The 57,671-nt window shown below is 39.6% G+C and carries 56 protein-coding genes (2 of these 56 cut by a window edge); 35 read left to right on the forward strand and 21 right to left on the reverse strand.

The features are described from left to right. A protein-coding gene (purD, locus tag FEDK69T_RS03010; RefSeq protein WP_035630663.1) for a phosphoribosylamine--glycine ligase crosses the window boundary here: on the forward strand, positions 1-235 show its 3' portion. The gene continues 1,037 nt to the left of window position 1, outside the view; the window shows 235 of its 1,272 coding nt (coding positions 1,038-1,272); the start codon falls outside the window, past its left edge; the stop codon is at positions 233-235. A 104-nt stretch (positions 236-339) separates the two neighbouring features. Beyond that, entirely contained in the window at positions 340-573 is a 234-nt protein-coding gene (locus FEDK69T_RS03015) for a hypothetical protein (RefSeq protein ID WP_023572666.1), read from the forward strand. A 152-nt stretch (positions 574-725) separates the two neighbouring features. On the opposite strand, the gene FEDK69T_RS03020 is transcribed toward FEDK69T_RS03015, so the two are convergent. The 3 genes from FEDK69T_RS03020 to FEDK69T_RS03030 all read right to left on the reverse strand — a co-directional run bounded on the left by FEDK69T_RS03020 (position 726) and on the right by FEDK69T_RS03030 (position 2,951). Next, positions 726-1,151 carry a hypothetical protein gene (locus FEDK69T_RS03020; RefSeq protein ID WP_035630661.1) on the reverse strand — a complete coding sequence of 142 codons (426 nt, stop codon included), beginning with the start codon at positions 1,149-1,151 and terminating at the stop codon, positions 726-728. Between the two features lie 119 nt (positions 1,152-1,270). Beyond that, positions 1,271-2,542 carry a BamA/TamA family outer membrane protein gene (locus tag FEDK69T_RS03025; RefSeq protein ID WP_023572668.1) on the reverse strand — a complete coding sequence of 424 codons (1,272 nt, stop codon included), beginning with the start codon at positions 2,540-2,542 and terminating at the stop codon, positions 1,271-1,273. Between the two features lie 178 nt (positions 2,543-2,720). Then, positions 2,721-2,951 (reverse strand): DUF6341 family protein, encoded by a 231-nt coding sequence (locus FEDK69T_RS03030; protein ID WP_023572669.1) that lies wholly within the window; start codon positions 2,949-2,951, stop codon positions 2,721-2,723. A 121-nt stretch (positions 2,952-3,072) separates the two neighbouring features. On the opposite strand from FEDK69T_RS03030, the gene FEDK69T_RS03035 reads away from it, so the two are divergent. Next, positions 3,073-4,002, forward strand: a complete 930-nt coding sequence (locus tag FEDK69T_RS03035) for a DUF6427 family protein (RefSeq protein WP_023572670.1) — start codon at positions 3,073-3,075, stop codon at positions 4,000-4,002. Here the strand turns inward: FEDK69T_RS03035 and upp are convergent. Continuing rightward, the gene (upp, locus tag FEDK69T_RS03040) at positions 3,997-4,650 is read right to left on the reverse strand and encodes a uracil phosphoribosyltransferase (protein ID WP_023572671.1); all 654 of its coding nucleotides are present in this window, start codon (positions 4,648-4,650) and stop codon (positions 3,997-3,999) included. The two genes, FEDK69T_RS03035 and upp, sit on opposite strands and share 6 nt — an antisense overlap. A gap of 77 nt (positions 4,651-4,727) precedes the next feature. Here upp and FEDK69T_RS03045 point away from each other — a divergent pair, with 77 nt between their 5' ends. Further along, positions 4,728-5,333: a DUF4254 domain-containing protein gene (locus FEDK69T_RS03045; protein WP_023572672.1), complete on the forward strand. Its 606-nt coding sequence runs from the start codon at positions 4,728-4,730 to the stop codon at positions 5,331-5,333. 12 nt (positions 5,334-5,345) lie between these two features. Then, positions 5,346-6,380, forward strand: coding sequence for a glycosyltransferase family 9 protein (locus FEDK69T_RS03050; protein WP_035630660.1), 1,035 nt, complete (start codon positions 5,346-5,348; stop codon positions 6,378-6,380). 25 nt (positions 6,381-6,405) lie between these two features. Here FEDK69T_RS03050 and FEDK69T_RS03055 read toward each other — a convergent pair whose 3' ends face one another. Further along, positions 6,406-7,458, reverse strand: coding sequence for a ferredoxin--NADP reductase (locus tag FEDK69T_RS03055; protein ID WP_023572674.1), 1,053 nt, complete (start codon positions 7,456-7,458; stop codon positions 6,406-6,408). Positions 7,459-7,584: 126 nt separating this feature from the next. Between FEDK69T_RS03055 and FEDK69T_RS03060 the strand changes: the two genes are divergently transcribed. The 21 genes from FEDK69T_RS03060 to FEDK69T_RS03160 all read left to right on the forward strand — a co-directional run bounded on the left by FEDK69T_RS03060 (position 7,585) and on the right by FEDK69T_RS03160 (position 26,957). Further along, the gene (locus FEDK69T_RS03060; protein ID WP_023572675.1) at positions 7,585-7,920 is read left to right on the forward strand and encodes a PadR family transcriptional regulator; all 336 of its coding nucleotides are present in this window, start codon (positions 7,585-7,587) and stop codon (positions 7,918-7,920) included. Positions 7,921-7,923: 3 nt separating this feature from the next. Continuing rightward, positions 7,924-8,613 (forward strand): hypothetical protein, encoded by a 690-nt coding sequence (locus FEDK69T_RS03065; protein ID WP_023572676.1) that lies wholly within the window; start codon positions 7,924-7,926, stop codon positions 8,611-8,613. A 59-nt stretch (positions 8,614-8,672) separates the two neighbouring features. Continuing rightward, positions 8,673-10,142: a DUF5687 family protein gene (locus tag FEDK69T_RS03070; protein ID WP_023572677.1), complete on the forward strand. Its 1,470-nt coding sequence runs from the start codon at positions 8,673-8,675 to the stop codon at positions 10,140-10,142. Positions 10,143-10,161: 19 nt separating this feature from the next. Beyond that, complete coding sequence (locus FEDK69T_RS03075; RefSeq protein WP_023572678.1) at positions 10,162-10,857, forward strand: ABC transporter ATP-binding protein; 696 nt, start codon at positions 10,162-10,164, stop codon at positions 10,855-10,857. Positions 10,858-11,005: 148 nt separating this feature from the next. Next, complete coding sequence (porW, locus tag FEDK69T_RS03080) at positions 11,006-13,705, forward strand: type IX secretion system periplasmic lipoprotein PorW/SprE (RefSeq protein ID WP_316949010.1); 2,700 nt, start codon at positions 11,006-11,008, stop codon at positions 13,703-13,705. A 2-nt stretch (positions 13,706-13,707) separates the two neighbouring features. Next, positions 13,708-14,064, forward strand: a complete 357-nt coding sequence (locus FEDK69T_RS03085) for a bactofilin family protein (RefSeq protein WP_023572680.1) — start codon at positions 13,708-13,710, stop codon at positions 14,062-14,064. A gap of 15 nt (positions 14,065-14,079) precedes the next feature. Next, entirely contained in the window at positions 14,080-14,304 is a 225-nt protein-coding gene (locus tag FEDK69T_RS03090; RefSeq protein WP_035630659.1) for an AtpZ/AtpI family protein, read from the forward strand. Continuing rightward, complete coding sequence (locus FEDK69T_RS03095; RefSeq protein ID WP_023572682.1) at positions 14,305-14,721, forward strand: hypothetical protein; 417 nt, start codon at positions 14,305-14,307, stop codon at positions 14,719-14,721. 99 nt (positions 14,722-14,820) lie between these two features. Continuing rightward, complete coding sequence (gene atpB, locus FEDK69T_RS03100; RefSeq protein ID WP_035630658.1) at positions 14,821-16,032, forward strand: F0F1 ATP synthase subunit A; 1,212 nt, start codon at positions 14,821-14,823, stop codon at positions 16,030-16,032. A 31-nt stretch (positions 16,033-16,063) separates the two neighbouring features. Beyond that, positions 16,064-16,261 (forward strand): ATP synthase F0 subunit C, encoded by a 198-nt coding sequence (gene atpE, locus FEDK69T_RS03105; RefSeq protein ID WP_023572684.1) that lies wholly within the window; start codon positions 16,064-16,066, stop codon positions 16,259-16,261. Positions 16,262-16,351: 90 nt separating this feature from the next. After that, positions 16,352-16,852: a F0F1 ATP synthase subunit B gene (locus FEDK69T_RS03110; RefSeq protein ID WP_023572685.1), complete on the forward strand. Its 501-nt coding sequence runs from the start codon at positions 16,352-16,354 to the stop codon at positions 16,850-16,852. 6 nt (positions 16,853-16,858) lie between these two features. Beyond that, positions 16,859-17,386, forward strand: a complete 528-nt coding sequence (gene atpH / locus FEDK69T_RS03115; protein WP_023572686.1) for an ATP synthase F1 subunit delta — start codon at positions 16,859-16,861, stop codon at positions 17,384-17,386. Positions 17,387-17,423: 37 nt separating this feature from the next. Continuing rightward, positions 17,424-18,998 carry a F0F1 ATP synthase subunit alpha gene (gene atpA, locus FEDK69T_RS03120; protein ID WP_023572687.1) on the forward strand — a complete coding sequence of 525 codons (1,575 nt, stop codon included), beginning with the start codon at positions 17,424-17,426 and terminating at the stop codon, positions 18,996-18,998. Positions 18,999-19,072: 74 nt separating this feature from the next. Beyond that, positions 19,073-19,933: an ATP synthase F1 subunit gamma gene (gene atpG / locus FEDK69T_RS03125; RefSeq protein ID WP_023572688.1), complete on the forward strand. Its 861-nt coding sequence runs from the start codon at positions 19,073-19,075 to the stop codon at positions 19,931-19,933. Between the two features lie 118 nt (positions 19,934-20,051). Next, positions 20,052-20,456 (forward strand): GNAT family N-acetyltransferase, encoded by a 405-nt coding sequence (locus FEDK69T_RS03130; protein WP_051385068.1) that lies wholly within the window; start codon positions 20,052-20,054, stop codon positions 20,454-20,456. Between the two features lie 66 nt (positions 20,457-20,522). After that, on the forward strand, positions 20,523-21,995 hold the full coding sequence (locus FEDK69T_RS03135) for a lipopolysaccharide biosynthesis protein (RefSeq protein ID WP_023572690.1): 1,473 nt from the start codon (positions 20,523-20,525) through the stop codon (positions 21,993-21,995). A 42-nt stretch (positions 21,996-22,037) separates the two neighbouring features. Then, entirely contained in the window at positions 22,038-22,472 is a 435-nt protein-coding gene (gene dut / locus FEDK69T_RS03140; RefSeq protein WP_023572691.1) for a dUTP diphosphatase, read from the forward strand. 86 nt (positions 22,473-22,558) lie between these two features. Beyond that, a complete protein-coding gene (locus FEDK69T_RS03145) occupies positions 22,559-23,569 on the forward strand; it encodes a sugar phosphate nucleotidyltransferase (RefSeq protein ID WP_035630657.1) in 1,011 nt (336 codons plus the stop codon). A gap of 3 nt (positions 23,570-23,572) precedes the next feature. Then, the gene (locus FEDK69T_RS03150) at positions 23,573-24,925 is read left to right on the forward strand and encodes a tetratricopeptide repeat protein (protein WP_023572694.1); all 1,353 of its coding nucleotides are present in this window, start codon (positions 23,573-23,575) and stop codon (positions 24,923-24,925) included. After that, on the forward strand, positions 24,925-25,689 hold the full coding sequence (locus FEDK69T_RS03155) for a DUF4292 domain-containing protein (protein WP_035630656.1): 765 nt from the start codon (positions 24,925-24,927) through the stop codon (positions 25,687-25,689). The genes FEDK69T_RS03150 and FEDK69T_RS03155 overlap by 1 nt, the downstream gene beginning before the upstream one ends. A gap of 20 nt (positions 25,690-25,709) precedes the next feature. Beyond that, a complete protein-coding gene (locus FEDK69T_RS03160) occupies positions 25,710-26,957 on the forward strand; it encodes a murein hydrolase activator EnvC family protein (RefSeq protein WP_023572695.1) in 1,248 nt (415 codons plus the stop codon). Between the two features lie 55 nt (positions 26,958-27,012). Here the strand turns inward: FEDK69T_RS03160 and FEDK69T_RS03165 are convergent, their stop codons facing one another. Beyond that, positions 27,013-27,528 (reverse strand): acyl-CoA thioesterase, encoded by a 516-nt coding sequence (locus FEDK69T_RS03165; protein ID WP_023572696.1) that lies wholly within the window; start codon positions 27,526-27,528, stop codon positions 27,013-27,015. 71 nt (positions 27,529-27,599) lie between these two features. Beyond that, positions 27,600-28,538, reverse strand: coding sequence for an HU domain-containing protein (locus tag FEDK69T_RS03170; protein ID WP_023572697.1), 939 nt, complete (start codon positions 28,536-28,538; stop codon positions 27,600-27,602). Between the two features lie 256 nt (positions 28,539-28,794). Between FEDK69T_RS03170 and dprA the strand changes: the two genes are divergently transcribed. Continuing rightward, on the forward strand, positions 28,795-29,898 hold the full coding sequence (gene dprA, locus FEDK69T_RS03175; protein WP_035630691.1) for a DNA-processing protein DprA: 1,104 nt from the start codon (positions 28,795-28,797) through the stop codon (positions 29,896-29,898). Positions 29,899-29,927: 29 nt separating this feature from the next. On the opposite strand, the gene trpS is transcribed toward dprA, so the two are convergent. Then, a complete protein-coding gene (trpS, locus tag FEDK69T_RS03180; protein ID WP_023572699.1) occupies positions 29,928-30,899 on the reverse strand; it encodes a tryptophan--tRNA ligase in 972 nt (323 codons plus the stop codon). A 70-nt stretch (positions 30,900-30,969) separates the two neighbouring features. Between trpS and FEDK69T_RS03185 the strand changes: the two genes are divergently transcribed. Further along, positions 30,970-31,719, forward strand: coding sequence for a lysophospholipid acyltransferase family protein (locus tag FEDK69T_RS03185; protein ID WP_035630655.1), 750 nt, complete (start codon positions 30,970-30,972; stop codon positions 31,717-31,719). Between the two features lie 94 nt (positions 31,720-31,813). Here FEDK69T_RS03185 and FEDK69T_RS03190 read toward each other — a convergent pair whose 3' ends face one another. The 4 genes from FEDK69T_RS03190 to recA all read right to left on the reverse strand — a co-directional run bounded on the left by FEDK69T_RS03190 (position 31,814) and on the right by recA (position 35,677). After that, positions 31,814-33,607: a porin family protein gene (locus FEDK69T_RS03190; protein WP_035630654.1), complete on the reverse strand. Its 1,794-nt coding sequence runs from the start codon at positions 33,605-33,607 to the stop codon at positions 31,814-31,816. Continuing rightward, the gene (locus tag FEDK69T_RS03195) at positions 33,604-34,149 is read right to left on the reverse strand and encodes an RNA polymerase sigma factor (RefSeq protein ID WP_035630653.1); all 546 of its coding nucleotides are present in this window, start codon (positions 34,147-34,149) and stop codon (positions 33,604-33,606) included. Before FEDK69T_RS03195 ends, FEDK69T_RS03190 begins: the two co-directional genes overlap by 4 nt. A gap of 14 nt (positions 34,150-34,163) precedes the next feature. Further along, positions 34,164-34,580, reverse strand: a complete 417-nt coding sequence (locus FEDK69T_RS03200) for a hypothetical protein (RefSeq protein ID WP_023572702.1) — start codon at positions 34,578-34,580, stop codon at positions 34,164-34,166. Between the two features lie 92 nt (positions 34,581-34,672). Continuing rightward, complete coding sequence (gene recA / locus FEDK69T_RS03205) at positions 34,673-35,677, reverse strand: recombinase RecA (protein ID WP_023572703.1); 1,005 nt, start codon at positions 35,675-35,677, stop codon at positions 34,673-34,675. A gap of 279 nt (positions 35,678-35,956) precedes the next feature. On the opposite strand from recA, the gene FEDK69T_RS03210 reads away from it, so the two are divergent. Continuing rightward, on the forward strand, positions 35,957-38,647 hold the full coding sequence (locus FEDK69T_RS03210; protein ID WP_023572704.1) for a T9SS type A sorting domain-containing protein: 2,691 nt from the start codon (positions 35,957-35,959) through the stop codon (positions 38,645-38,647). A gap of 76 nt (positions 38,648-38,723) precedes the next feature. On the opposite strand, the gene FEDK69T_RS03215 is transcribed toward FEDK69T_RS03210, so the two are convergent. From FEDK69T_RS03215 to cax, 4 genes are all read right to left on the reverse strand, one after another. Continuing rightward, positions 38,724-40,091 (reverse strand): efflux transporter outer membrane subunit, encoded by a 1,368-nt coding sequence (locus tag FEDK69T_RS03215; RefSeq protein WP_035630651.1) that lies wholly within the window; start codon positions 40,089-40,091, stop codon positions 38,724-38,726. After that, entirely contained in the window at positions 40,084-43,248 is a 3,165-nt protein-coding gene (locus FEDK69T_RS03220; RefSeq protein ID WP_023572706.1) for an efflux RND transporter permease subunit, read from the reverse strand. Before FEDK69T_RS03220 ends, FEDK69T_RS03215 begins: the two co-directional genes overlap by 8 nt. A 2-nt stretch (positions 43,249-43,250) precedes the next feature. Further along, positions 43,251-44,399, reverse strand: coding sequence for an efflux RND transporter periplasmic adaptor subunit (locus FEDK69T_RS03225; RefSeq protein ID WP_023572707.1), 1,149 nt, complete (start codon positions 44,397-44,399; stop codon positions 43,251-43,253). Between the two features lie 336 nt (positions 44,400-44,735). Then, positions 44,736-45,839: a calcium/proton exchanger gene (gene cax, locus FEDK69T_RS03230; RefSeq protein ID WP_035630650.1), complete on the reverse strand. Its 1,104-nt coding sequence runs from the start codon at positions 45,837-45,839 to the stop codon at positions 44,736-44,738. Between the two features lie 289 nt (positions 45,840-46,128). Here cax and trhO point away from each other — a divergent pair, with 289 nt between their 5' ends. Genes trhO through FEDK69T_RS03245 form a run of 3 tightly spaced genes read left to right on the forward strand, consistent with a single transcriptional unit; the run spans position 46,129 to position 48,958 of the window. Continuing rightward, a complete protein-coding gene (trhO, locus tag FEDK69T_RS03235; RefSeq protein WP_023572711.1) occupies positions 46,129-47,487 on the forward strand; it encodes an oxygen-dependent tRNA uridine(34) hydroxylase TrhO in 1,359 nt (452 codons plus the stop codon). Next, on the forward strand, positions 47,487-48,728 hold the full coding sequence (locus FEDK69T_RS03240; RefSeq protein WP_035630649.1) for a peptidase U32 family protein: 1,242 nt from the start codon (positions 47,487-47,489) through the stop codon (positions 48,726-48,728). Before trhO ends, FEDK69T_RS03240 begins: the two co-directional genes overlap by 1 nt. Continuing rightward, positions 48,728-48,958: a ferredoxin gene (locus FEDK69T_RS03245; RefSeq protein ID WP_035630648.1), complete on the forward strand. Its 231-nt coding sequence runs from the start codon at positions 48,728-48,730 to the stop codon at positions 48,956-48,958. The genes FEDK69T_RS03240 and FEDK69T_RS03245 overlap by 1 nt, the downstream gene beginning before the upstream one ends. 74 nt (positions 48,959-49,032) lie before the next feature. Here FEDK69T_RS03245 and FEDK69T_RS03250 read toward each other — a convergent pair whose 3' ends face one another. From FEDK69T_RS03250 to FEDK69T_RS03270, 5 genes are all read right to left on the reverse strand, one after another. Further along, a complete protein-coding gene (locus tag FEDK69T_RS03250) occupies positions 49,033-50,160 on the reverse strand; it encodes an AI-2E family transporter (protein WP_023572714.1) in 1,128 nt (375 codons plus the stop codon). 46 nt (positions 50,161-50,206) lie between these two features. Then, complete coding sequence (locus tag FEDK69T_RS03255; RefSeq protein ID WP_023572715.1) at positions 50,207-50,908, reverse strand: potassium channel family protein; 702 nt, start codon at positions 50,906-50,908, stop codon at positions 50,207-50,209. A 63-nt stretch (positions 50,909-50,971) separates the two neighbouring features. Beyond that, the gene (locus FEDK69T_RS03260; RefSeq protein WP_023572716.1) at positions 50,972-52,540 is read right to left on the reverse strand and encodes an efflux MFS transporter permease; all 1,569 of its coding nucleotides are present in this window, start codon (positions 52,538-52,540) and stop codon (positions 50,972-50,974) included. Between the two features lie 3 nt (positions 52,541-52,543). Beyond that, on the reverse strand, positions 52,544-53,608 hold the full coding sequence (locus tag FEDK69T_RS03265; RefSeq protein WP_023572717.1) for an HlyD family secretion protein: 1,065 nt from the start codon (positions 53,606-53,608) through the stop codon (positions 52,544-52,546). Between the two features lie 11 nt (positions 53,609-53,619). Next, a complete protein-coding gene (locus tag FEDK69T_RS03270) occupies positions 53,620-54,963 on the reverse strand; it encodes a TolC family protein (RefSeq protein WP_023572718.1) in 1,344 nt (447 codons plus the stop codon). Between the two features lie 416 nt (positions 54,964-55,379). Between FEDK69T_RS03270 and FEDK69T_RS03275 the strand changes: the two genes are divergently transcribed. The 3 genes in view from FEDK69T_RS03275 to FEDK69T_RS03285 are tightly spaced (at most 2 nt apart) and all read left to right on the forward strand, a layout consistent with a single transcriptional unit that may run on beyond the window. Beyond that, positions 55,380-56,717, forward strand: a complete 1,338-nt coding sequence (locus FEDK69T_RS03275; protein WP_035630646.1) for a PSP1 domain-containing protein — start codon at positions 55,380-55,382, stop codon at positions 56,715-56,717. Continuing rightward, positions 56,701-57,192 (forward strand): gliding motility lipoprotein GldH, encoded by a 492-nt coding sequence (locus FEDK69T_RS03280; protein ID WP_035630645.1) that lies wholly within the window; start codon positions 56,701-56,703, stop codon positions 57,190-57,192. Before FEDK69T_RS03275 ends, FEDK69T_RS03280 begins: the two co-directional genes overlap by 17 nt. 2 nt (positions 57,193-57,194) lie before the next feature. Then, positions 57,195-57,671 carry the 5' end (the start) of a penicillin-binding protein 1A gene (locus FEDK69T_RS03285; RefSeq protein WP_023572720.1) on the forward strand. It continues 1,824 nt past the right edge of the window, so 477 of the gene's 2,301 nt are visible here — the first part of the coding sequence; it begins with the start codon at positions 57,195-57,197; its stop codon lies beyond the right edge, outside the window.

The raw sequence follows: 57,671 nt of genomic DNA on the forward strand, positions 1-57,671 counted from the left end.
AGACTATGCGAAAGGCAAAGTGATTACAGGTTTGGATAAAGTAGACGGTTCAATAGCATTTCACGCAGGAACCACATTAAATGACGGAACAATCGTAAGTAACGGCGGACGTGTTATAGCGGTGACTTCGTATGGAGAAACCTTTAAGGATGCTATTGCAAAATCGTATTCCAACATCGAAAAAATCCATTTTGACGGAATGTACTACAGAAAAGATATAGGGTTTGACTTATAAGACAATTTTGTACATTATAATATAAAAAAGAGCAGAAGTGATTCTGCTCTTTTTTATTATGATTTATTGGAAACCCCGTGAAAAACTTTTCTGGAAATTTAAATATGATTTTTTTAAAAACGATAACCGATACTTACGGCGTAACGGAAGCCGATACTTTCGAAGGTGCTTACTCCCGATTTGACAGCAGAACCGTTATCGGCCAAATCATGAAAAAACGGAATTCTGTCTTTCAACTTGTCGATAATTTCCTGGGCAATTCGTTGTCTTCAAGCCCCGGGGATACTGGCATCTACATGAGCTTCAAATTTGTACGCAGTAAAAGAAGGGGCAAATAAGATACAGTCCACCACAAATCTTTTGGCGATAATAAACTGGTAACCCAATTCCCCTCCGAAATTAAGGAAACGAACACGGTGTCCAGATGGCCGGTTTGAACATTGTTTGTTTCATCAGTGTAGGTGTAAGTTCTTTTATTTTTGAATTTGAATTAAGAGACAAATGGTGCTAGATACACTCCTCGCGGTGCAGAATATCTGTTTAGGTCACCTAAATAGAAGCGGTATTCCGCACCTATTGAATAACCTGATCGATCGCTGGATTTTGAAAAATTCACGCCGCTAAGATCCAGATTAAAATGTTTGAATTCCTGATACCCTCCGAAAAGAGAAATACTTTGGTTTTCTTTTATTACCCGCTCATATGTAAATTGAATGGTATTGTCATAGAAGATACGATTGGTGAGGTTAAATTTTATCAAATTAGGATGTTCCGGCTTCTTCTTTTTCATCTGTTGTACCGAATCAACTTCCTGAGCTGTCGCGTAAGCAGTGAATAAGACAAACATGAGACAGTAGAGGATAGCTTTTGCCGTGTCGATTCCCTTTGGACGAAATTCGGCGATTAAAGATTTCATAACGAACGGATTAGTGAATTAGATTTAATAAAATCTGTATTTTTAACAGGAAAATGCAATAAACAATAATTCAATACTGCAAGAAATATGTTATGAATCAACAATTCTGTACTGTCTTTCTAAAAGGTTTCCCCGGCGTTCAGGTAAAATGCATTGGAATCACGGCCCCAAGCATAATTAAGAATCAGATTGGTCCTAGTCGGTTTGTCCAGTAAAACGCGAAGCCCGATACCGGCCGCGGGCTGGATGTATTGGAATAGCTTAATGTCGGTATCATCATTGCTGGCAGTAGTAAAATTGGCGAATACAGTTCCGCTGAGGAGTTGGTTACAGCTAATCGGGAAACGATATTCGGTTTCAAAATAAACCAAGTCAAAACCGCGGAACAATCCTTGGGTATATCCTTTACCGCCCCTGCTGCGCTGATCCCATCCGATAGCGGGTAAATTAAGATAGGGCAGGTCGCCTTGAATCAGGAATTGTCCATAAGTCCAAAAACCAAGCACATGTTGTTTGTTGGTAGGGCTTAACGGGATAAAATGACGGTACTCGCCGTAAAGTACCTGGCTTTTTTGTTGTCTGTCGTTCAGACTTGGATTGAACCGATAATTAAAGTTCGCGAACCATCCATTGTTTGGATTTATCTGATTGTCTCGCGAGTCGTGGACCATGTTAAAACTCAAGCCATTCACTATATATTCCAGATGGTCAAAGCCGTGCAGCTGGCTGTAATTATAGTGGTGCTGATGGGTATATTGTCCTGTTTCGTTTTTCAGGGCCGCATCGTCTATATTGGTATAGATGTCAAATGCGACACCACCCCCGATGTACCAATCTTTTTTAAATTCCCAGGAGATCGTTTGGTGGAACTTAAGATAGTCATAATCCATGGGTTCAGTAATGGCGTCCAAACTGAATCCGTCGTCGGAACTGTTGGGCGGGATAATATCGGTGCCCAATCCGTAGTTGGATTGGGTAAAAATGTAGTAACGCCAATCGCCGCTTAAGAATATGGAATTGTTTTTCAACAAAACGTTGTTCTTAAGGTTTATCATCAATTGTTTTTTCGTGGTATAGGTCACATTAAGGCTGACGGTAGAATATTTGTCTTTTGGCTGGTCGCCTTTAAAGGTATATTGGGCTACGGCTCCGTACATAAATCCCGTTGCCGGTTGGGAACCAATGATTGGCATGACAATTAAAAAACTGTTTTTGATAGGTTTGAGGACGGTGGTGGAATCTTTTTTTCTGAAAAGGTCCGGAACCGACACAATGGGGCATTTGCTAACCGAATCTAAGCTGGTCTGGGCTGTCATATTGCCTACAAACAATATTTCTGCCAGTAAAAAGACACAAAGAATTTTCAGGAATTTGTTGCTTAAAACTATCATAGCAGACTTTTTTGGATTATTCTCATTAATAAAATTATACAGAAATGCCTTAAGTATTTCAATATTATCCTTTTTATCGATAAAGCGCTTTTTTTGACGGTCTTTTAAAAATAACACTTTTTTACTTCTGAATAGGGCAAAAAAAAATCCCGATTTATATCGGGATTTTTTTGAATTCTTATTTTAAGAATGAGTGTGCTGTAGTGTCTTGGTCATCGTCTCCTTTGGCTCTGAAGATCATTAGTTCTTTTGTCCAGTACCATGTAGCATAACAGCAGATAACGAGAAAAATCCAGTTGATAATGTTTGCAGTCCACCAGTTAGATAATTCCAGTTCAGCCATCCAGTTCATAGGAGCAAAAAGAATTTCTTCGAATAAATAGGCTATTCCTTCAAAAAAAGCTTTCATAGTGTTTTTGTTTTAGTTTATTTCGAACTTACAAGCAAAGAAAATAAAACTTCTCACATCTTGTTAGTCTCATTTTTATACAAGTGTTATCTTTACAGTCACAAAAATATAAAATATCTGCATGATAGCAAGCCTTTTTAATAAATCTCGGCCAATTAATTACGTTTTAATCAGTTTATTGCTGATTGGCTTTTACTTTTTGTACCTCACCAAGGATTTTTCATGGACTGAACACTACCATACGATTATCCAGAAATCAGGGTTGCTGCTAGTTCTTACGGCTTCTTTATTCCTGGTAAGGTTCATCACCAAACGAAACGGATTGAGCAGAGACAATAGTTTTGCGGCTTTTATATTTGTTGTTTTTCTGATTCTTTTCCCGACAACTCTAGTCAATACCAACGTTATTCTGTCTAATTTTTTCCTGTTGCTGGCTTTGCGCAGATTGGTATCCATGCAATCGCTGATTACCCCGAAGGAAAAGATTTTTGACGCCTCGTTTTGGATTTTTGTTGCCTCGTTATTTCACTTTTGGTGCATATTGTTCCTGATTCTCGTATTTATTTCCATCATTTTTCACGTGTCCGGTGACTACCGTAACTGGCTGGTGCCGTTTATTGCTTTTTTTACCGTATTAGTGTTGTTTGCTATGGCAGTGCTCATTTTTGATCATGGTTTACTGGCTATCGTGATGGAAAAAGCGCAAGTCAGTTTCGATTTTACCTATTTTGAAAATGTGTTTCAGAATATTGCACTGGCTATTTTTTCTTCGATAGCGGTGCTCTTCTTTTCCACTCAGGTTTTAGTATTGCAAAACAGACCATTAAACATGCAGGCTTCTTATAAGAAAATTATTTTCGGTTTCCTTTTTGGGGTTGCTATTTATGTTTTGTCGGCCAGTAAAAACAATAGCTTTTTGATGTATACCTTTTTCCCGTTATCAGTATTAGGAGCTAACTTTCTGGAAGGATTGGATAAACAATGGCTCAAGGAAACTATTGTGATCGGTTTATTATTGATTGCCCTGATTATCTTCTTTGGGCAGTTATAATTTATTTCCGTAAGCTAAATCTCCTGCATCACCCAACCCGGGAACGATGTAGTTGTGTTCGTTCAGTTTTTCATCCAAAGCGGCCACCCACAAATGGCAATTGGAAGGCAGGTTTTCTACCAAATAAGCAATTCCTTCCGGAGCTGCAATAACAACGGCAATATGGACTTCTTTCGGATTTTGTTCCAAATGCAGTTTGTTCAAGACCGCTACCAGTGATTGTCCTGTGGCCAACATCGGATCCACCAAAATCAGGTTCTTTCCTTCGAAGGAAGGTGCGGCTTGGTATTCCACAAGTATTTCAAACTTATCGTCATTGTCGTAATGATGACGATATGCCGAAACAAACCCGTTTTCCGCATCGTCAAAAAAATTCATGAACCCTTGATGCAAAGCCAGGCCGGCTCTCAGTATTGAACACAAAACTACAGGTTCGGCAATGGTTGTAGTGTGTTTTATGCCTAGTGGCGTCTGAACGGCTACGTCTTTATATTCTAATGTCTTACTCAGTTCATAGGCCATTATTTCTCCGATGCGTTCGATGTTTTTTCGAAAACGCATACTGTCTTTCTGAATGGTAACGTCACGAAGCTGCGTTAAAAAATGGTTCAGAATGCTGTTTTTATCGGAAATATAATGAATGTGCATAAATTTTGTTTAAAGTTGGAGTTCTAAGGTAAAGGGTAAAAGTATAAAAACTATATTTGTAAATAAAATTAAGAGCTATGTTTGCTGAATTCGCATTTCCTATTTTTGAACAAAGTATCAAGGAATATCATATCATTGACGATGTGTATCAACCAACGTTAAATCCTTATGAAAAAGGCTCGTTGGAGCATTTGTTGTATGCTAAAAACTGGGTGGATACCGTTCAGTGGCATTACGAAGATATCGTGCGCGACCCAAATATCGATCCGGTTGCCGCTTTGGATTTAAAACGTAAAATCGATGCTTCCAATCAGGTTCGCACGGATATGGTGGAGTACATTGACAGTTATTTTCTTCAGAAATATAAAGACGTTCAAGTGAAACCGGATGCAAGAATCAACACGGAAAGTCCGGCTTGGGCTATCGACCGCTTGTCGATTCTGGCTTTGAAAATTTACCACATGAACGAAGAGGCGACTCGTGCAGAAGCTACTGCGGAGCACCGTGCTAAATGCCAGGAGAAACTGAATGTGCTTTTGGATCAGAAAAACGACATGTTTACCTCTATCAGTCAATTAATCGAGGATATCGAAAAAGGCGATAAGTACATGAAAGTGTACAAGCAAATGAAAATGTACAACGACGAAGAACTGAATCCGGTATTGTATCAGAATAAAAAATAGTCATCGTAACGGATGTCTAAAAAACAACATATTGCTGTAATAAGGCTCTCAGCCATGGGTGATGTCGCAATGACGGTTCCTGTGTTGAGAGCCTTAGTTTTTCAGTATCCTGAGGTTGAAGTGACCGTTGTGTCCCGACCTTTTTTTAAACCTTTTTTTGACGGAATTCCGAATGTCCGTTTCTTCGCTGTCGATTTGAATAAACGCCATAAAGGATTTCCGGGTTTGCTGCGGTTGTATTCCGATTTGCGTGAATTGAAGGTTGACGCCATAGCCGATCTGCATAACGTACTGCGTTCCAAAGTAGTCCGTAACCTTTTTATGCTGAGCGGAAAAAAAACAGCAGCGACTGATAAAGGCCGTGCCGATAAAAAAGCGCTTACCCGTTTCAAAGACAAAATTTTCACACCGGTCAAGCCGATGGTCGAACGCCACGCCGATACTTTCGCAGAATTGGGTTTTCCGATTGATTTATCACATCCGCAGTTTCCGTCAAAAACCGTTTTGTCTGAAGACATCGTTTCGGTTATCGGGAATAAGGATAATGAATGGGTTGGAATCGCTCCTTTTGCCCAATACGAAAGCAAAGTATATCCGATTGATTTAATGCAGCAGCTAATTGATGGATTGTCTAGAGAAACCAATCTAAACGTAATGTTGTTCGGGGGAGGAGAGAAGGAAATTCAGCTGTTAACACAATTGAAGGCTAACCATTCTAACGTAACTGTCCTGGCAGGAAAATTGAAATTCAAACAGGAACTGGAAGTGATTTCCAATTTAGACCTAATGCTTTCGATGGATTCCGGAAATGCGCACATTGCTGCCATGCTGGGCGTAAAAGTGATTACGCTTTGGGGTGCCACACACCCTTATGCAGGATTTAAACCGTTTGGTCAACCAGATGATTTCTGCCTTACTTCCGACAGGGAAAAATATCCGCTCTTGCCAACATCCGTTTACGGAAACAAAAAAGTGGAAGGATATGAAGATGCTATGAGAACTATATCACCGGAAACGGTTTTAGCCAAAATAAAAAAGGAGCTTTAGATAAAGCTCCTTTTGTTTTTATATTTTATACATCGTCAAAATCGATATAAATTTCATCTGTGGTAGGGTGCGCCTGACAGGTTAAAATCAATCCTTCTTCGATTTCCGCATCGGTCAGGATGGAGTTCTTTTTCATTTCCGCGGCACCTTTTGTTATTCTTGCTAAACAACTGCTGCAGATTCCGCCCTGACAAGAGTACGGCGCATCAATTCCTTGTTTTAATGCTGCTTCCAAAAGGGTTTGCTTCTGTGCCATTTCGAAGGTGGTTTCTTCGTCATCGACCATTATGGTAATCTTAGTGTGTCCTCCTAAAGTATTCTCAATTTTGGTTTCGGTTGTTGAAGTTGAGAATAACTCGAATTTAATGTTTTTCTCTGGTACATTGTTTTCCTTCAGGGTATTGCTCACATTGGCAATCATGTCTTCGGGACCACATAAATAAAATTTCGAAAACTCTTTTTCGGCATGTTTGTTATTCAGTACAAAATTCACCACTGACTTATCAACCCTTCCAAACAAAGCATCTTCCACATTTACTTTAGTGTATACAAACTGAATGAAAAGACGTCCCACATATTTTAACTGCAAATCGTGAAGCTGATCGTAAAAAATAGTTTGCTCCGGATTTTTATTGCCGTAAGTCAACACAAACGTACTTTTTGGTTCATTTTCCAATACCGATTTTATGATGGACATGATCGGAGTGATACCGCTTCCTGCCGCAAAAGCAGCATAATTTTTCTGAGCGTCGGCTTTAGGTTCAAAGGTAAATTTTCCTTCCGGCGAACCCACTTCGATTACGTCGCCTTGTTTTAAGCGGTTGTTGGCAAATGATGAAAAAACACCGTCGGCAACCTCTTTAATGGTAACACGTAAGTCGCCACTGTTCGGGGAAGAACACAACGAATAAGCTCTTCGTATTTCAGTTCCGTCCAACGTTAATTTTAAAGTAACGTATTGACCTGCGATAAAGCTATAGTTTGATTTTAATTCTTCAGGAACATTGAAGGAAACAGAGACGGCACTTGGTGTTTCTCGGTAAACTTCTTTTATCACTAGTTTATAAAATGTCGACATGGTATAGTTTGTTTAAGTAGCAAAAATAACTATTCTAATTTTTTTAAATATGATAAAAATCAGAAATTAATACCAAAGTAATTTATGTATAAGAAATTTATGTATTTTTGATAAAAATAATTTTGCATGAAAAATTCGCAGTTGTATAAAGGCAGTCTGAATACCATAATCATGAAGCTCCTGGAAGAAAAAGGGCGCATGTATGGGTATGAGATTACACAGAAAGTGAAGGAAATCACCAAAGGGGAGCTCAAAATAACAGAAGGCGCGTTGTATCCGGCGCTTCATAAGTTGGAAGCAGAAGGTTTTTTGGAAGTAGAGGTGGAAAAAGTCGACAACAGGCTTCGCAAATATTATAAACTTACCGAAAGCGGAGAAAAAGAAACGGTGAACCGATTATCGGAACTGGAAGAATTTATCCGGAACATGCAGGTATTAGTGAACCCTAAATTAAGTTATTAAAAGATGAAACTTACTTCAGAACAAATAGAACGCCTTTACCAATTCACCCGTCAGCATTATGTGGAATATTACGACTTACAGACCGAACTGACGGATCATTTAGCCAACGGCATTGAAGCGCAATGGGAACAGAATCCGAACTTGTCCTTCGAGGAAGCGTTGCAGTTTGAATTCAAAAAGTTTGGCATATTCGGTTTTATGAATGTGGTGGAACAACGACAGGCAGCACTGACCAAAAAATACCATGATTTGGTCTGGCAACACTTTAAGGATTTCTATAAACTTCCGAAAATTATCGGGAGCTTGGTCGCGATAGTACTTCTAAAATTATTTTTGGAAACCATTTCTTTTTCGGAAGAACTGATCATAACCTCTTTTGTTGCAATACTGCTAACATTCTTCGGAGGAATGGTTTACATGAAGTACAAAAACCGGAGAAAGACGAGAGTTTCCGGTAAAAAATGGCTTTTCGAAGAAATTGTTTTCGGTAAAGGTTCTTTTGTGGGATACATTTATGTTGCAATTTGTGTTTTTAATAAAATCCCAAGGCATTTCGAAAACGATTATACGATTTGGATTTTCAGCATAATGATTGTGTTGATGGTGCTTTTGGAATATATCATGCTTGTAAAAATTCCCAAAAAATCCGAAGAATATCTCATCACCACCTATCCGGAATATAAATTAACATAGGAAATGTAACATTTTTGTTTTTTTGCATCTAACTTCTTACAATTAATAAGTAATAGAGTATGTTCAAACATTTTATCACACTGGAATGGAAATCGTTTTTGCGATCGGCTTCCCTTTCCGCCAATCTCGTTCTTAAAATTGTGATGATTTTGGGGGCGGTATATTTCGGAAGTTGCTTCCTGGTTCTTGGTGCGGCTTCTTATTATATGCTAGAGGATTATGGTTTGCCTCCATTAGAAACCGTCAACAAATACCTGATTTATTATTTCTTTTTTGATTTGGTCATTCGGTTCTTTATGCAGAAAACACCGGTCATGAATATTAAACCACTTTTATATATCAATATCAAAAGGAAAAGCATCGTAAATTTTGCTTTAGGAAAAACAATATTGTCTTTTTTTAACCTTATTCATGGTTTCTTTTTCATTCCTTTTTCTATTGTTCTTTTAAGGGAAGGGTTTGATGTTGCAGGTGTGTTTTGCTGGTTACTGACCATGTTTACGATGGTTATGCTGAATAATTTCATAAATATCCTGATTGATAAAAAAGACAGTGTTTTTTATGTGGCTCTTGTCGTTTTTGCAGGTTTGGGAATCTTACAGTTGTATAGTGTTTTTGATATTACACAGTATACTGCCCAGTTTTTCACTGGGATTTATGAAACGAAATGGATGATGATTTTGCCATTGATTCTTTTTTCCGGAGTGTATGTTGTGACCTTTAATTTCTTTAGAAAAAACCTGTATCTCGATCAGGGACTTTCCGTAAAAGAAGACATTGCGAAATCCGAAGAGTTAACCTGGCTGAATCAGTTTGGGACTTTGGGGACGTTCCTTAAAAATGATATCAAACTTTTAAAAAGAAACAAGCGCTCCCGGACCACTGTTTTTATGAGTGTTATTTTCATTTTCTACGGATTATTGTTTTTCAGTAGTGGAATTGAAGCGTATCAAAATCCGATGATGCAGGTTTTTGCGGGTATTTTTGTTTCGGGAGGTTTCCTTTTTACCTTCGGACAATTTGTGCCGAGCTGGGACAGTTCCTATTATCCATTAATGATGAGCCAAAACGTTCAATATAAGGACTATCTGAATTCAAAATGGTGTTTGATTGTGATTGCCACGGTCATTTCAACCCTTTTGGCTTCTTTTTACCTGTATTTCGGTTGGGAGACTTATTTACTGATTGTGGTAGGAGCTATCTATAACATTGGCGTAAACGCGCATTTGGTGCTTTTAGGAGGAGCATATGTTAAAACACCCATTGATTTGGCTTCAGCTAAAGGTGCTTTTGGTAACCGTCAGGGATTCAATGTGCAGACTCTCCTGATTTCCATTCCGAAATTACTTTTGCCAATGGCATTGTACGCAGTTGGAAAGGCCTTTTTCGGTTTTGAAATTGGACTGCTTTTTGTGGCATTGGCGGGCATCACAGGATTTGCCTTCCGTAACAAAATGTTTCGAATTATCGAAAATGTTTACAAAAAGGAAAAATACAAAACGATAGCGGCTTATACTCAAAAAGACTAATTTCTTAAAAAGATAAATAATGATACAAGCAACCAATTTGTCAAAAACATATAACGGAATTACCGTATTGAATATCGAAAATCTGGAAATTAAAAAAGGCGAGAGTTTTGGTTTGGTCGGAAATAACGGTGCCGGAAAAACCACTTTCTTCAGTTTGTTGTTGGATTTGATTCAGCCATCAAGCGGGAAAATTACCAGTAATGGCATTCAGATTAATACCAGTGAAGCATGGAAACCATTCACGGCCGCTTTTTTAGACGAAAGTTTTCTTATTGGTTACCTGACCCCGGAAGAGTATTTTTATTTTATAGGTGAATTGCGTGGACAAAATAAAGCTGATGTGGATGCCTTGCTTGAAAAACATGAGGATTTTTTTAACGGGGAAATTCTGAAAAAGAAAAAATACCTGCGCGACCTGTCTAAAGGGAATATGAAAAAAGTGGGCATCATCGCAACACTGATCGGGAATCCGGAAGTGATTATTCTGGATGAACCTTTTGCCAATCTTGACCCGACTACACAAATCCGCTTAAAAAAAATTATCAAGGAACTGGCAGCCATGCCCGACGTTACTATTTTAGTTTCCAGCCACGATTTGCAGCATACAGTGGAAGTTTCAGATAGAATTGTAACGCTCGAGAAAGGAAAAATAGTGGGAGACATTCAGACCTCTCCGGAAACACTCAAAGAACTGGAAGCTTTTTTCGCAGTATAATTTCTAATCCTCTGAAAATTCAGGGGATTTTTTTTCCGTTGAGCCGATTTTTATCCGCAAATTTCCCACATATTAAAAAGAAACGTATTTTTACCCTTAGTTATACTAAAAAAAGAGTTTAAAAGTTAAAGGAATAAAACGTTTCATCTTGAAAAACATACAGTTAAAATATTTTCTTGCGTTTGCATTTTTGGCAATGCTAATCGCGTGCTCCACAAAAAAGAATACGTTTGTCAGTCGAAATATGCATGCGCTGTCTGCCAAAGACAATATTTTATACAATGGGCGCATAGCCTTTGATAAGGGAGTGGAAGATGTGAAAAATACCTATAAGGATAATTTTTGGGATATTCTTCCAGTAGAACGTATGCAGGAGAAGACGGAAGCAATCCTTCCGGGCGAAACAAAAAATCCCAATTTTGTAAGAGCAGAGGAGAAGGCAACAAAAGCCATTCAAAAACATTCTATGTATATTGACGGAAGTGAAAAAAACCCGCAGATGGACGAGGCACATTTGCTTTTAGGGAAAGCGCGTTATTATGACAATCGTTTTCTTCCGGCGCTGGATGCCTTCAACTATATATTGTATAAGTATTCCAATAGTGATAAGATTTACGAAGCTAAAATCTGGAGGGAAAAAACCAACATCCGCCTCGAAAATGATGCTCAGGCCATCAAGAATTTAAAACTGCTTCTTAAAGGCAATAAATTGGAGAACCAGCTGCATGCTGATGCCAACGCTATTCTGGCGCAGGCTTATCTGAACACCAACGTTAAGGACACTGCAATAGCCAAATTGAAAATTGCCCGTGACCTAACCAAACATAAAGAGGAAAGAGCCCGTTATAATTTTATTTTGGGGCAATTGTATGAAAGCTTGAATTATCCGGACAGTGCCTATGCTGCGTTTCAGGAAGTAATCGATATGAAGCGCAAATCACCACGACGTTACGTAATCTGGGCACACGCCAAACAAGCCCAACAGTTTGATTACAAAAACGGGGACACGCTTGCTTTTTCTGAAAAGTATGATGATTTACTTAAAGACAGAGAGAACAGACCTTATCTTGACGTAATCAATCATCAAAAAGGATTGTTTTATGACAAGGTGGGTAAAAACCAAGAGGCAAAAAGATATTATAACAAATCGTTGCGATCCGTTTCTCAGGATAATTACCTGATAGCTTCCAATTACCGCAATCTGGCTGCAATTTATTTCGAGGAAGCAAAATACAGAATGGCCGGTCAGTATTATGACAGTACATTGCTTCGTCTGGACGTAAAATCGAGAGAGCATTACAGTATTAAGAAGAAAAGAGAAAATCTTGCCGATGTAATAAAATACGAAGATATCATTCATGATAACGACAGTATCCTTAAAGTCGTTGCCATGAGCGAAAATGACAGGAGGAATTTCTATGAGGAATACATTGCCAAACTAAAAATCGAAGACGAGAAAAAAGCATTGGAAGCCGCCAAAAGAGCAGAACAGGGACAAGGGCAAAACCCGGCGAACCCGCAAAGCATGATTCAGGGAGGCGATAATCTAGAGGGTGCAAAAGGAGGTAAAATTCGTCCGATATCCAGCGAACCTATACCGATGCAGCCACCAACGATGCAGCCGCCAACAACTCAGCCGCCAACAACTCAGCCGCCAGCAGGCCAACCTCCTGTTGCAATGGGGAACCAATCGAGTTTTTATTTCTACAATCCAAATACAGTAGCTTTTGGAAAAGGTGAGTTCCGAAAAAAATGGGGTAACCGAACTTTGAAGGATAACTGGCGTTGGTCTTCGGCAGAAGAAACGGCTGATATAAAAGATGAAGATATTGTGCCAACTGAAGAAGTGATTAAGGTGGATGAAAATCCTGCAGTAAAGGCTGAACAACCGCAGTATTCGGTCGATTTTTATACCAGTCAGTTGCCAAGTGATCAGAAAGTGCTTGACAGTTTGGCCAGAGACCGAAATTTCGCCTATTTCCAGTTAGGTAATATTTACAAAGAGAAGTTCAAAGAGTACGAATTGGCCGCTTCAAGGCTTGAAACGCTTTTAACGAAGAATCCAGAAGAACGATTGGTATTGCCATCAAAATATAATTTGTATAAAATATATGAAATCATCAATCCGTCTAAGGCGGAGGCGATGAAAAACGATATCATTTCGAATTATCCAAACAGCCATTATGCACAGATTCTGTCCAATTCAGCGATTGGCCAAATAACCGACACTCCGGAAGTTGCATACGCCAACTTGTTCAAGAAATACGAACAAGGGCTTTATCAGGAGACCTTGATTGAAGCGGATCGCATGATTGAAAACTTTGCAGGAGATTCGATGGCGGCCAAATTCGAATTGTTACGTGCGCGAATCATTGCCAGATTGGAAGGTCTTGAACAGTATAAAAATGACTTGATTGCCATTGCAAAAAATTATCCGACCATAGACGAAGGTAAAGAAGCTGATGCTTTGGTGAAAAACGACATCCCGCAACTGGAGCAGTTACAATTGGGCAAAGGAACTCCGGTTAGCTGGAAAATTGTATATGAGATTCCGTATCCGAATGCCGGCAATGCAAAAGTGAAAGCCTTAACCGACAAACTGGCTGTCTATATTAAGGACAGAAACAGTGCGAAAATCGTAATGTCGAACGATGTTTATCTGAAGGATAAAAGTTTTATTGTGATACATGGTTTCGCAAGCAAGGAAGGGGCTGAATCAACTGTGTCGGTATTAAGAGACTTCAAAGGATATAAAGTGAAGGAGCCTGCTTTCGTAATTTCGAACGAGGATTATAAGGTAATTCAAATCAAGAAGAACCTTTCAGAATATTTGGCAACAATTAAATAAGTATGTTCGACAAACCGCAAAAATCATATACGGATTTATTGGGTAAAACCAATAGAATCGTAGAAGGAACGACCATTGAAGGAAATATCGTTTCCCAGGCTGATTTTCGTCTGGACGGACATCTGAAGGGAAACTTTTCCTCGGCGGGACGTTTGGTTATCGGTCCGTCCGGGAGCGTTACCGGGGATGTTATTTGCAAAACGGCCGATATAGAAGGAAAGTTTGACGGGAAGATTGATGTAGCCGAAATGTTGAACATCCGTTCTAAAGCTATCATTAAGGGAGAAGCTATAGTCGGAAAACTTTCGGTGGAACCCGGAGCTGATTTCAGCGCTTCCTGTGTGATGCGCAATACCTAAAAAATTTATATGTCTATGGGAGATCCGGAAAAAAAGTCACCTAACAAATGGTTGGCGTTAATTAATATCCCGTTTCAGATGGGAATTATTATTTTTGCATTCGCCTGGTTGGGTACATGGCTGGATGAAAAATACCGGAATGAGAACGATTTGTACGTGAAAATCTTAACGCTTGTTGGTGTTTTTATCGCGCTTTACAATGTTATCCGACAGGTAAACGATTTAAACAAGACAAAATAAATGAACTGGAAAAAATACAGGACACTTTTTACCTTACTTATTATTGCACCTATCTTAGCAGGATTCCATATGCTGATTGTTAAATCCTTGGTTTCTGCTGAAATTTATGAAGCATTCCATTATTCCTTGCCGATGCTGTATTGCCTATTTACTGCTGCTTCGGCGGTAATCTTGTTGATTAGCATAATAATGAAACAAAGAGGCCCGGAGCAGATCGGGAATGTTTTTCTGATTACGACTTCCGTTAAAATGGCGCTATGCTATGCCTTGATCCAACCAGTCCTGAATACGGACACACAAAGTGCTCATTTTGAAAAAATCAATTTTTTTGTAATTTTCATTTTGTTTTTAGCAATAGAAGTTCTTTTGACTTCAAGATTATTAAATGATGGCAATGAAAAGGGTAAAAATTCATAAATGCATCAAAAAAAAGCATTTAATACTCTTGAGGTATTAATTTAAAATGTACCTTTGCGCCAAATTTAAAGACCTAAGAATTAAGATATTTAATAAGGTATGGTGATTTCAAAACAACCTGTAAGATTTATGTTAGCAGCTTTTGTAGGATTGATTTCTTCTGTTGCAATGGCAAATCCAACAACAGATTCTACTCAAGTAAAAACTGAGACTGCTCACGAAGTACAAGCAACTGCGCCAACAGCTCATGCTGAAGTAGGACATGAAGAAAAAGCGCTAACTCCAGAGGAGGAGAAAAGAACGAAAGTGGATGCTTTTATCGATCACCACCTTCAGGATTCTCATGATTTCGTTTTCTTCTCAGATGAGAAAGAAGGCGCGCATTACGGATTTTCTTTGCCGGTTATCTTATTGGATGGCGGATTAAAAGTTTTTTCATCTTCAAAATTACACCACGGTGAAGCTGTTGCTGAAGTAGACGGTAACTACTATAAATTGTTCCATGGTAAAATCTACAAAACGGATGCTGCCGGGACTATCAATCTTGACGAGCACCACCACGCAACGAATGCAATGCCGCTTGATTTCTCAATAACTAAAAACGTATTGTCGTTGTTAGTGGTTTCTGCAATGTTGTTATTCATGTTCACAAGCTTAGCGAAATCATATAAAAAAGGTCCGGTTCCGACAGGTTTCGGAAGAGTTTTGGAGCCACTTATTATTTTCATCAGAGATGAGATAGCGATTCCAAACATCGGTGAGAAAAAATACAGAAAGTTCATGGGGTACCTGTTAACGGTATTCTTCCTGATCTGGTTGTTAAATCTTTTAGGGATGACTCCACTTGGAATTAACGTAACTGGTAATATTGCAGTGACAGTTTGTTTAGCGATTTTCACCTATATCATTACCCAATTCAGTGCGAATAAAGATTATTGGGGACACATCTTCTGGATGCCAGGAGTACCGGTTCCAATGAAGATTATTTTGGCTCCGATAGAAATTTTGGGAACATTAACAAAGCCATTCGCGTTATTAATCCGTTTGTTCGCAAACATTACTGCTGGTCACGTGGTAATCATGAGTTTAATTGCGATGATTTTCGTAGGTAAGAATCTGGTTGCTGATTTGCCAATCTCTTTTGGGTTAACGTTGTTCATCTCTTTAATTGAGTTGTTGGTTGCATTCTTGCAGGCCTTCATCTTTACCATGATGTCTTCGTTGTTCATCGGTATGGCTGTACAGGATCATCATCATGATGAGCACGAACACCACGACGGGCATGATTTTACTGACAATTCAATTGTTTAATTTAGAAGTTTAATTTTATATATATATACTTATGGGAACTATTCCAACGTTAGTAGGTGCAGGTTTAGTAGTAATCGGTGCTGGTTTAGGTTTAGGTAGAATCGGTGGATCTGCTATGGACGCTATTGCTCGTCAGCCAGAAGCTGCTGGAAAAATCCAAACAGCGATGATCATCATCGCGGCTTTATTAGAAGGTTTGAGCTTTGCTGCTTTGATCTTAGGAAAATAATAAAGAGAAAAACAGACAATACCTGTAACGGTTGGTTACAGGTGTTGTTTTAAAAAAAAGTAAAAAAATTAAATCATAATATAGTCTACAATGGAGAAGTTAATTAACGATTTTTCATTCGGTTTATTCTTTTGGCAAGCAATTATCTTATTGGTGTTGATTTTCCTTATGGTGAAATTTGCATGGAAACCAATTATGGAGTCGATTTCAGCTAGAGAAGATGGTATCAGAGATGCTATTGCTTCCGCTGAAACAGCTAAGAAAGAGATGATGAATCTTAAGGCTGATAATCAAAGATTATTAGACGAAGCTCGTGCTGAAAGAGATACTATGCTTAAAGAAGCTCGTGAAATCAAAGAAAAAATGATTGCTGATGCGAAATCAGAAGCTCAAGTACAAGGAGCAAAAATGATCGAGCAGGCAAAAGCGACTATCGAAAGCGAGAAAAATGCTGCTTTGGCTGAATTGAAAAATCAGGTTTCTGGTCTTTCTGTTCAAATCGCTGAAAAATTATTAAAAGGTGAACTTTCTGACAAATCTTCTCAAACTGCATTGGTTGAGAGAATGTTAGAAGAAGTAAAATTAAATTAATCGTATATGTCAAGAGCAGCGATTAGATATGCAAAAGCAATTTTAGATATTGCTAACTCTAACGGAAAAGCGGCAAACGTTAACGACGACATGAAGTCTATCGTAGCGGCTGTGGCAGAAAGCAAAGAGTTAAGAGACTTCTTGTCTAACCCAACTGTTAAGGGTGACGTAAAAGTATCGGCTATATCAGAAGTATTTGCTTCTGTTCAAAACGAAACAAAAAGTTTGTTCCGATTGTTATTGGAAAACAAAAGATTCGAGATTTTACCTGCGGTAGCTTCTCAGTACAATCTGTTGTTTGACGAGTTGAGCGGTGTGGAAGTGGCAAAAGTTACAACAGCTTTTCCTATCACTCCGGAATTGGAAGCAAAGGTATTGGCAAAAGTTAAGGAATTTTCAACTAAATCCGTTACTATAGTTAATATCGTTGATGAGTCAATCATCGGCGGGTTTATCTTGAGACTTGGCGACAAACAGTACAATGCTTCTATAGCAAACAGTTTACAAACATTAAAAAGAGAACTTTTAAATTAGTATTTACCATACCGAAAGGTGTTAAATTATAAACAGAATGGCAGAAATTAAAGCTGCTGAAATTTCAGCAATATTAAAGAAACAATTATCTGGTTTTGAATCAGGTGCTACTTTAGAGGAAGTGGGAACAGTTCTTCAGGTAGGAGACGGTATCGCTCGTGTTTACGGTTTGTCTAATGCACAATACGGTGAGTTAGTACAATTCGATAACGGGTTGGAAGCTATTGTATTGAATCTTGAGGAAGATAACGTAGGGGTTGTATTGTTAGGACCATCTACAGGAATCAAAGAAGGTTCAACTGTGAAAAGAACTCAGCGTATCGCTTCTTTAAAAGTTGGTGAGCAAATGGTAGGTCGTGTTGTGGATACATTAGGTTTCCCTATCGACGGTAAAGGACCAATCGGTGGTGACCTTTACGAAATGCCATTGGAAAGAAAAGCTCCTGGAGTTATCTTCCGTCAGCCGGTAAACGAGCCGCTACAAACAGGTATCAAATCTATCGATGCGATGATCCCAGTTGGTCGTGGACAACGTGAGTTGGTTATCGGTGACCGTCAAACTGGTAAAACTACAGTATGTATCGATACCATTTTGAACCAAAAAGAATTTTATGATGCTGGTAAACCAGTATTCTGTATATATGTTGCTGTAGGACAAAAAGCTTCTACGGTAGCTGGTATCGCAAAAACATTAGAAGAAAAAGGTGCAATGGCTTATACAGTTATCGTTGCAGCTAACGCTTCTGACCCTGCTCCAATGCAGGTATACGCTCCAATGGCGGGTGCTGCAATTGGTGAGTATTTCCGTGATTCAGGTCGTCCTGCTTTGATCATCTATGATGATTTATCAAAACAAGCGGTTGCTTACCGTGAGGTGTCTTTGTTGTTAAGAAGACCACCAGGACGTGAGGCTTACCCTGGAGACGTATTCTACCTACACTCTCGTTTATTAGAAAGAGCTTGTAAAGTAATCGCTGATGACAGCATTGCTAAAAACATGAATGACTTACCAGAATCGTTAAGACCAATCGTTAAAGGTGGTGGATCGTTAACAGCGTTACCAATCATCGAAACACAGGCGGGTGACGTTTCTGCTTATATCCCAACAAACGTAATTTCGATTACTGACGGGCAGATTTTCTTGGAGTCTGACTTGTTCAACTCAGGGGTTCGTCCGGCGATCAACGTAGGTATCTCCGTATCTCGTGTAGGAGGTAATGCGCAGATCAAATCGATGAAAAAAGTATCTGGAACTTTGAAATTAGACCAGGCACAGTTCCGTGAATTAGAAGCGTTCGCGAAATTCGGTTCTGACTTGGATGCTGTTACTTTGAACGTAATCGAAAAAGGTAGACGTAACGTAGAAATCTTGAAACAATCGGTAAACACTCCGTTTACTGTTGAAGATCAGGTTGCGATTATCTATGCTGGAACGAAAAACTTATTAAGAAACGTTCCTGTAAACAAAGTAAAAGAATTCGAAAAAGATTTCTTAGAGTACTTAAACGCAAAACACAGAGATACACTTGACGCTTTAAAAGCTGGTAAATTCGACGATAACATCACTGATGTTTTAGAGAAAGCAGCAAAAGAGGTTTCTGCAAAATATTAATAAAAAGTGATTAGTGATTAGTAGCTGGTAAAAAGCTAGCTACTAATTACTGGTAACTAATTACTAAAAGAAGAATGGCAAACTTAAAGGAAATACGTAACAGGATTACTTCCGTTTCATCTACGATGCAGATTACATCGGCGATGAAGATGGTATCTGCAGCAAAGTTGAAAAAAGCACAGGATGCGATTACAGCGATGCGCCCTTATGCCGAAAAATTAACCGAGTTAATCCAAAATCTTAGTGCTTCTTTGGAAGGTGATTTCGCCGGACAATACACAGAGCAGAGGGAGGTTAAAAAAGTATTGTTGGTAGTGGTTACATCAAACAGAGGTTTGTGTGGTGCTTTCAATGCTAACGTACTTAAACAGGTTAAAAATCTATCTGAAACGACTTATGCCGGAAAAGAGGTAGGTGTTTTTGCCATCGGTAAGAAAGCAAACGATGCTTTGGTTAAAACGAATACAATCGTGGCTAACCGTAGTAGCATTTTTGACGATCTGACATTTGACAACGCAGCACACATCGCCGAAACGCTTACACAATTATTTGTGACAGGTGAATACGATAAAATTGAATTGGTATACAACCAATTTAAAAATGCCGCTACTCAAATTGTGGTAACCGAGCAATTCTTGCCATTGGCACCTGTAGAAATCAAGCAGGTAGCTACTTCGGATTATATTTTCGAGCCGACAAAAGAGGAAATTGTGTTGACATTGATCCCGAAATCATTAAAAACACAGTTATACAAAGCGGTGAGAGATTCTTTCGCAGCAGAGCATGGAGCGCGTATGACGGCAATGCACAAAGCAACCGATAACGCAACCGAATTGAGAAATCAATTGAAATTGACTTACAACAAAGCGCGTCAGGCTGCTATTACAAACGAAATCTTAGAGATTGTTGGTGGAGCTGAAGCTTTGAATAACTAAGCTGATTTTTAAATAAAAGTAAAAGAGTCAACATTTGTTGACTCTTTTTTTGTTTACATTTATTCGAAAATTCAAATACGGAAAAGTGGAAATCAAAGAACTTACCACCTTGGCTGAAATGACATCGCAATTGGAACTGATCCGTCAATTGTATCCTAAAATGACATTTCAGAAATACGAATCTTTTCTAAAGGAAATGATCCCGCACAAGTATACTCAGATTGCGGTTTTTGATAACAATAAATGCATCGGAATTACGGGCTGCTGGTTTTCGACAAAATTGTGGAGCGGAAAATACCTGGAAATAGACAATTTTGTTGTGGATGAAGCGCACCGTTCTCAAGGTATAGGTAAAATGCTGACGGATTTTATAGAACAAAAAGCGTTGGCCTTAGGCTGTACCAATATTGTTTTGGATGCTTTTACAACAAATTTTAAGGCCCATCGTTTCTACTACAATCAGGGTTATGCTCCCAAAGGCTTTCACTTTGTGAAAATCCTTGACAAAGATGGGTTAACCTAAATATTCTTTCCTGAATAAACCGTAGGATTGCTTATTTTTGCGTATCATTAGTCAAAACAGTACATTTTGAGCCTTTATAAAAATCTTTTCAAGCAAACCTTCATTTACGGAATTGCCACGGTGCTTCCGCGGATGTTGAGTTTCCTGCTGGTTCGTTTATATACCGATTTAATGCCCAGAAGCGAATACGGTGAAGTTACCGTTGTTTTATCCTGGATGGTATTCTTCAATGTGATCCTTTCCTACGGAATGGAAACCGCTTTTTTCAGGTTCTATAACAAGGAAGAGAATAAGAAAAGCGTTATTGAAACCACGACGATTTCCATTTTTTGGACCTCAATATCGTTTCTGTCCATCGCACTGTTGTTTCGGAACACCCTAGCCAATTGGGCAGGCGTGGAAATTCAATATGTAACCTATGCCATTTGGATTTTGGTTTTTGATGCCCTGGCAATCATACCGTTTTCGAAATTGCGTGCTACGCAACGGCCCATGAAATATGCCGTGATTAAAATTGGGAATGTGGTTGTGAACCTGGGACTGAATATCTTTTTCTTATTGGTTTTGCCAAAATTAGCGCAGTCGGATCCGGAATCGTTCTGGAGCAGTATTTTTATTTATGATTTTCAGGTAGGCTATATTTTTGTGGCCAATTTAATCGCGAGCCTTGCGACATTGTTGGTTTTTCTTCCCGATTATATTTTCCTGAAATGGCATTTCAACATTTCGCTTTGGAAAAACATGATGCATTATGGCTGGCCCATTCTATTTGCCGGTTTGGCCTTCGGGATCAACGAGCATTTCGATAAAATTTTATTGGAAAAATTATTGCCTCAAAACATAGCATTATCCGAAGTGGGGGCTTATTCAGCCTGTTATAAACTGGGCTTGTTCATGGTCTTGTTTCGAACCGCCTATACTTTGGGGATCGAACCTTTTTTCTTCAGTCATGCCGGAAACGAAAATGCACCGCAAACTTATGCCACGGTAACCAAATACTTTGTGATTTTCGGATCGCTTATTTTATTGTGCGTAGTTGTTTTTGCCGATGTATTAAAAGTGATCCTGATAGGGAATCCGGAATATTGGGAAGCCATGAAAGTAGTTCCCTTAATTATTCTGGCGAATTTCTTCCTAGGAATTTACACCAATCTGTCGGTTTGGTATAAGTTGATTGACAAGACACAGGTCGGAGCCTATATTTCTGTTTTAGGGGCCATAGTCACCTTGGCTCTAAACTTTTTGCTGATACCGAAATTCAGTTATATGGGTTCAGCCATCGCTACATTGGCGGCTTATGGTTCCATGATGGCCATTTCATATTATCTGGGAAACAAACATTATCCCATTCCGTACGATAAGAAAAGGATATTTGGGTATTTGGGGGTTTCCACGCTTTTATCCGGACTTTCGTTTTATGTTGACGTATTCCGCGAAAGCTATATTTTCGGTATCGTAGCCATTTTAATTTTTACCTATTTTATTTATCACAACGAAAAAGAAACTTTACTTCGTGTAATGAGAAGAAAAGTGGCTTAATTTTTTTATTTTTAAACTTTTATTACAATAATATTACCAGAAATGACAATTAAAATCATCAATAAATCAGAGCATCCGCTACCTAATTACGAAACCAATGCTTCGGCAGGGATGGACTTACGCGCAAATATTTCCGAACCGATAACCTTAAAACCGCTGGAAAGAGCTTTGGTAAAAACCGGACTTTTTATAGAATTGCCAATCGGTTACGAGGCTCAGGTGCGTCCAAGAAGCGGACTGGCTTTCAAAAAAGGAATCACAGTATTGAATTCCCCGGGAACAGTTGATGCTGATTATCGTGGTGAAATCGGTGTGATATTGGTAAACTTGTCCAACGAACCTTTTGTGGTTGAAAACGGAGAGCGTATTGCTCAGTTAATCATCGCCAAACACGAACGTGCTGAATGGCTGGAGGCTGTTGAGCTTACCGAAACGTCCCGTGGCGAAGGCGGATTTGGCAGTACAGGAGTGAAATAAATTAATTTAAATAATTTAAAAGATTGAATGATTTGGGATTTGTGTGAATTTGTAATCATTTAATTTTTCAATCGTATAATAAAAAAATGAAAATAATAGTACCGATGGCCGGACGTGGTTCACGCCTTCGCCCACACACATTGACAATTCCAAAACCATTGATTCCGATTGCCGGAAAACCAATCGTACACCGTTTGGTAGAGGATATCGCCGGTGTGATCAATCAGGAAATTGAAGAAATCGCATTTATCATTCACGAAAGTTTTGGTAAGCAGGTGGAAGAAGATCTGATTGCTATTGCAGAGAAATTAGGTTCTAAAGGAAGAATCTATTATCAGAATGAAGCTTTAGGAACCGCACATGCCATTATGTGTGCTAAAGACAGTATGTCAGGACCGATTGTTGTTGCTTACGCAGATACGTTGTTCCGTGCCGACTTCGCGCTTGATACTTCGGCAGACAGCGTAATCTGGGTAAAACAAGTGGAAGACCCAAGTGCTTTCGGTGTCGTGCAACTGAACGGAAACAATCAGATTGTGGATTTCGTGGAGAAACCAAAAGAGTTTGTTTCAGATTTAGCAATCATCGGAATTTATTATTTCAAAAGCGGGGAAACTTTACGTTCGGAATTACAATATTTATTAGATAATAATGTTGTTAAAGGAGGTGAGTATCAATTAACTGACGGATTGGAAAATATGAAACAAAAAGGCATGAAATTTGTGCCTGGTAAAGTAGACGAATGGATGGATTGCGGTAACAAGGAAGTTACGGTAGATACTAATTCACGTATGCTGCGTTTTCTTCATAATGATGGTGTTAATATGGTTTCAGCTAGCGCAAGAATTGAAAATTCCACTATTATCCCGCCTTGTTTCATCGGGGATGATGTGGTGTTGATCAATTCAACTGTAGGGCCTAATGTTTCTTTGGGAAGAGCAACGCATCTTACCAATACAACGATCAAAAACAGTTTGGTGCAAACGCATGCGCATATTAAAAATGCGGATTTGGATAATGCAATGATTGGAAACCATGCTGCCTTTGACGGGAATTTTAAAGCTGTCAGTATCGGAGATTACTCTGTTTTAGAATAAGATATGAAAGTGAAGGTTTGGATAAAAGCTGTGTCTGTTTTGGGAACCATGTTGTTCTCGGTGTTGTCTTTTGCCCAAACCGAACCGGATTCCATTGCCATTGCTAAAAATGAATTCGAAGAGCATTTCTTTGAAGCGTTAAAGCAGAAAGGTATCGAAAACTACGATAAAGCTATCGTTGAGATTGAAAAATGCCTGGTGAAAGAACCCAACAATCCGGTTTTGCATCACGAGTTGGGAAAAAATTACCTGGCTCTGAAAAAATATCCCGAAGCGCAAAGGGCTTTCCAGAAAGCGGTCGACCTGAATCCAAAAGAGCGCTGGTACTGGAACGGCCTGTACGATGTTTATTATGAAACAAAAGATTATCCGAATTCGATTATTGTAGTTCAGAAACTAATTGAATTTGATAAAGAATTTCAGGATGATTTGGTTTCGCTGTATATGTACACCCATCAGTTTGAAAAAGCATTGGCACTGATTGAGGAAATGGAACGGACATCGAATATTTCCCAAATGATGGAGACCTATAAGCTTCAGATCCTGAGTGAAAGTCAGCACAATAAACCACAAAAGGAACAGCTGGAACAGGCCATTGTGAAATATCCGAAAGTAGAAGAAAACTACATTCAGTTGATTTATTTGTACACCGAAAGCAATCAGGAAGAAAAAGCATTGGAAGTGGCTAAGAAATTGGAGCAGAACATTCCCAATTCCGATTGGGCTCAGGTAAGCCTCTTTAAATTTCATTTGAATAACGGAGACGGAGCAAAAGCTGCATCGGCCATGCAGTCTGTTTTGAACAGTACCAAAATAGAACAAAAAATCAAACATCGAATCCTGAATGAATTTCTGATTTTTGTCAACAAGACAAATACAATGGACAATGAGTTGGAAAAAGCCGTTGATGTATTTGAAGACCAGACGGAGGTTAATGTGGCGAAAGAAATTGGTGTGTTTTTTCTCAATAAGAAAAAGAACGACAAAGCTGTACATTATTTTGAGAAAAGTCTGTTGAAACAAAAAGACGACATACTCGTCATAGAATTGTTGTTACAGTGCTATACCGATACCAATCAGTTTGATAAAGTATACAAGCGCGCCGAAGATTATCTGGAAATGTATCCCAGCCAGGCACGACTTTATTTTTACGCAGGTTTGGCTCAAAACCAATTGAAGAATTATAAAAAAGCGGTTTCGATTTTAAATTCGGGAATAGATTTTGTGGTAGACGATATCGACCTGGAAATTAATTTCAACATTCAGTTGGGAGAAGCGTATAATGGGTTAGGTGATCAAAATAAAAAATACGCTTATTTCAACAGAGCGGAACAATTGTTAAAACAAAAAAAATAATGCAGAAGTGGCTTGCGGTCTTCGGACTTCTTTTTCTTTTTTCCTGTAAACCAAAGCAGATGGTAGCTGATAGTGGTGCTTCCAAAAATGTAGCGGTTTCAAAAATTATTTCCGGCCATTATGCCAATAGTAAGGATTTTGAAACGCTAAATATTAAGGCAAATGCCCGTTATGAAGACGATAAGCAAACCCAGAATGTAACTGCGGAAATCCGTATAAAGAAAGACGAAAGAATACTGGTAATCGTTCGTTTCTTTGGAATCACAATGGCCAAAGCGATGATTACTCCGGATAAAGTAAGCTATTACGAAAAAATCAACGGTAAATATTTTGAAGGGAATTATTCGCTTTTAAGCAAATGGCTTGGAACGGACCTCGACTTTCAAAAAGTTCAGAATTTATTCCTCGGATTGGCGTTGGACGATCTAACCAAAGGGCAATATGTGGAAGCTTTGGAAAGCAACATGTATAAATTAAAAAGCAAAAACAACGGGAATACAGAGAAGGAATTTTTATTTGAAGGAGCTAATTTCCTTTTGAAAAAGGAAATCCTTACCCAAAAAACAGAGGGACGATCGCTAGAAATAGATTATCTTACACATAAGGATTCTCCAAAAGGAATCATGCCTTTTGATATTGCTATTCAGGCGATGCAAAAAGATAAAGTTTCCCTGGAAATTGGTTATAATTCGGTTTCCTTTGATGAGGAGTTGTCTTTTTCTTATGATGTGCCGGATGGCTATGAACAAATTTTTATTGACTAAATTTGCCAAAATTATTTACAATGCATAAACTACTGCTTTCTATATTTTTCTTCTGTTTGGCCACCGTTGCCTGGGCACAATCCAACGATGATAAGCAACGTCAGTTGGAGGAACGAAGAGCTCAGCTTCAGAAAGAAATTCAGGAAACGCAAGTTCGTCTTCAGGAAGAAAGAAAAAAAGAAAAAAATATTTTGGGTCAGATTGCACAGCAGAATAAAAAAATTCAGTTGAGCCAGACGCTGATTAATACTACTTCGAAGCAGAAGCGTTTATTGTCCGATGGCATTTATCTGAAGCAATTGGAAATTAATAAACTAAACAGAGAGCTGAAAGATCTGAAAGTGGATTATGCCAATATGATTGTGAAATCATATAAAAGCCGTTCGGAACAAAGCCGTTATATGTTTATCCTTTCCTCCCAGAATTTTCTTCAGGCATACAAAAGGATGCAATACATGAAGCAGTATGCCAGTTTCCGAAAAATGCAGGGTGAGGAAATTAAAGTAAAAACAACACAGATTTCACGGGCGACCGCTGTTTTAGAAGTAAAGAAGAAAGAGAAGGAAAAGGTTATTAAGGAAAGTGAGCAGGAAAAGCGCGAATACGAAAAAGACAAAGCAGAGCAACAGCGTTTGGCTAAAATCGTCCAGAAAGACAAGAAAAAACTAACTGCTGAAATCAAGAAAAAGCAAGCTGAATCCAAAGCCATCGACAGGCAAATCCAACGAATGATTCGTGAGGCGATTGCTGCGGCCAACAAAAAAGCTGCTGCCTCCGGGAAAACGATTGTGAAATCCTCTTCTGGGGCGGCTGATCCAGCAAAATTTGTCTTGACGACTGAAGGAAAAGAATTGGCAGACAACTTTAAAGCGAATAGGGGAAGATTGCCATGGCCTGTTGAAAAAGGGTATGTTTATTCTTCTTTCGGAACGCATCAGCACCCGGAGTATCCTGATCTTACCATTACCAACAGTGGGGTGGAAATTGCAACGGAATCGGGTTCGAATGCAAGGGCAGTTTTTAGTGGAGAAGTACTACAGATTCAAGTGCTCAATGCAAACAACAAGGCGGTCTATATTCAACATGGGGATTACATTACCGTGTACCAAAACCTTAAGAGCGTGTCAGTTTCTAAAGGCGACAAGGTAAGTGCTAAACAAACCATAGGTAAAATCCATACCAGTTCAAGCGGTAAGGCTGTTGTCAAGTTCATGATTTTCCAAAATACAACGACACTTAATCCGCAGAGTTGGATTAGTAATATGTAACAAAAAAGCCGTTTGAATTTCAAACGGCTTTTTTGTTTATATCTAATGATATGTGTTATTCTACAGCAAAAAGAGCTTTTAATTCTGTAGCATCTGCTGGTTTCATTTTACCGGCCAGAATTAAGCTCAATTGTTTTCTTCGTAAGGCCGCTTCAAATCGTTTCTTGTCTTCTTCTGTTTCCGGTACAACTTGAGGAACTTCGACTGGTCTTCCGGTATCGTCTACTGCAACGAAAGTGTAAATGGCCTGCCCGACGCTGTTTTTGATTCCGGTTTCGCGGTCCTCTGTCCACACATCGCTCACAATTTCCATTGAACTGGTAAAAGTTCTAGAAACCCTTGCCTCAATGGTCACCACGGCTCCCAAAGGAATGGCTCTGTTAAAAGCCACATGGTTTACCGAAGCGGTCACGCAAATTCTTCTCGAATGTCTTCGGGCGGTTATGCTGGCTGCACGGTCAATACGTGCTAACAATTCACCTCCAAAAAGATTGTTTAGCGGATTGGTTTCTCCAGGCAAAACCAAGTCGGTTAAGACTGTAACGGAGTCTGATGGTTTTTTGTCTTGCATAGCGTGATTATTTTTGCAAAGTTAGCAATAAAAGCATAAAAAAATCCCCAAAGTTTGAGGATTTAATAATTTTATAGTTCTTTAATCAGCACCCAGGCTTCTTTGTTGTGTGATTTTTGAATTTCTTTCATTTTGGTTTGTGCTTCCGTGTAGCTGGAATAACTTCCATATAAAACCGGGAACAATCCAAATTGATTCTGTTCCAAACTGATTGGTTCATAACCTAACGCTTTCAATTCATTAAAGATTTTAGTGGCATTTTCAGCATTGCGGAACGAACCGGCAACAATGTGATATGGTTTTTTGGCATTTTCCGAGACGTTCAATGTAACGGATGGCAGCGGATTTTCAATAAAGAATGTTGCCTGTTGGATTTTGCTCTCCACTTTATGCTGAACGGCTTTTTCCACCATTAGGCTATCGTTGGCAAACTGTTGCTCGTACTGGTATTTATAAGCGACACCTCCAGCGCCAAGAGTCATAACAATGGCTGCGGCATATTTCAGGAACGAATAATTTTTCTTTCTTTCCGGCGTGAAAACAATCGGAGCTTTCTCTTCTAAAGCTTCCACCTGTGCTTTTAAAACTTCACGTTGGATTGACGGAGTAACCACAGGACTCAATCCAAAAGCATCAGCCAGGTAATTTACTGAAGTAATTGGTTCAAAAACCCAGTTTAATTCGGCGTTTACTGAGATTTCACCAATGTTTTTCAATGTCAGGGTTTCTCTTCGCTGTAATTGGTCTTTCCAGTTCGCTACTTCATTCTGAACCGCAAGTACGGCTTCATCATAAGAGATTTTTTCCTGCAATGAAACATGGTTTGCTAACAGTCCGTCATTGTTTTTCAAATGCGGATTAAACGAAATAACCTTCTTGGGCGGAAAAAACGTATTCGTGTTTTCGTCAAGTTTTGCTGATTGGATTTCTGTTAGAAACGCACCGAAACCAGGCACTGTTACGCACTGGTAACGATAGAGTAGGGCCGAGATATAGTTGTCAATCTTCATATCTACAAATTTAATTATTCAATAAGCATAACCAAAAATTATCAACAAATTTTATTAACAATCGTTTTTTTTGTGCTAAGGTTTTGGAAGCGAATGGCTTGGGCGTTTTTGGAGGCCCTTTTCCCGTTTTCCTTCCTCCCGATGAAAAATCGGGATCCATATAGTCGGGGCTAGTGGAACAACCATTTTGTTTTTTGTAATCTTTTTATTTCGAAATTTAAAAAAAATGATTTCCTTTGACCTTCATTTATACGCCATGACAACATCTGATTTATATTATACACTCGCTTTGTTAAAGGTCGAAGGAGTGGGAGACATCGTTGCTAAAAAACTCATTAACCACTGTGGTTCAGCTGAAAGGGTTTTTAAAGCCAAAAAATCCAATCTTCTTGCTATAGATGGCGTTGGAGAAATGCTTTTCAAAAATCTTCAGAATTCTTCCGTGTTCGATATGGCTCAATCCGAACTCCGTTTCATCGAAAGGGAAAACATCGATTTTGCATTTTATCAGGAAACTCACTATCCCGAAAAACTCAGGCATTGCATTGACAGTCCCACCGTGTTGTTTCAATCCGGAAACATTGATCTGCAGAACCGGAAACTTATTTCCATAGTAGGAACCCGTCAGATTACCAGTTATGGGGCCGATTTTACCCGAAAACTAATCGAGGATTTAACACCTTTGAATCCGGTTGTTGTAAGTGGCTTTGCTTATGGGGTGGATATCGTGGCGCATCATACGGCTATCGACTGTGGCCTTCAGACAATAGGTGTATTGGCACACGGACTGAATCAAATCTATCCTAAAATGCATAAAAAGTATATCGGTAAAATGGAACAGAACGGTGGGTTTATGACTGAATTTTGGAGCTCTTCCAGTCCCGAAAGGGAAAATTTTATAAGACGGAACCGTATAGTTGCCGGAATGGCGGAAGCAACTATAGTGATTGAAAGTGCCGAAAAAGGAGGTTCTCTAATTACCGCCAACATAGCCAATGATTACAACCGGGATGTTTTTGCTGTTCCGGGACGAAGTAGCGATAGGTACAGTCAGGGGTGTAATAATCTGATTAAAACGCAACGTGCACATTTGCTGACTTCCGCCGCTGATATCATTTATATGCTCAATTGGGAGCTGGAAGAAAAAAATAGAAAACCCGTTCAGAAGCAATTGTTTGTTTCTTTGGAACCGGAGGAGCAAAAGGTATATGACTTTCTTCAAAAAAACGGGAAGGAATTATTGGATATCATCGCTTTGGAATGTGAGCAGCCTATTTTCAAGATCTCCTCACTGTTATTGAATATGGAATTAAAAGGTGTCATTCGCCCTCTTCCGGGCAAGCTTTTTGAAGCGGTATAAAAAAAGCGACAATATTGCCGCTTTTCTATTTATTCAAATCCTAATTTTTCTCTGACTCTGGCCAGAACGCCATCCGCAACTTTATGTGCTTTTTCGGCGCCCATTTTTAACAGGCGGTCTACTTCCTCTAGGTTGTTGATGTAATGGTTATATTTGGCTCTTTCGGTTTCAAATTTGGATACAATCAGTTCGAACAGTTCCTGTTTTGCATGTCCGTATCCGTAGTTTCCACCCAAATAATTGGCTCTCATTTTTTCGATTTGTTCTTCGGATGCCAACAAACTGTAGATGGCAAAAGCGTTACAGGTATCCGGGTTTTTCGGTTCTTCCAACGGAGTGCTGTCCGTTTGTATATTCATCACTTGTTTACGCAGGGCCTTATCGTCAAGGAAAATATTGATGAAATTATTTCGGGACTTACTCATTTTTTCTCCATCGGTTCCTGGAATGATCATCGTATTCTCGTCGGTTTTTGCCTGAGGCAATACGAAAGTTTCCCCCATTTGAAAATTAAAACGGGAAGCCACATCACGCGTGATTTCAACATGCTGCAATTGGTCTTTTCCTACCGGAACAAATTCGGCATCATACAATAAGATGTCGGCAGCCATCAACATCGGATAGGTGAATAAACCTGCGTTTACATCTTCTAAACGGTCGGCTTTGTCTTTAAAAGAATGGGCCAATGTCAGTCGCTGAAACGGAAAAAAACAGCTCAAATACCAGGACAGCTCGGCAGTTTGCGGTACATCACTCTGACGGTAGAAAACCACTTTGTCAACATCTAAGCCACAGGCAAGCCATGCTGCTGCCGTACTGTAGGTGTTTTCACGTAACGTTTTTCCGTCTTTAATCTGGGTTACCGAATGGAAATCGGCAATGAAAAGAAACGGTTCGTTTTCGGGTTGATTTGCCATTTCGATGGCAGGTAAAATCGCACCCAAAAGATTTCCCAAGTGTGGTGTTCCTGTACTTTGAACGCCGGTTAATATTTTTGCCATTTATAAAAAGATTTACGCAAAGGTAAACGTTTTGCCAAAATGTTTGCCCTGAATTGTTACATTTGATATTATGAAAATCTTCAAGATTCTTTTCTGGACACTTTGGCGCATTTGGTTTTACATATTAGTTGTAGTGCCGATCCTTGTGATGTTCCCTTTTCTGTTTTTATCAATTCTCTCTGAAAAAACGTATCCTCAGTTTTTTGTGCTGGCCCGTATTTGGGCAAGAATTATCCTTTACGGAATGGGATTCTATTATGAGCTGGAAGAAGATTACAAAATGGAAGAGGGCAAAAGTTATGTGCTTGTGGCAAATCATACATCGATGATGGATATAATGCTTATGCTGCTTTTGGTGAAGAAACATCCATTTGTTTTTGTTGGTAAGAAGGAGTTGGTAAATCTGCCCATTTTTGGATTTTTCTACAAACGTACCTGCATTTTAGTTGACCGAAACAGTTCTAAAAGTCGTTTCGCTGTTTTCGAACGGGCACAAAAAAGAATCAATCAGGGGTTGAGCATCTGTATTTTTCCCGAAGGAGGCGTTCCGGAAGACGAGAGCATTATTTTGGATGAGTTTAAAGATGGTGCTTTTCGTATTGCGATTGAACACCAATTGCCGATTTTGCCTATGACTTTCGGCGATGTGAAAAAGCGTTTTTCATTCACTTTTTTCAGTGGTTGTCCCGGGAAAATGAGAATCAAAATCCATCAACCGGTTGAGACGTCCGGTAAAAAAATGGAAGAGAAAAGAGAACTTAAGGAAAAGGTACGTAATGTTATTTTATCACAGCTTTTAAAATTTGAAAACGCAAAATAATAGAAATAAAAAAGCACTCTAACCCAAAAGAGTGCTTTTTACGCCATTTTCCACCACAGAAATGACTACTTAACTAAAACTTAACTAACTTAACTTAAAAACTATAACTTATTCCGCTGTAAATGCCTATGAAATAAGGCTTGAAATTTCCAGCGTTATTGTCGTATGTATTGATTTGGTATTTTAACATGGGTTCTACGTTTGCATGTAGATTTCTCATGAAACTGTAATGTACTCCCAATCCGATATTGGTACTGAAATGTAATTTGTTCAGATTATTTGCTTCGCCAATGATAAGGTTGGTATCGGATGAAACTACGGAAACTTTGTTGTCGTTCAGCAATAAGGAACTTACTCCTCCGATTAGGTCAATCCCGAATTTTCTGTCTAAAATTTTGTAGGAAAGCTCAACAGGAACTTCAACATAATTTATTTTGTGGTTGATATTTCCGCTGTAACGGGTAGTCACAATGCCATTTTCGTTATAGGCAATATTCTTCGGACTAGGGTTTTCAATAACGAGTACGGATCCGTTCCCGTTTTCATTTACAAGCTCTAAGCCGGCACCTTCTGCGGAACGGTAGTAGGTGACATCATTGGTGCTGTATTCAATATTGAGTACATTCACACCTGTACGCACTGCCCATTTTTTATTCAGTTCATATTTTAATCCGGCACCATAACTCATGCTGGTTTGATAACTTTTGGAATTTTCGTTGAATTTAGCATCCAAAGAAGATCCCGAACCGTTCAGATTCATATAGATTGGCGAAAAATTGGTGCTTACGATCCAGCTTGATTTTTTTCCTTTCTCGTCTTCGGCATCATTTTCGTCCGTTTCTTTCTTAGCCTTAGTCTTTGTGCCTTCAGCAATCTTATTTGGTTTTATTGCTAAAGAATCTGGTTTTATGGTTGTATTTTCTTTAAAGCTGATGCTTGATTTGTTAGATATCCCTGATTTTGATTTAGTATCGGCAGCCACTACTTTTACGGTCTCTTTTGTTTCAGTTACTGTTTTTATTGGTACAACATTATGTGTTATGGCTACTTTCTTCTGAACGTATTTGCTGCCTCCTTCATAAGCTACTTTGGAAGTATTCACATAAGGGTCGAACTCGTCTTCATTGTCATTCACATCAGTTGTGTCTGTTTCTGGAAAAATATTGCTTAGTGAACGATTTTCGTTGGCGGCAACTAAAACATTTCTTTCAATAGGGTTTGGGTTTATATCCCGTTCAATTGTACTGTTTTTATCAGTCGAAGCTAAGCTGTGTTTTTTAGCAGTTGAATTTTTTGATGAATTTAAAATTAAAGCCGAATTGGTGCTGTTTTGAGGTAGGGTTTCAGAAACTGCAATTCTGTTTTTCTCAGACTTATCTTTTATTTTTGAAAAAGAATGATTTGTGTTGTTTGATTGTTCATTTGAAGAAAATTCTCCGGCACCACCATTAATGTTTTTTCGATTTTCATTAAAATGCGTTTTGCTTAGATTTTTAGAATTGGTTTTGCCAGCAATTACTTCATTATGAACAACAGTATTGTTTTTATTTGCTATATTTTCGAAAGAGTCAGATCTAACAATAGTATTTTTCGAAATATTTCTTTTGGTATTTGTTTCGTTTCCAAGTGTTGACTTGTTGTCCGCCTCCTTGTCTGCTGAAGTCAAAATGCCAAAAGGTCCTGCTATAAAGGTTGTGGCAAGAGAAAACCCAATTAAGAAGAAGGCAGCATAACTGCATAATCTCAGCCATGGGGAAACAGGCATGATTTCTTTTTCACCAGTATTGATGCTGGACTGAATGTTCTCCCATATGCTGTCGGAAGGAGTCACTTCAAAGTCCTTGAATTTTTCTTTAAAAAGGCGGTCTATGTTATTTAATTCGCTCATTTTATGGATGAGAATTTTTTATTTGCGTGCTGAGATTCAATTTTGTCTTTTAATATCATTCGGGCCCGGGCCAGATTAGATTTGGATGTACCGACGGTTATCTTAAGCATTTCGGCTATTTCTTTGTGTGAATAATCGTCAACTACATAAAGATTGAAAACTAAACGGTATCTGTCGGGTAACTTCTGTATTATAGAAACCAAAAAGTCCATGGTGAGTGAATCTTCTTCTATCTCCACATCGGGCGAATCCGGAATGTTCTCATGTACAATTTCAAAAATGCCTTCTGTACGGTATTTTTGCAAAATATGATTAATCAGTACTCTTTTTGCCCAACCTTCAAAAGAACCTTTAAATTCAAACTTGTTTATTTTTTCGAAAATCAATATAAATCCGTCCTGTAAATTATCTTCGGCTTCGGTGTAATTTCTGGAATATTTTAAACTCACACCGAACAGTTTTGGGGAAAGAAGTCTGTACAACTGCTCTTGAGCGGCCGTATCCTTCCTTTGGCAATCATATATGATTTGTTCTAACCCCAATGTTATACTGTGTTTTATTCGACAAGAATGTTATAAGTCAAGAACAAATCGACCCCGTTACTGTTTTTTCCTTTCCAAAATTTTAATGTGTATTCGCCTGGTTTGTCCAGATTAAATTTTAAATCTTGAGTTGTCATATTTCCGTTTTGTACAGAAGCACAATCACTATCTGAATGCTTGTAAACAGTTGATTCAACCGCAATGGTCCTTATGGAGCCTTCTTTTTCGAAATAAATTTTATTAAAGGTGTGACATTCCGTTGGCTGAACGAATTTTATTTTGATAGTATATTCTTTGTTTATTTTAAAATTAGTGGGTAATTCCACTTCGCTCACCGGCAACAATTCATACACCGTGGTTTCTGTTTCCGACTCTTTGCTGCAGGATAAATAAAGGAAAGGAATCAGAATCAATAAAAAAACATTTCTCATTATATAGGTTGTTGTTGCTAATAAGATGAAATAGAATTCAAAAGGTTGCGTATGAAAACCAAAAATCCCGAAAATTTTCGGGATTCTTTATTTTAGTTGGCATTATCTTTAATTAGCGTTTTGATTTTTTGTTCCAGTTCTTCCATCAGTTCCGGATTGTCTTTGATCAAAGCTTTCACAGCATCACGCCCCTGACCCAGTTTGGTATCGCCATAACTGAACCATGAACCGCTTTTTTTGATAATTTCAAATTCTACGGCCAAGTCTAAAACTTCTCCGGTTTTTGAAATACCTTCCCCATACATAATATCGAATTCAGCTGTACGGAATGGTGGCGCTACCTTGTTTTTTACAATTTTTACTTTGGTACGGTTACCTAATACATTTTCCCCATCTTTGATCTGGGTTGATTTACGGATATCGATACGTACCGAAGCATAAAACTTCAACGCATTACCTCCGGTTGTTGTTTCCGGGTTTCCGAACATTACTCCGATTTTTTCACGCAACTGGTTGATGAAGAAAACGGTACAATTCGTTTTGTTGATGGTAGCTGTTAATTTTCGTAGGGCCTGTGACATCAAACGGGCGTGTAATCCCATTTTGGAATCCCCCATTTCGCCTTCGATTTCACTCTTTGGTGTTAAAGCGGCAACCGAGTCGATTACTACTAAATCGATGGCACCTGAACGGATAAGGTTTTCAGCAATTTCCAAAGCTTGTTCCCCGTTGTCCGGTTGTGAAATGATCAGGTTGTCGATGTCTACTCCTAATTTCTGTGCATAGAAACGGTCAAATGCATGTTCCGCATCTATAAATGCAGCAATTCCTCCTGCTTTTTGAGCTTCAGCTATGGCGTGTAATGTTAAGGTGGTTTTACCTGACGATTCCGGTCCGTAAATTTCGATGATTCTTCCGCGCGGATATCCGTTTACCCCTAAGGCTAAATCCACACCAAGAGAACCGGACGGAATGGAATCTATTTCTTCCACTGCAGCATCTCCCAACTTCATTACGGTTCCTTTTCCGTAGGTTTTGTCCAACTTGTCTAAAGTTAATTGTAAGGCTTTTAATTTGGCTTCTTTCTCTGAACTCATTGTCTATAATTTTTGCTAAAAATAATGTTTTTTTTTAAGTTTCAAATAAGATGTTATCAACAGTTAAGTTAAAATTCCTTTCGTACGGCTTTTGGCCTGTGATGATTTTTTCAGAAATGAATTTATTGGGAAACAACTATGTAAGCGGCTAGAATTATTGTAAAATTTATCTTATACAATTATGATTTTCAGTTCTTTTTGTTTTCTTAAAAAAAATATTACAAAAGCGTGTAGTTTTGTTATTTTCATATGTATATTCGCGCAAAAAAATATTTATTTATGAAAAAAATCTTACTAACTGGAGCTTTTCTGATGTCAGCTTTGGTTTATTCACAAAATTTAGATTCCACATTTGGTACCAATGGCGGTGTTGTGGTTTCACAGTTCTCTACATCTAAAACTAGCGATTTGGTTGCCGGGGCGGCCTTACAATCAGATGGGAAGATGGTTTATGTTGGAAGATCAGTCGCTTTTTCAAGCTTTTCGTTTATTGCCAGAACTGATGCTTCAGGTGTTTTGGATACGTCATTTAATACTTTCGGATTTAGGACAATCAGCGGAAGTGGTTTTGAAGCTGTAGCCATTCAATCAGATGGAAAAATCCTGGCAGTTGGTCAGTCCAACATTTACCGATTTAATACGGACGGTAGTTTTGACAACACCTTTTCCGGGGATGGGATTTATTCGGTTACAATTGCCGGTTACAGCCCTTCTTTAAAGTCGATAGCCTTACAGTCTAGCGGTAAAATAGTTTTGGGAGGATTTGTGTCTAATGGCGGCGATAACGATTTCGCTTTGATTCGATTAAATGCTGACGGAAGTGCTGATACTGCTTTTGATTTTGATGGAATTGCAACATTGGCTGTTGGTTCTGAGGATGATGAAGCGGTTACGTTAGCAATTCAGGGTGATGGTAAAATCGTATTAGGCGGCCAGTCGTTTAATGGAAGTGATTATGATTTCGCCGTAGCCCGATTTAATTCGATAGGAACTTTAGACACGTCTTTCGGTACAAACGGAACTACTGTATCTCCTTTCGGATCAGCCTTGGATTTGGGCCGCGCACTTGATATTCAAAGTGATGGTAAGATCTTAATGTTGGGAGCCAGTAACAGTACGCTATCAATAGCAAGATATAATACTAATGGTCAGTTAGACACCTCTTTCGGCACCGACGGGCTGCTTTTAACAACAACTCCATTAACAGTAGGAAATCCGACTAATTCATTTTATTTTTCAAAACCGGTTGTTAAGTATCTTTCTGACGGTAAAATTTTGGTTTCGGGAACGTCTAGTAATGATTACGCGTTGTTTAGGTTTAATGCCGACGGAAGCGTAGATAACTCTTTTGGCTCTAACGGAACCACTTTATACAATCTTGAAACTTTGGATCGACAAGGGTTTTTATTCGTAAAATCAGACGGAAAAATCATATGTGGCGGTTCAAGTCTTGATGGAGCAACATCTGATTTTCAAAGAGGGGTTCAACTTCAGTTCACAAGTAACGGTCTTTTTGAATCTTTAACAAGTTTCAATCTTAAACAAGGGGCAGATCGGGGTATAGCTGTAATTGAACAGTCAAGTGGGAAGACTGTAGTTTTAGGCCAATCCAAAGAGGGAGCAGGATTCAATAACACTCTGGTTCGTTACAACACTAATGGTAGTTTAGACACAACTTTTGGAGTTAACGGGATGCTGAACCTTGGAATTTCAAATGTGTATAAGATGATACAACAACCTGATGGAAAAATTATACTGATCACTACCGGAGCGGATTTGATTCGTTTGAATGCAGACGGTCAAGCCGATTTGTCATTCGGTGTGAACAGTATTACGAATATGAAGGCAGACTCTAATAATATTGTGAGTTTTATCGATGCAATTGAGATTGGTCCGGATAATAAAATTTATGTAGCTTTCGACTATGACAGTTCAGCGACTACCAATGGGACTTTGTTTGATTTTGGGCTTTTGCGTTTGAATAGCAACGGAACTTTGGATACTACTTTTGGGAATAATGGTAAGGTAAATACCCGTTTTAACTTTTACTCGGCAGCAGAAATGAATTTCCCGGCAGATCTGTACATTCAAGCAGATGGTAAAATTATTTTGACCGGACCGCTTTATATTCCTCTAAACGGTTCGTATGTAGGGACTACAGAATTTACCAACGGGATAGTGCGTTATAATACGGATGGGACAATCGATACCACTTTCGGTACAAACGGTAAGGTGACAACGCAAATCGGGACTTACAATCACCCTTTTAAAATCGAGGGAACACTAAATAATAAGTTCATTATCAATTCAGGAATATCTACATCTAATTTGCATAGTCTGACACGATATAATAGCAACGGTAGTGTGGATACTTCTTTTGGTGTAAACGGATCAGTTGCTGATCAACCCGGGCAGATTTACAGCACGATGGTTGTTCAGTCGGACGGGAAAATTCTAAAAGGAGGGCGTTCTGGCAATCAGTTCTCTATCAGCCGTTATAATGCTGATGGTTCTCCAGATACTTCTTTCGGAACGTCCGGAATACTTTCTACTCCAATTTATTATAATTCTTCAATTGCCGATTTAATATTGTTGCAAAGTGGAAAATTGCTCGCGACAGGCTATGCATTTAACGGTTCTAATGATGTACTGGCACAGGTAAGGTATACTGACATAACGCTTGGGACTCTCAATTTTGAAGGGAACAACAACGTTTTATTGGTATATCCAAATCCTATAAAACAAGCGGCTACTTTTGAATACACTTTAGAAAATAACGAAACTATTTCCATTGATATCGTAGATTTACAAGGAAAAGTAGTAAAGTCCATTTTGAAAAATAAAGAACAATCGGTTGGAAATCACAAACAAAGCATTGATTTATCCGAAGGGTTTGCTGCTGGAATTTATATTCTTAATTTCTCTTCTGCTAAAGGGAATCAGTCAGTTAGAATAATGAAGGTTGATTAAAACCTTTTTTAACAAACTATGCAAAATCGGTCAAGAGTAATTTTGACCGATTTTTTTATGCGGATTATAGTGTTTTTTAATTCCAGCCACCTCCTAAAGCTCTGTATAAGTCTACCGTAGCGCTTAATTGTTGTTGGGTCAGTCTGGAAAGTTCCAATTCGGCTTCATATAAATTTCGCTGAACATCCAGTACTTCAAGATAGGAAACATAACCATTGTAATATCTGGCATTGGATAATTCAAGATTCTTTCTGGCTGCCATCACTTGTTTATTGCGTGCCTGCCATTCTTCTTTGTATGTTTTTACATCTTTTAGTGACTGCTCTACCTCGGAAACAGCTATGAGGTATGCTTTCTGATAAAAGAGCTTGGATTGTTCGGCTTCCTGTCTGAAGATCTCTACCCTGCGTTTGTTTTTTCCGAAATTGAATATCGGACCAACCACACCTGCCGAAGCATTCTGCAAGTAGGAGCTGTTTAAGAACAGGTCACTTAATTCAGAATTGGCAAAACCAGCCATCGCCGCAATGTTGAAAGAAGGATAACGCATCGCCTGGGCAACGCCGATTCTCTCGTTGGCGGCCATATAACGGAGTTCTGCTTCTCTGATATCCGGTCGGTTTTCCAGCAGTTTTGAAGGCAGCGAAAGCGGGATGTCGACGGTAATCCTCTGATCGTTGTTGGATTTGCCGCGCTCAATCGGTCCCGGAACTTGTCCGATTAAAACGGAAATAACGTTTTCCAAAAAAGTGATTTGTCTTTCGATACGGGGAATTCCGGCTTCGGCAATGGCTACTTGTTGTTCAATTTGAACTTTGTCAACTTCCGATGTATAACCTTTTATAAATCGTTCGTTAATAATGTTGAACGATTCTTGTCTGGCAATTAAGGTTTTCTTTGTAATATCCAATTGATTGTCGAGATCCCTTAACTGAAAATAAGAAACTGCTATATTGCTGATAATGCCTGTCAATATTACTTTTCGGGCCTCATCAGTCGCTAATAATTCGGCATTTAATGCTTTGTTTTCGTGGCGGACTTTGCCCCAGAAGTCCAATTCCCAATTCATATTCACGCCTACATTAGATGGGATGAAAGCGTCCTTATTGGCGTTTATGGTACCGCCGTAAGAGAATGAAGGGAGTAGATCGGCTTTCGAATAGCCTAATTCTGCCCGAGCACGTTCCAATCGGGCCATTGCGATTTTCAGGTCGTAGTTGTTTTCTATGCCTTTGTTGATAAGCCCTTCAAGAACATCGTCGTCGAAAACATCAAACCATTTCAGATTGACAACTGATTTGGCTGTATCTATGGGGATTTCTGTATTTTGATACCTTTCGGCTTTTTGTTCCTCGGGTCTTGAATATTTCGGACCTACCATACAACCCATCGGAAGCAGTGCCAGTCCTAAAACGACAATACCTATTTTTAATCTCTTACTCATGGCTTGTGGAATTTGGTTCACTATTATTTTCAGGCGTAATGGCTTCCTCTTTCTTTTTTCCGAAGCTTTCTATGAATACAAATAGTACAGGGATAAAACACACTCCTAATACGGTGGCGACCAACATTCCGCTAAACACCGCCGTTCCCATTACTTTACGGGCCTGTGCACCGGCACCGGAAGCCGTTAGCAGTGGAACTACTCCCAAAATGAAGGCAAACGCGGTCATCAGGATAGGTCGGAAACGCAATTTCGCAGCAGTTAATGCCGATTCCAGCAACGGAACCCCTTTTTCGTATTCGGCTTTGGCAAATTCTACAATCAAAATGGCATTTTTGGCGGCCAGTCCGATGAGCAATACCAATCCGATTTGCGCAAAAACGTTGTTGACATAATCAGGACTGAACAATTTGCAGAGGAACAATCCCAGGAACGCCCCAAATACGGCAAACGGAGTTCCCAACAAAACACTGAATGGGAGTTTCCAACTTTCATACTGCGCAGCAAGAATCAGGAACACAAAGACCAAGGCCATTATGAAAACCACATTTCCTTTTCCTTCGGCTGCTTTTTCCTGAAAACTCATGGCCGACCATTCATAGCCCATACTTTGCGGCAGGACTTCTTTTGCTGTTTCTTCCAGCGCTTTTAATGCCTGAGACGAACTATATCCGGGAGCCGGCGATCCCCCAATTTCAGCCGAACGGTATAAATTGAATCGGTTGGTGAATTCGGGACCGGTTTCACGTTTGATTGTCGCAATGGAAGACAGTGGGACCATGTTGCCGTCCTTCGATTTTATAAAAATTTTACTGATATCCGTAGGGTTGATGAATTCATCCGGAACCCCTTGAATTAAAACGATATACTGTCGTCCGTAACGGTTGAATTCGTTGATATATTGTCCTCCCAAATTGGCTCCGACCGTAGTGTTCACATCCGCCAGGGAAAGATTCAGTTCCTTTACTTTATCCCTATCAATTTCCAGGCGTATCTGAGGAACATTGGCATTAAATGTGGTTCGGATGGTACCTATTTCAGGACGTTTTTTGGCGGCATCCATAAAATTCTTGGTGTTCTCGGCCAGGTATTGCGGAGTGTTTCCTCCTTTGTCCTGTAACATTATGGTAAAACCGGCTGCATTTCCGATACCTGCAATAGGAGGAGGGCCGAAGGCGAAGACCGTAGCTTCGGTAATTTGAGTCGTGAATTTAGCATTCAATTCCTTCATGATCTGTGCTACGCTTTTGTCTCTGTGACTCCATTCCACCGGAGAAATGAAGATCAATGCATTGCTTGTGGCATTGGAATTTTTCAGCAAACTGAATCCGGCATTTGTGGTATAGAATTCGATGTTTTTATCTTGGGCAAGTATTTGTTCTATTTTTTTACAGACCTCGCTCGTTCTTTCCAATGACGAGGCTGAAGGCAATTCGACGTTGATGTAGAAGTATCCTTCGTCTTCTTCAGGAACGAATCCGGTTGGAACTTTTTTTCCTAAAATGACAATAACTCCAACAACTATTCCGATGAAGATTAGGCTTCGCATGGTTTTTTTAATCAGATAACCTGCCAAGCCGGTGTATTTATTAGTGACCGAATCAAATACCCGGTTAAAGCCAGCGAAAAATCGGGCCAGCCAGCCTTTTTGTTCCTTGGCGGGTTTAAGTAACAATGCACATAAAGCCGGACTCAATGTTAGAGCATTGATGGCAGACAAAATAACCGATATTGCAATCGTGATGGCAAACTGCTGGTACAGTCGTCCCGTAATTCCGGGGGTCAATGCTACCGGTATGAATACTGCGGTAAGTACCACGGCAATGGCAATTACCGGTCCGGCCACTTCTTTCATGGCCTGATTGGTAGCTTCCCTCGGTGTTTTTCCGTGTTCGATGTGGTGCATGACCGCCTCCACAACAACAATAGCGTCGTCAACCACGATACCAATTGCCAGTACCAGGCCTAATAGTGACAGTACGTTTACTGAAAACCCTAAAAGCGGGAAGAACATGAATACCCCGATTAATGAAACAGGTACGGTGATCAATGGGATTAAAGTTGCCTTCCAGTTCTGAAGGAAGATGAATACTACCAAGATTACCAAAATCACGGCTTCAAAAAGCGTGTGGACAATCTCATTGATTCCTTCAGAAACAGCTAAAGTGGTATCCAAAGAAACGTCATATTCTAAATCGTTCGGGAATTTTTCACTTAATTGTGCAATGGTCTTTTTCACATTTTCCGCTACTTCCAAAGCATTGGATCCCGGCATTTGCTTGATCCCGATAACTCCGGCCGGCTTACCATTTAAACGGGCCTGAGTGAAATAGTTTTCCGTTCCCAGTGAAACGGTGGCCACATCTTTTAGTCGGATTTGCTGGTTTTTTATATTCGACTTAACGATGATGTTTTCAAAATCCTCCTGCGTGACTAATCGGTCACTTAACATAACGTTGTAAGTGAATTCGTTTCCGTTTTTTGCCGGCGGGCCTCCGAATTTACCTCCGGGCGCAATTGCATTTTGTTCCTGAATGGCATTCATTACATCCAGAGCAGTCATGTCATATTTGGCCAAAACATCTGGTTTTATCCATACACGCATGGCGTAATTGCTTCCTCCGTACAGCAGTACCTCTCCAACTCCTTTAATACGGGCCAAAGGATCCACAATATTGATGGTAGCATAATTATTTAAAAAGTCAGCATTGTAGGTGTTATTTGGCGAATGCAATGAAATCAGAAGCATGGGAACCAACAACGATTTTTTGGTGGAAACCCCTGTGGTTCTTACGTCTTGCGGTAATTTAGGAGTAGCCTCCGCAACCCTGTTTTGGGTAAGCATGGTAGCTACATCCAAATTGGTTCCGATATCAAATGTAACGGAAAGCCCCATGTTACCGTCACCGGCATTAGTGGATTGCATGTATAGCATGTTTTCCACCCCATTTACTTTTTGCTCGATGGGCGTGGCAACGGCTTGTTCCACATTGATGGCATTAGCTCCCCTGTAACTTCCGTTTATGTTGATGATAGGCGGCGCAATGTCAGGGAATTTAGATACCGGAGTGGATCTTAATGAAAGAAACCCGATAATTACGATTAAAATGGAGAGCACAATGGCGACAATGGGCCTCCTTACGAAAAAATGATCCATAATTATTCGGTTTGATTTGAGACATTTTTTTCACTGCTTTCAGCAAATGGAACAGGTTCAACAACGGAACCCGGCTGAACAAATAAGGTACCTACTATGGCTACACGGTCACCCGATTCCAGTCCTTTAGATATGACCCAATCCGTTCCTATTTTTTCACCTACTTCTACTACTTTCACCTGTATCTTCTTAGCTTGGTCAATGGCATAAACCTGATAAATACCCTGCATTTCGGTAACAGCCTTTTGCGGGATTACAACAGCGTCTTTTTGAGTCGTTATCACTATACGGATTTTTACAAATTGCCCCGAACGTATGATTCTTTCGGGATTGGGGAATTGAGCTTCGAAGGTTACGGTTCCCGTGGTGGGATCGACACTGGCATCGGCAAAATTCATTTTTCCTTTATGTTGGTAGGTACTTCCGTCGGATAGGATCAATTCTAAGTCGGTTAATGTGGGTGGGTTTGGTCCAAATTTTTTCTGATATTGTAAAAAGGAGGCTTCACTGACAGCGAAACGCACGCGCACCTCGTTTAATCTGGAAACGGTGTTCAGATGCGCCGTATTTCCTATTCTTGAAATATAATCCCCGATTCGGGCGTTACTAATACCTATAACACCGTCAACAGGAGCGTAAATATTACAGTAGCCTCGTTCTATTTGTTGGTTTCTCAGGCTAGCTTGGGCACTAGCAAGGCTGGATTTTGTAGTTTTTACCCTGGCAATGGCTGCGTCGAGTTCTCTTTTACTTACCGCATTCATTTCGGCCAGAGGTTTTATTCTTTTTAATTCTTCTTCTGCATTTACGTAGTTGCTATTAAAAGCGGCCACTTGTCCTTTTTCGCGCTCTACCTTTGTGTCATATTCGATAGGATCAATCGTATACAACAACTGTCCTTTTCTTACTCTGTCGCCCTCTTTAAAGTGGATGCCCTGCAGGATGCCGTCCACCCTTGCTACCAGATCAACGTCTAAATCTCCAAATGTCTGCGCAGGATATTCCCTGAAAACTGGGATATCGCTTTTCTCAACTACAACGTATGGGACTTTTATAGGAGGGATAACTTTTTCTTCTTTCTTGCAGGAAATCCATATGCATGATAAGAAGAACAGTATCAACACGACTTTTGATTTTTTTAGAGCATTCATCTTGGTTTACTTTTTAAAAATTATAAAATAGCCGATTCTTATTTCTTTCCAATTTGGCATTTCCTGAGTGCCAATTATTTGATAGCGTTGCATGCTTTTAGGAACTTATCGAAAACAAACAATTAAGTCCTGGAAATAATTTAAACGTGATTGGGGCAATAACTTTAAAAAATGCCATTTATGGCACCATGAATTCTTAAAAAATAGTAGGTATGCTTTCATACAAATATAAAAAATCTTACATTAATCCAACTGTTTTTGAGATAATTACACTTTATTTTCGATGTAATACTTTACTTTGTTTAAATGAGCATCATTGTTTTTTATGAACTTGGTTTATGTTTGTTCCGGAATGAAATAAAACAATAGGGCAATAAGCATGTACAATGTGATCATCTGTATTCCTTTGTACCAGTTTGACGTGCCGTCATTGGAAACAACCGTAGTAAGCAGTACTGCCATAAACATGGCGCCTGTTTCTGCCCGGTTGAAGTTTAAAAACATCGGTTGTGGTCCAATGAAAAAACTGAGTAATATAAGTAAAGGAGTTACAAACAGCGCAATTTGTATAGAACTGCCAAGAGCTATACCTATGGTAAGATCCACTTTGTTTTTTGCTCCCATGGCAATGGCCGAGAGACTTTCTGCTGCACCTCCGATTACAGCCACAAACACAATTCCGATAAAGGCAGGAGTCATGCCCAGTTCTTTTCCGGTTCCTTCGGCTGCGCCCACCAAAATTTCGCTCATAAATGCTGCGGTTACGGAGGCTGCAACAAGAGCTCCGATGGCTTTTTCTTTGCTCCAGGGTTTGTGTTCTTCACCCAGTCTATTGTCAGCATTTTTATTGATGCTTTTAAATAGATCAGGATGTGTCTTAATCATGAAAAACAGGTAGGACGCGTAAGCTACTAACAGACCAATGGCAAGCAGTATGTTGAGGCTGCTCTCGTTGTCCTTATAGACATCACCCATGTTGACAATAAAAAAACGGTGAAATGCACTGGGAATAATTATGCTGCAAACCGCCAAAAACATCATGGAATTGTAGGTGTGAATGGTAACCGGATTGTATTCTTGGATACGGTGTTTAATGCCGCCAATGAAAAAAGCAACCCCTGTAGCCAATAATAAATTAGCAAGTATGGCCCCTGCAATAGATGCTAGTACCATTTGATACATTCCGGCATTCAGCGCGATAATGGCAATGATTAATTCGGGAGCGTTGCCAAATGTAGCATTCAAAAGACCTCCAATGGCATCTCCTGTATAATGGGCCAGATTTTCGGTTGATTCGCCGATCAGTTTTGCAATGGGAATGATGGATAGGGCTGCTGAAAAGAAAATGAGAGAATCTTCCACGCTTTTTTTTTCCAATATAATCGTTATCGGAATAAAAATGAAGAGCCAAAACACAGAAGGTTTTAAGTATTTTCTCATTTTAAGAGGCTGGTATTTAACCTAATAAAGGTAAAGAAATAATTCAGAAGTAGCAGATTATTCTTATATCTGGCATTTTTTATCGTTGAAAAACACCAGTTTGAAATTTCGCATTAAATGAATTCTGAAGTCTTCCGAATGTAATTTTTTAAAACATTGAGAATCAGTTTGTTTTGAAATTAATCTGAAATGTTTATTTTTGCACCCGAATTCTTCCATTTAGAACTCGAGGCATAGCCGAATAGGCGAAGCCAATTCATAACATAATTTCTCACTTAAAGTTTATAGCATGCAACTGTATAACACCTTAAGCGCAGAAGAAAGAGCCGAGCTTATCGATCAAGCCGGAAAACAACGCCTTACGTTGTCTTTCTACGCCTATGCGCACATTGAAGATCCTAAAAAATTCAGAGACGATTTATTTATTGAGTGGAACAAGCTTGATGCTTTGGGCCGTACTTATGTGGCCAAAGAGGGTATCAACGCACAAATGTCGGTTCCGGCCGAGAATTTTGAAGCCTTCCGCGATACTTTGGAAGCCTATGATTTCATGAAAGGAATCCGTCTCAATGTAGCCGTAGAGCATGATGATCACTCGTTTTTAAAATTGACCGTGAAAGTACGTCACAAAATTGTGGCCGACGGTCTAAACGATGACACGTTCGACGTAACCAATAAAGGGGTCCACTTAAGAGCAAAAGAGTTTAATGCAATTTTGGATGATCCGAATACAATCGTGGTGGATTTCCGAAACCATTATGAAAGTGAAGTAGGTCATTTCAAAGGTGCGATTACTCCGGATGTTGAAACCTTCCGTGAATCGTTACCTATTATCAACGAACAGTTGAAAGACTTCAAAGAAGATAAAAATCTGGTAATGTACTGTACCGGAGGAATCCGTTGTGAAAAGGCTTCGGCTTATTTCAAACATCAGGGATTCAAAAATGTATTCCAACTTGAAGGCGGTATTATCAACTACGCTAAACAGATTAAAGAAGAAGGTCTGGAAAGCAAATTCATCGGAAAGAATTTCGTGTTCGACCACCGTTTGGGAGAGCGCATCACCGAGGATATCGTTTCGCAATGCCACCAATGTGGAAAACCGTGTGACAATCACACGAATTGTGAAAACGATGCCTGTCATTTATTATTTATCCAATGTGATGAGTGTAAAGAAGCCATGGACAACTGTTGTTCGACCGAATGTCTTGAAATTACACATTTACCGTTAGTGGAACAGATTAAACGCAGAAGAGGAGCGCAGGTGGGGAACAAAGTATTCCGAAAAGGGAAATCAGAATCGCTCAAATTCAAGAAATCAGGCGAGTTAACTGATACTCCTTTGGCGGTAGCCGAAAAACCGAAAACCATCCGTCAGAAAATAAAAATAAAAAAGGTGTTGCTTGGTAAAGTTGAGCATTACTATGTAAAAGCACAGATTGGACTTTTCATTATCGAAAATCAGGAGTTGTATCTTGGGGATAAGATTTTAATCTCCGGACCAACAACTGGCAATCAGGAGCTGATTTTAGATAAAATGCACGTTAACGGAACTGAAGCATCTCAGGCAAAACCTGGTGATAAAGTAACGTTTGCCGTGCCGTTCCGAGTGAGATTATCCGATAAATTATTTAAAATTATCAGCTAATGACCACCTCTGGAAGAATTGAACTAATGGCTCCGGCAGGAAATTTCGAATCGATGCAGGCCGCCTTGGACAACGGTTGCGATTCCATTTATTTTGGAGTAGAACAACTGAATATGCGTGCGCGTGCCACGGTGAATTTCGTATTGGATGATTTGCCGGAAATTGCCCGCCGCTGTAACGAAAAAAAAGTCAGAACCTATCTGACTTTAAATACGATCATTTATGACCACGATTTGTCGGTCGTGAAAACGTTGCTTACTAAAGCCAAGGAAGCAGGAATTACCGCGGTAATTGCTTCGGATCAGGCGGTTATCATGACGGCAAAAACGATGGGAATCGAGGTGCATATTTCGACTCAGTTGAATGTGACGAATATTGAAACCGTTAAATTCTACAGTCTGTTTGCCGACACTATCGTATTGTCTCGGGAATTGAGTTTGCGTCAGGTAAAGAAAATTACCGATGAGATCGAAAGGGAACAGATCAAAGGACCTTCGGGGAATCTGGTGGAAATTGAAATATTCGGACACGGAGCATTGTGTATGGCGGTTTCAGGGAAATGTTACCTGAGCCTGCATTCGCATAATTCATCTGCAAACCGCGGCGCCTGCAAACAAAATTGCCGTAAAAAATATACAGTAATCGATCAGGAAAGCGGATTTGAAATTGAAATCGATAACGAATACATGATGTCTCCCAAAGATTTGTGTACGATTGATTTTCTGGATCAGGTAATCGATTCGGGCATAAAAGTACTGAAATTAGAAGGACGCGGAAGAGCCGCCGATTATGTGGCAACTGTAGTCAGAACCTACAGGGAAGCCATCGATGCCTATTACGAGGGAACATTTACCAAAGAGAAAATAAGCACTTGGATGGAAGATTTGTCAACTGTTTATAACCGCGGATTTTGGTCGGGTTATTACTTGGGACAAAAATTAGGCGAATGGTCAGACAATCCGGGTTCGAGTGCGACGCAAAAAAAGGTATATGTTGGAAAAGGAATGCATTATTTCCCGAAATCAGGTGTGGCCGAGTTCAAAATCGAGGCTTACGATATCAAAAAAGGCGATAAACTTCTGATTACCGGTCCAAGCACAGGAGCTCAGGAACTGGTTTTGGAAGAAATGCTGGTCAACGATCTGGATTCCGAAAAGGCAACCAAAGGAGACAGTTGTACGCTGAAAGTTCCGTTCCGTATCCGTTTGTCTGACAAGATGTATAAAATTGTAGAGAACTAATGGTCATCATCACATTACAAAGAGACAAATGCATCGGTTGTAATTATTGTGTTGAAATGGCTCCGGCACAGTTTCAGATGTCTAAAAAAGACGGGAAAACGGTGTTACTGAAGTCGATTGATACCAAAGGGTTTCACACTTTAAAATCGCCCGATCATTCAATCGTTGAAAATTGCGAACTGGCAGAAAAAGCCTGTCCTGTGAGAATAATTTCGGTAAAAGAAGTCTAAGACAGAAATACCGGAATACCAATAAAAAAACCTGTCCTGTATAAATACGGGGCAGGTTTTTTTATGTAATAGATTTAGAGTTCGACTCCTTCGTGGGATTCTTCTATATCAGTCGTACTTCTTTTGATATTCTCTTTGGCATGGACTTTTCCTTCTTCTACCCATGCATCGAACAATTGGTAGCCAATAGAGAATACGATTGGCCCCACAAATAGGCCGATAAATCCGGACATCATGAACCCGCCGATAACACCAAGGAAAATAACCAACATGGGAACGGAAGCTCCTTTTCCTAAAAGCAGCGGTTTTAATACATTGTCGGACAGTCCGCTTACTGCGAAAAATATAGACCATAAAATAGCGGTAGTAGTACTGTCGCCAGTTGAAAAAAGATAAACGATTACCCCGATATTAACGATGATAGGGCCAATCTGCAAAATAGATAATATCAGACAGATTAATGTCAGCACACCTGCGAAAGGTACCCCGCAGAGAAACAGTCCAAAGGCCTGAATGATGGTCTGTATTACCGCTACTCCCAAAATTCCTTTCACGACCTGATATACCGTAGAGACCGTTATGTTTATAACTTGTTCTCCTTTTTTTGGTCCGGCGACTCTCATTATTAAATCGGAGGCTAGATCCTGAGAGCTTTTGGATGCCATTAAGAATCCGGCAATAATAAGCGAAAGGATGATTTGAAGGAACGTCAGTCCGGAACTTACAATACCTCCTAATGCTATTTTGGAAACCTCCACAATTTGTTCTTTGTAGTCCACAACGGCTTTTTCAATATTAACAGAGGCAGAACTCAGAAAGTTATATATTTTGTCTCCGATAATAGGCCAATCCTTCATTTTTTCAGCCGGAGTGTCTATTTTTAATGTTCCGGCTTCCATTTGGTCTTTTACGTCAATAATGCTGCCGACAACTGAATTGAAAAAAGTAATCGTAGGCACAATGATAAGCAGCAATATGACCGTTATTATTAGAAAAGCAGCCAAACCGCCGCGTCCCTTTAATTTTTTCTGGACAAAATTATATAAGGGATACAGAATAATGGCAAAGATGATTGCCCAAAGAATCGGCATTGTAAAAGGTAGTAAAAGCCTAATGCAGAATCCCATGATAAGGAATATCATTCCCAATTGCAGGATGAGGTCGAATAGCGTTTTGCTATTAAAATCGGAATTGTTTTTCATGCCCTTTGGTTTTTAAAAGTTAGTGAAACGGATAAAAGTTGAATTTTTATGTTTTATTTTTTCTGAGATCGGGAGTGTTGCTGTCTGATACCAGGCGTCCAATCAGGATAACAGGATACAACACGCCAAAAATGGCTTCCATCTGTACCATCGAGCGCGCAAACGGATGCAGCGGAAGTATTTCACCATAACCTGTAGTGGTGATAGTGATATAACTGAAATACAAAAAATTGGCTTCCAGGCTGTTTCGTTCAAATGGAGGCAGGGTAACCTGGAATGAGCCTTCGATATCCTGGAATATATATAAGTAAATGATAGACCAGAGGTTTGCCATCAGCATATAAACTACCACCGATCCGACTACCCTGAATATAGTTACAGGTCCGGGTTCAAATACTTTTATAAGAACCAGTATGATTAACAGTAAAAGGGCAGCAATGGAAAGGATGAAGTCGGCAACCACAATAAAAGTACTGGTATTGAAAAGACTGATCCAGCCAACGACTACAAACAAAACAGGAATAATGGAAATCAGTATGGCTTGTTTTTTAGTGTTCTCCAATGCAAAAATACCCGACAAAAGAAAGAGTACCCAGAAAATCTGCATGGCTAATTTTAAAAAGGAATAACTGCCAAACAACGGAATAAAAAGAAAGTGCATGATGAAAAGCAAAACCAGCATGCTTAAAAGGCCGTCTTCCTTATCCCATAAACCATTGAATAAACGATATTTTTTTGCTTTGACCATAAGGTTTTATTTTAAGATGGAAATCAATCAGTAATTGCAAAAATCAATAATGAACGGCTGCACTTAAATGGGTATGGGTTCGACTTCGACCCTTCCGAGCGGCCTTCTTCCCAATCGGAAAAGCAAAATAATCAGAACCGGTAAAAAACAAATGGCAGACAATACCAGATAGATATCTTTATAAGCAAGTAAAATAGCGGCTTGGGAAGTTTGGTTGGAAAGACTCCGTTCAGCCATTTTTTGTGCTTCTATTTCGGACATGCCTTTGTGTAAATATACGTTTTTTGTTTGAATTAACTGATCTTCAGCTAATTGGTTTGTAGGGGATAACTGCTGACTTAAGCCTGTTTTATGATGGATATTGGCGTTAGTAATCATCGTTCCTAAAATGGCACTTCCCAGCAAAACGGCCAGAACAACACGGCAAATGACACCGCTCATCATTCGGGAATCGCCTAATTTTTTTGGAATCCCTTCGGCTAAATAAAGCGATGAGGTCGGATACAGAAATCCAATGGCCAATCCTTTGATAACAAAAGGAGCCAGGAAATCGGAGGGACTAATTTCCGGATAAAATCTGAAGAAGAGGATGAAATGGTACAAGCCGTAGCAGGTGAAACCCATAATCCAAACCGTACCGATGTAAATTTTTTTGTATAGGAGATAGGTTGTTAATGGAATCGCTATGAAAATCCCGATCAGCATGGATAAATGGGTCCGGGCTTCATACAAAGGATCGAAACCAAGCACATTGCCCATGAATCCCGAAACAACGCTTCCCGTACCGTTAATGGCTCCAATATAGAAAAAGAGAAAAGAGCCTATTGCCACATTGGAGTATTTGAACACGTCAGGGTCAATCAGCGGATCTTCGGTAAAACGGGTATGAAGGATATATATTCCGACAATAATTAACCCAAAAGCTACGGCAGAAGCTATTTTAGGATCCTGGAACCAATTTCGCGTTTGTCCTTCGGCACACAGGAAAAGAATATCGGTAAACAATAATATCATGAGGAACCATCCTCGCCAATCAAATTGGAAAATGCCTTTCATCGGAGCGACGTCTTTTCGGTAAAAAATCCACGCCAAAATAATGCCGATGAAAAAATTGGCATTTAGAAAGTAAACACTGAAGGTCCAATCGTGTAAACTGGTGAAACTCGTGCCAAAGTATTTATAGATGTGCTGGCTTCCCTGAAGAATGAACTGCATGATTCCGTACATGATGGCCATATTGAAAGCCGGATTGTATTTCAGGATGATCGGAATCATGGTCGCGAATATCCCGATAATCGAAAGGATGGATAAAAGCGAACGCCAAACAGTAAACCATCCAATGGATGTTGTGTATAATGAAGCGGTATTGCAGATTATCGACAAAAAGCTAACGGATAAAATCATCGTGCGAAGCGGAAGCTGTTTGGCGATTCGTATCCCCAACGGTAAAAAGGCTAGCATGGCAAAAACCGGAATGTAACTCGAATAGGTGAAAGCTGTTGTTGATTCTCCGAAATGGCCAAGTATCTGTGAATTATCGTAAGCGGTAATATTCAGTGTATTAAAAAAAGGAATGGTCAGGACATATAGCCCGACAAGAATCAAAACGCTTCCTTTTTTTATCTTAACCATCGCTTACTTTTTTGCTTCAACTGTTGCATTCATTCCGGGTTTTACGGGTTCGAGTTCCTGGGGACTGGCTTCAAATTCGATTTTTACCGGAATGCGTTGGGTGATTTTCACGAAATTACCCGTGGAATTATCCGGTTCCACCATCGAAAATTTGGCTCCGGTGGCCGGCGAAAATCCAACCACTTTTCCTTTGAATTCCTTGCCGTCCAGCGCATCTATGGTAATCGTAACCGGTTGTCCCAATTTTATTCGTTCGACCTGTGTTTCTTTGAAGTTGGCGATCACCCATAGTTTGTGTTTCAGTACAATGGAAGCTATCACTTGATTCGTATTCACCAAATCGCCCACGGAAAGTTGCCGTTCGCCCACAAAACCATCAATCGGGGCTTTTATTACCGTATACGATAATTGCAGTTTGGCATTATCCAGATTGGCTTTTTTACCGGCCACGGTAGCTTTTGCGGCTTCCAGATTGGTTTTGCTCTGCTGGGTAATGGAACTGCTCGCCATCAATTCGTTCTGTCCTGCTTTTAGATAGGCTTCGGTCGATTTCATTTTGGCCAGTACCTGATCGTACTGGTTTCGCGTCACGGCCGAATCAGCAAACATTTTTTCAAAACGCTGATAATCTTTTCTCGCTTTTTCAAGATCTGCCATATCGCCGGCTAGTTTTTCCTTTGCAGCCGCCTGATTGGATGTCGATGTAATAATTGCTTGTTCTAAAGAATGCAGATTTCCTTCGGCTATGGCTAAATCGGCTTCTGCCTGTCTCACTTTGATTTGATATTCTGAGTCATCAAGAATGATCAGCGTATCGCCTTTGTGTACAGGCTGGTTGGCCTCGAACCGGATTTCTTTAATATGTCCGCTCGCCCGGGCCGCAATGTTGTTCATATAGGATTCCACCTGGGCATTGTTGGTGGTTTCGTTTTGGCTGAAGTCAAAAAACAGACTCAATATCCACAAAACACCCCCCAGCAGAAAAGCAAAAGAAAGGATGGTCAGAATGGTGTTTCTTTTTCGTTCTGATTTTTGAACTGCCTCGTTGTTTTGGTTTTCCTGGCTCATAGCATCTTGGTTTAAAGTTTTCCCATGGCATATTGCAGGGTGTAATATTGAATGATCAAATCCAGATTGGCGTTGATGAGTGAAATTTTAGCTCCGTTTAACTGTAATTCGGCATCAACCATATCACTGATCAAAGCGAAGTCATTGTCGTAGCGGCTTTTTACGATTCTGTAATTGCTCTCCGATAATTCCACGTCTTTTTTATAGGTCGATATGTTTTTTTGACTTTCAACATACTTCACAAAAACGGTTTTTACTTCCTTGTCAATTTGGTCTTTGGTCACATCTAGAATCGTTTTGCTTCGGTCAATATCCAATTTATCGCCACTAACCTGATGTTTCAGATTGTAAAAGCTGGAAATATCCCAGTTCAGGGACAAACCGGCAGTCCAGAAACTGAGTAAGTTTGGGTAATCAGGCCATTGAGCTGGGTACTGGGTATTAAGCATGGCACCGGCGTATACATTGGGCAAAAAGCCGCTTCTTGTGATGCTGAGATTGGATTCGGAAACTTTCACGTTTAGTTCCGATTGTTTGATTTCATAACGGTTCTCATAGGCTTCGGCCAGGCACTGTTTGATATCTCGTTCTTCCATCGGAATCATGGCTTCGGCCATTTCGGGTTTTAGAATAGTGTCCGTCGGAATGCCAATCAAAATATCCAGATAGTTGCTGACCAATTTTATATTGTTGGTGTCTTCAAATACTGAAACCTCGAATCGAGACTGTTGCAATTCGGTTCGCAATAAATCACTTTTAAGGTTTTGTCCGTTGGCCACTCGCGACTGTAGTTGTTTGATTCGTAGATTGGTGTTTATGATATTTTGTTTGGTGACTTCAATCTGGCGGTAAAGTTTTTCAAGGGTGAAATATTGCTGTACTATGGCCAGTTTAATTTCTGCTTCAGTCATTTTTACTGCGGCTTCCTGTAACTGACTGATTAGCTCTTGCTTGCTTATTCTGTTGTTGATGAGGTTTCCTGTGTAAATGGGCATGCTGGCCAGAATGTTTGCGGAAGCCTGATAATCAAAGTAATCTACAGTGAGGCTTTTTTCATAAAATCCCTCATATATTTTTGGATTGCCGATGTGATTATAGTTCATATTCAGTCCGACAAGAGGCATCTTCGCCATTTTTGTCTGGCTTACATTTTCATTGGCAATGGCAACGTCGGTGTTAGCTATTTTTATTTGTCTGTTGTTCTCAATACCAAGTTTCAGCGCTTCTTCTAAAGTTATGCTTCGTACGTTTGTTAAGGAGTCGTTCTGGGCATACCCATTTTCCATGCCGAATAAGGCGACAATCAGTAGCAGAAAGGCATATTTGGAGCGTTGTAAGAGGGTAATAGTTATCAATTATTATAATTTTAAATATTAATAACAAATCGCTTTCAGGAATCAGAATAAAAACACGGGGAATTGTGTTAATATCTTGGTTATCAAATATAAATAATTTAACAATAAAAACCTTCTGTTACTCGTTAAAATTATTTTGGGATGTGATTGGACAGTCATAAATTGCTTTTGAACGGGAAAAAGTAAAACAGATGGGTTTCAGAGGTTTACATCGAAGAGTGCAATCGGTTATTTTTGAGTTTCCGATTTGTTGATTTCGATTAAAAACTAAATTGTGTCGATACTCAAATTATGACGAGTTCAGGCTTAAAGTTAAACCGTCAATCGCAAAATAAAAAAACACTATCTTTACACACAAAATCTATTCACGAATAAGTAGTCTGGCCTAAGGCGGACGATCTATATATATTCAAATTATGGCATGTAACAGTTGTTCAACCTCTGATGGCAGTGCGCCGAAGGGGTGTAAAAATAATGGGACTTGCGGCACCGATAGCTGCAACAAATTAACCGTATTCGATTGGCTTTCCAACATGACACTTCCGGGTGGTCAGGAGCCTTTTGACTGTGTTGAGGTCCGTTTTAAGAACGGGCGTAAAGAATTTTACCGCAATACTGAAAAATTGACTTTGGGGATCGGCGATATTGTTGCCACGGAGATGTCCCCTGGACACGACATTGGGATTGTTACCTTGACCGGAGAACTGGTAAAGGTACAAATGAAGAAAAAAGGGGTTAATCACGAAGGTGAGGTTCCTAAAATTTACAGAAAAGCATCCCAAAAAGATATTGATATTTGGAGTGATGCCCGTGACAGGGAAGAGCCAATGAAAGTCCGTGCACGTGAATTGGCAATCAGCCTAAAACTGGAAATGAAAATCTCGGATATCGAATTCCAGGGAGATGGTTCTAAAGCTACGTTCTACTATACGGCAAATGACCGTGTCGATTTTCGTCAGTTAATTAAGGATTTTGCTAAAGAATTCAATACGAGAATCGAGATGAAACAGGTTGGTTTTCGTCAGGAAGCATCCCGTTTGGGCGGAATTGGTTCGTGTGGACGCGAATTGTGTTGTTCTACCTGGCTGACCGATTTTAGAAGTGTAAATACTTCGGCGGCGCGTTATCAGCAATTGTCATTGAACCCGCAAAAACTTGCAGGTCAGTGTGGTAAGTTAAAGTGCTGTCTGAATTACGAATTGGATACTTATCTGGATGCACTGAAAGGTTTTCCGGATATGGAGACCAAGTTGTACACCGAAAAAGGCGATGCGCTTTGTCAGAAGGTAGACATATTCAAAGGATTGATGTGGTTTGCCTATACCAATAATTTTGCACAATGGCACGTTTTAAAGATAGATCAGGTTAAAGAAATCGTGGCATTAAACAAAGAGAAAAAACGTATTGCAGCACTCGAGGATTATACCGTTGAGACGATTGTTGAAGAAGAGAAAAACTTCCAAAATGCTGTAGGGCAGGATAGTTTGACCCGTTTTGATCAGCCTAAGAAAAAGAAACGTCCAAACAAGAAGCGTTCTGTTGCTGATGTCGAAAAGCAAAAAGGAGCGCCTGAAAGACAAAAAGGAGGACCTGAAAGACAAAAAGGGGCACCTGAAAAACAAAATAAACCGGCTCCTGAAGTGCAGGGCGTACAAAACAAGCCTGCTTCCGAAGGACAACCAAGAAACAATAACCGCAGACCGCGGCCAAATAGAAATAAACCATCGAACGATAAAAATGATTCAAAACAATAGATTTTTAATTTTTGGATTTGCATTGTCACTATCGCTTTTTTCCTGTGACAAAAAAAGGGTTTTTGATGAATACCGTGAAATCGACGGTTCTTGGCATAAAAAACAGAAAGTATCGTTTGCTTTTGAGCAGAAGGACACGATTCAAGATTACAATATGTTTGTAAACATCAGAAACAACAATGATTACCCGTATAGTAACTTGTTCCTTATCGTTTCCATGCTGCAACCGGATGGGGTGACCAAGGTGGATACGTTAGAGTACCAAATGGCCAATCCGGACGGTACGCTGATGGGAGAAGGGTTTTCCGATGTAAAAGAGAGTAAGCTCTGGTATAAGGAAAATGCCAGGTTTTCTAAAGCAGGAAAGTATGTGGTAAGTATTCAGCAGGCCGTTCGCGAAACCGGGAAAGTATCCGGAGTTGAACAATTACAAGGTATTTCGGAAGTAGGTTTTAGAATAGAAAAAACGAATTAAAAATGGCTCAAATCAATAATAAAAAAGAAGATTTATCTCCGTACGTAAAGAAATTCTGGAAACTGTTTTTTTACTGTTTTGGAGGCGTAATTTTATTTTTCCTGTTTGCATCCTGGGGACTTTTCGGATCGATGCCTTCGTTTGATGAGTTGGAAAATCCAAACTCAAATGTAGCTACGGAAATCATATCTTCTGATGGGGTAACCATTGGTAAATTTTATCTTGAAAACAGAACGCCGGTTAAATTCGCCGAATTGCCGGATCATTTGGTGAAAGCCTTGGTTGCTACGGAAGACGAGCGTTTTTATGAGCATTCCGGTATTGATACGAAGGGTACATTGCGCGCAGCACTGAGTTTAGGGAGTAGCGGAGGAGCAAGTACCTTAACGCAGCAGCTGGCGAAAAATCTTTTCCACGGTGAAGGCTCTAAATTCCTACCGTTCCGTATTATCCAAAAAGCAAAAGAATGGATTATTGCC

The organism is Flavobacterium enshiense DK69, from assembly GCF_000498495.1.
Lineage (GTDB): Bacteria > Bacteroidota > Bacteroidia > Flavobacteriales > Flavobacteriaceae > Flavobacterium > Flavobacterium enshiense.

Coding starts and splice junctions, on each gene's coding strand:
- atpA (WP_023572687.1), top strand. CDS start 17,424: ATGGCAGAAATTAAAGCTGCTGAAATTTCAGCAATATTAAAGAAACAA.
- FEDK69T_RS03275 (WP_035630646.1), top strand. CDS start 55,380: ATGGCATGTAACAGTTGTTCAACCTCTGATGGCAGTGCGCCGAAGGGG.
- upp (WP_023572671.1), bottom strand. CDS start 4,650: ATGCACATTCATTATATTTCCGATAAAAACAGCATTCTGAACCATTTT.
- FEDK69T_RS03240 (WP_035630649.1), top strand. CDS start 47,487: ATGACCACCTCTGGAAGAATTGAACTAATGGCTCCGGCAGGAAATTTC.
- FEDK69T_RS03210 (WP_023572704.1), top strand. CDS start 35,957: ATGAAAAAAATCTTACTAACTGGAGCTTTTCTGATGTCAGCTTTGGTT.
- atpG (WP_023572688.1), top strand. CDS start 19,073: ATGGCAAACTTAAAGGAAATACGTAACAGGATTACTTCCGTTTCATCT.
- dprA (WP_035630691.1), top strand. CDS start 28,795: ATGACAACATCTGATTTATATTATACACTCGCTTTGTTAAAGGTCGAA.
- FEDK69T_RS03185 (WP_035630655.1), top strand. CDS start 30,970: ATGAAAATCTTCAAGATTCTTTTCTGGACACTTTGGCGCATTTGGTTT.
- FEDK69T_RS03280 (WP_035630645.1), top strand. CDS start 56,701: ATGATTCAAAACAATAGATTTTTAATTTTTGGATTTGCATTGTCACTA.
- FEDK69T_RS03025 (WP_023572668.1), bottom strand. CDS start 2,542: ATGATAGTTTTAAGCAACAAATTCCTGAAAATTCTTTGTGTCTTTTTA.
- FEDK69T_RS03015 (WP_023572666.1), top strand. CDS start 340: ATGATTTTTTTAAAAACGATAACCGATACTTACGGCGTAACGGAAGCC.
- FEDK69T_RS03035 (WP_023572670.1), top strand. CDS start 3,073: ATGATAGCAAGCCTTTTTAATAAATCTCGGCCAATTAATTACGTTTTA.
- dut (WP_023572691.1), top strand. CDS start 22,038: ATGACAATTAAAATCATCAATAAATCAGAGCATCCGCTACCTAATTAC.
- FEDK69T_RS03130 (WP_051385068.1), top strand. CDS start 20,052: ATGACATCGCAATTGGAACTGATCCGTCAATTGTATCCTAAAATGACA.
- FEDK69T_RS03070 (WP_023572677.1), top strand. CDS start 8,673: ATGTTCAAACATTTTATCACACTGGAATGGAAATCGTTTTTGCGATCG.
- FEDK69T_RS03260 (WP_023572716.1), bottom strand. CDS start 52,540: ATGGTTAAGATAAAAAAAGGAAGCGTTTTGATTCTTGTCGGGCTATAT.
- FEDK69T_RS03055 (WP_023572674.1), bottom strand. CDS start 7,458: ATGTCGACATTTTATAAACTAGTGATAAAAGAAGTTTACCGAGAAACA.
- FEDK69T_RS03075 (WP_023572678.1), top strand. CDS start 10,162: ATGATACAAGCAACCAATTTGTCAAAAACATATAACGGAATTACCGTA.
- FEDK69T_RS03090 (WP_035630659.1), top strand. CDS start 14,080: ATGGGAGATCCGGAAAAAAAGTCACCTAACAAATGGTTGGCGTTAATT.
- atpH (WP_023572686.1), top strand. CDS start 16,859: ATGTCAAGAGCAGCGATTAGATATGCAAAAGCAATTTTAGATATTGCT.
- FEDK69T_RS03155 (WP_035630656.1), top strand. CDS start 24,925: ATGCAGAAGTGGCTTGCGGTCTTCGGACTTCTTTTTCTTTTTTCCTGT.
- FEDK69T_RS03030 (WP_023572669.1), bottom strand. CDS start 2,951: ATGAAAGCTTTTTTTGAAGGAATAGCCTATTTATTCGAAGAAATTCTT.
- FEDK69T_RS03110 (WP_023572685.1), top strand. CDS start 16,352: ATGGAGAAGTTAATTAACGATTTTTCATTCGGTTTATTCTTTTGGCAA.
- FEDK69T_RS03145 (WP_035630657.1), top strand. CDS start 22,559: ATGAAAATAATAGTACCGATGGCCGGACGTGGTTCACGCCTTCGCCCA.
- cax (WP_035630650.1), bottom strand. CDS start 45,839: ATGAGAAAATACTTAAAACCTTCTGTGTTTTGGCTCTTCATTTTTATT.
- FEDK69T_RS03200 (WP_023572702.1), bottom strand. CDS start 34,580: ATGAGAAATGTTTTTTTATTGATTCTGATTCCTTTCCTTTATTTATCC.
- FEDK69T_RS03085 (WP_023572680.1), top strand. CDS start 13,708: ATGTTCGACAAACCGCAAAAATCATATACGGATTTATTGGGTAAAACC.
- FEDK69T_RS03190 (WP_035630654.1), bottom strand. CDS start 33,607: ATGAGCGAATTAAATAACATAGACCGCCTTTTTAAAGAAAAATTCAAG.
- FEDK69T_RS03165 (WP_023572696.1), bottom strand. CDS start 27,528: ATGCAAGACAAAAAACCATCAGACTCCGTTACAGTCTTAACCGACTTG.
- FEDK69T_RS03050 (WP_035630660.1), top strand. CDS start 5,346: ATGTCTAAAAAACAACATATTGCTGTAATAAGGCTCTCAGCCATGGGT.
- FEDK69T_RS03060 (WP_023572675.1), top strand. CDS start 7,585: ATGAAAAATTCGCAGTTGTATAAAGGCAGTCTGAATACCATAATCATG.
- FEDK69T_RS03065 (WP_023572676.1), top strand. CDS start 7,924: ATGAAACTTACTTCAGAACAAATAGAACGCCTTTACCAATTCACCCGT.
- atpB (WP_035630658.1), top strand. CDS start 14,821: ATGGTGATTTCAAAACAACCTGTAAGATTTATGTTAGCAGCTTTTGTA.
- recA (WP_023572703.1), bottom strand. CDS start 35,677: ATGAGTTCAGAGAAAGAAGCCAAATTAAAAGCCTTACAATTAACTTTA.
- FEDK69T_RS03170 (WP_023572697.1), bottom strand. CDS start 28,538: ATGAAGATTGACAACTATATCTCGGCCCTACTCTATCGTTACCAGTGC.
- trhO (WP_023572711.1), top strand. CDS start 46,129: ATGCAACTGTATAACACCTTAAGCGCAGAAGAAAGAGCCGAGCTTATC.
- trpS (WP_023572699.1), bottom strand. CDS start 30,899: ATGGCAAAAATATTAACCGGCGTTCAAAGTACAGGAACACCACACTTG.
- FEDK69T_RS03095 (WP_023572682.1), top strand. CDS start 14,305: ATGAACTGGAAAAAATACAGGACACTTTTTACCTTACTTATTATTGCA.
- FEDK69T_RS03225 (WP_023572707.1), bottom strand. CDS start 44,399: ATGAATGCTCTAAAAAAATCAAAAGTCGTGTTGATACTGTTCTTCTTA.
- FEDK69T_RS03215 (WP_035630651.1), bottom strand. CDS start 40,091: ATGAGTAAGAGATTAAAAATAGGTATTGTCGTTTTAGGACTGGCACTG.
- FEDK69T_RS03150 (WP_023572694.1), top strand. CDS start 23,573: ATGAAAGTGAAGGTTTGGATAAAAGCTGTGTCTGTTTTGGGAACCATG.
- FEDK69T_RS03160 (WP_023572695.1), top strand. CDS start 25,710: ATGCATAAACTACTGCTTTCTATATTTTTCTTCTGTTTGGCCACCGTT.
- FEDK69T_RS03045 (WP_023572672.1), top strand. CDS start 4,728: ATGTTTGCTGAATTCGCATTTCCTATTTTTGAACAAAGTATCAAGGAA.
- FEDK69T_RS03265 (WP_023572717.1), bottom strand. CDS start 53,608: ATGAGCCAGGAAAACCAAAACAACGAGGCAGTTCAAAAATCAGAACGA.
- atpE (WP_023572684.1), top strand. CDS start 16,064: ATGGGAACTATTCCAACGTTAGTAGGTGCAGGTTTAGTAGTAATCGGT.
- FEDK69T_RS03250 (WP_023572714.1), bottom strand. CDS start 50,160: ATGAAAAACAATTCCGATTTTAATAGCAAAACGCTATTCGACCTCATC.
- FEDK69T_RS03245 (WP_035630648.1), top strand. CDS start 48,728: ATGGTCATCATCACATTACAAAGAGACAAATGCATCGGTTGTAATTAT.
- FEDK69T_RS03020 (WP_035630661.1), bottom strand. CDS start 1,151: ATGAAATCTTTAATCGCCGAATTTCGTCCAAAGGGAATCGACACGGCA.
- FEDK69T_RS03255 (WP_023572715.1), bottom strand. CDS start 50,908: ATGGTCAAAGCAAAAAAATATCGTTTATTCAATGGTTTATGGGATAAG.
- FEDK69T_RS03220 (WP_023572706.1), bottom strand. CDS start 43,248: ATGGATCATTTTTTCGTAAGGAGGCCCATTGTCGCCATTGTGCTCTCC.